This is a genomic window from Gallibacterium faecale, assembly GCF_027920745.1.
Classification (GTDB): Bacteria; Pseudomonadota; Gammaproteobacteria; order Enterobacterales; family Pasteurellaceae; genus Gallibacterium; species Gallibacterium faecale.
This window is the reverse complement of the sequence record NZ_JAQIBB010000001.1, coordinates 57,672-115,342: the sequence shown is the minus strand read 5'-3', so window position 1 is coordinate 115,342 and position 57,671 is coordinate 57,672. Positions and strand designations below refer to the sequence as shown.

The following is a 57,671-nucleotide window of genomic DNA, read 5'->3' as shown; positions in this document are numbered from 1 at the left end:
TTAGAAAAAGCATTTGTTGAAGCTCGCCAAGATCCAGAATTCCAACGTCAATTCAATGATCTACTAAAAAATTATGCTGGACGACCAACCGCATTAACCTTATGCCGAAACTTAACTAAAGGCAGTAAAACCAAACTTTACCTGAAACGTGAAGATTTATTGCATGGCGGTGCACATAAAACAAACCAAGTATTAGGACAAGCACTCTTAGCAATGCGTATGGGAAAAACCGAAATTATCGCGGAAACGGGTGCGGGACAACATGGTGTTGCTACGGCATTAGCGTGTGCAATGTTAGGTTTAAAATGCCGCATTTATATGGGAGCAAAGGATGTAGAGCGTCAATCACCGAACGTTTTCCGTATGCGTTTAATGGGTGCTGAAGTCATTTCTGTGAATAAAGGCTCTTGTTCATTAAAAGATGCGTGTTGTGAAGCAATGCGTGACTGGTCAGCAAATTACGATAAAGCACATTATTTATTAGGTACTGCGGCTGGTCCACATCCATTCCCAACCATTGTGCGTGAATTTCAGAAAATGATTGGTGAAGAAACCAAACGTCAAGTGCTAGAGCGCGAAGGACGTCTGCCTGATGCAGTTATTGCTTGTGTTGGCGGTGGTTCAAATGCCATTGGAATGTTTGCTGATTTTATTGATGAACAAACTGTGCAATTAATTGGTGTAGAACCTGCTGGAAAAGGCATTGAAACGGGGGAGCATGGTGCACCTCTTGGCCATGGTTCAGTCGGTATTTATTTTGGGATGAAATCCCCATTAATGCAAACCAAAGATGGTCAAATTGAAGAATCTTATTCTATTTCAGCAGGATTAGACTTCCCGTCTGTTGGACCACAACACGCTTATCTGCATAGTACAGGACGTGCAAATTACGTATCTATTACAGATGATGAAGCTTTAGCCGCCTTCCAAGAGTTAGCTCAACATGAAGGGATTATTCCTGCATTAGAATCCTCTCATGCACTTGCTTATGCCTTGAAACTGATCAAACAAAACCCAGAAAAAGAACAAATCTTAGTGGTTAATCTTTCAGGCCGTGGTGATAAAGATATTTTCACTGTGGATAAAATCTTAAATGCGAAAGGAGCTTAATTATGAGTCGGTTTAATCAACTTTTTGCTAAATTACAACAACAAAACCAGGGGGCATTTGTTCCTTTCGTGACTTTATGTGATCCAACACTTGACCGCTCTTTCGAAATTATTTGTACATTAGTAGATAATGGTGCAGATGCGTTAGAGTTAGGTTTTCCTTTCTCTGATCCGTTACTTGATGGGCCAGTGATTCAAGCCGCAAATAATCGTGTCTTATCTGCCGGATTTAGTACAGATGCTTGCTTTGAATTATTAGAGAAAGTTCGTGCTAAATATCCTGAAATTCCAATTAGTTTATTACTTTGTGCGAATTTGATTTATGCCAAAACATTAGATGGTTTCTATCAACGCTGCCAACAAGTTGGAGTAGATGCAGTTTTAGTCGCAGATATTCCTCTATTTGCAGCGGCAGATTATCTAGAAAGTGCACATAAATTTAATATTCAGCCTGTATTTATTTGCCCACCGAATGCCAATGAAAAAACAATAGAAGGTATTGCTAAGACGAGCCAAGGTTATACTTATCTTGTTTCTCGTGCTGGCGTAACAAGTGCAGAAAATCAATCTCATGCAAGCAATTTAGAGGATTTAATCCAACGCTTAAAAGCACATAATGCACCGCCGCTTTTACAAGGGTTTGGTATTGCACAACCACAACAAGTAAAAGAGGCTTTGGCTGCGGGAACAGCTGGAGCAATCTCAGGTTCAGCGGTAGTAAAAATTATCGAACGAAATTTAGATAATCATCAACAATGTTTATCGGAATTAGCTGAATTTGTTCGTAATATGAAACAAGCTACCTATAAAAACTAAAACGAGTTTGAATATCTTCAAAAGAAAGGCTATCAAATTAAATTGGTAGTCTTTTTTATTGCGAGAATTTATTTATTTTTATAAAAACTAGTATTTTTACTCTAATAGTATTTAGGTTTCGCCCTAAAGGGCGACTTCATTTTCTTTGCTCGTACAAAGAAAACGAAGCAAAAGAAAGTACGCCCTCGCACACTTGCTAATCCTCATTCCAATAAGATTTTCCGGGCGGCAAAAAACAGAGATTTTTCTCACTATGTTCGAAAAATGATCACTTTTTTTGCCTGAAAATCTTATTTCCATTCGGGCAAGTGTAAGAGGGAACCCATTAAACATTTAATGAAGACTTGTTACTAATCTTAGGTTTGTCAGCAGTCTAACTATTTTTATAAAAATAGCCAATTTTGTGAACTTGAGCACAAATTTAACAAAAAAACTAACATTTCCTATATTTATCTTTATAATAGCCCAAATTTTTTTGGAGGTTATCATGGCAACAATTAAAGATGTCGCAAAATTAGCAGGGGTATCAACTACAACAGTTTCTCATGTAATTAATAAAACTCGCTTTGTTGCTGAGGACACAACTAAATTAGTTTGGGACGCAATCCAACAACTTAACTACTCACCCAGTGCTGTTGCTCGTAGCTTAAAAGTAAATACAACCAAATCAATTGGAATGATGATAACAACCAGTGAAACACCTTATTTTGCTGAAATTGTCCATGCCGTTGAAGAATATTGCTATCAACAGGGTTATTCTTTATTTTTATGCAATACACAAAATAATTTCCAAAAAATCAGCAATCATTTAGATATGTTAGTGAAAAAAAGAGTAGATGGTATTATGGTAATGTGTTCAGAATATACACAGGATTCCAAAGATCTCTTTGCTCACTTTACTACTCTGCCAATTGTCGTAATGGACTGGGGTCCTAACAATTCTAATATGGATGTAATTCAAGATAATAGCTTTGAAGGTGGCTATTTAGCGACAAAATATTTGATTGATTCTGGGCATAAGAAAATTGGTATTATTGCGGGTGATTTAGATAAAACAACCGCAAAAACACGCTACGATGGCTATGTTAAAGCGATGGAAGAAGCAAAATTACCAATTAATCAAAATTGGGTGTTAGAAGGACATTTTGAACCTGAAGATGGGTTTGAATGTATGAATAAGATCTTGATCCAAGATGAATTACCAACCGCTGTTTTTTGTTGTAATGATGTGATGGCGTTAGGTGCAATCTCTGCAATTGGCGAAAAAGGACTTTCAGTACCAGAAGATATTTCAATTATTGGCTATGATGATATTCATGCTTCCCGTTTTTATGCACCGCCATTAACCACTGTACATCAATCCAAAATGCGTTTAGGGATTATGGCAATCGATCTGTTAATTGCTCGGATGACAGATAAAAATAAAGAACCTGCTCGAATTGAAATGCATCCAGAGTTAATTATCCGTAAATCAGTTAAAAAACTTGCTTAATTTTTATATAAACAAAAGGGCTAATTTATAACCCATTAATTTGATGGCAAAGTCTATTTAATATTTTTTAGATATTCTTGTTTTAATTAACATTTAGGTTTCGCCCTAAAGGGCGACTTCATTTTCTTTACTTGTGTAAAGAAAACGAAGCAAACCTCGCACACTTGCTAATCCTCATTCCAATAAGATTTTCCGGGCGGCAAAAAACAGAGATTTTTCTCACTACGTTCGAAAAATGATCACTTTTTTTGCCTGAAAATCTTATTTACATTCGGACAAGTGTGAGATGGAACCCATTAAACATTTATTAAGATTGTGAGTAAATTTAGATTTGTCCGCACTCTGAGGCTAATTTATCATCAAAATTAGCCCTTGTTATATTCAATAAAATCTTATCTATTTTTGCTGACTTAAATAACGCTCTACCGTATCTACCACAGCTTGTGTTTGTGAATCCAATTCAATATTCACTTTATCATGTACTTGTTTTTGACTAAGAATGGTACGTTGTAACGTTTCTGGAATTAAATTAACGCAAAAAGATTGTTCTTTTACTTCACCAATCGTCAAACTAATACCATCAACCGCAATATAGCCCTTAGTTAAAATATATTTCATAACCTCTTGATTAGGTAATTTAAACCAAACTTGACGATTATTCGGTGAAGATAAGATTTGTTCAATTTCTGCCGTACAGTACACATGCCCAGATAATAGGTGTCCGCCGACTTCATCACCAATCTTCATAGCACGTTCTACATTAATTTCATCGCCAACTTTTAATTCGCCTAGATTGGTAATTTTCAACGTTTCTTGCATTAAATCGAAACTGATTAAATCGCCTTCAATTTTGGTGACTGTTAAACAAACGCCGTTATGTGCAACAGAAGCACCTAACGTCAAACCAGACAATAAATCCTGTGGCATTTTTATAATGTGTGTTCTAAAATTATCTTTCGCTTTAATTTCATGGATTTTTGCTTTTCCTTGAATAATTCCTGTAAACATACTTTTCTCCTTAAATGAAAAAATCTTGTTACTGCTGTATGTTAGAAAAGGCAACTAACTAAAATTACAAACGTCGGACATTCTATGACAAATTGGCAAAGATATAAAACACAAATTATTGAATTGATTAAACTTGCATCGCCTATTCTGATTGCACAAGTCGCACAAAATTCAATGGGACTAACCGATACTATTATGGCGGGTCGTGTTAGTGCAAAAGATATGGCTGCAATTTCTGTGGGAGCTTCAATTTGGTTCCCATTGCTGCTATTTGGACAAGGTTTGCTATTAGCTTTGCCACCAACGATTTCCTACTTAAATGGATCGGGTAAACGTAAATTAATTGCCCATCAAGTTCGTCAAGGAATCTGGATTGCGGTAACAATTAGTATTCCTATCTTTCTAATTGTTTATAACAGTCGATTTATTATTGATTTAATGGGAATGGATGCAGAATTAGCAAATATTACCGAAGGTTATCTCCAAGTGATGGCGTTTGGGGCATTACCTTATTTATTAATGATGAACTTTCGTTGTTTAAATGATGGTATTGCTAAAACCAAACCAGCTATGGTGATTGCGTTTACCTGCTTATTGTTAAATATCCCGTTAAACTATATTTTTATCTATGGTTCGTTTGGCGTTCCTGCTTTTGGTGCCGTAGGATGTGGAATTGCAACAATGATTTTAAACTGGGTAGCATTCCTGCTTATTATTATTTATTGCTATAACGTACCAAGCCAACGTGATCTCAACATTTTTGAGCAAATTATTGAAAAACCAAATCCAAAAACGCTAAATAAGTTAGTGCGTCTTGGTTTCCCTATTGCAGTATCAATTTGTTGTGAGGTGCTGCTCTTTTGTATCATTTCGCTGCTAATTTCGCCGTTTGGCGCAGAAATTATTGCTAGCCATCAAATTGCCTTAAATACCAGCTCATTCATTTATATGTTGCCAATGTCAATTTCGATGGCAACGACTATTCTTGTTGGGCAAAGTTTGGGGGCAGGTAATGCATTACAAGCTAAACAATTTACGTTTTGTGCTTTAAGTTTAGGACTTACTGTTACCTTATTTACCGCAACCATTACCTTATTATTTCGGCAAAATATTGCCAGTATTTTTGTTAGTGATCAAAACGTCATTATTATGGCATCATCATTGTTAATTTTTGCTGCTGTTTATCAATTTTCAGATACGACACAAACCATTATCGGTGGTGCTTTGCGTGGCTATAAAGATACTAAATCAGTGTTGTGGATCTCTCTATTTGGTTATTGGGTGGTAGGTATGCCTGTTGGCTATGTTCTTGGCTTAACTGATTGGATTGTTCCTCATATGACAGCTGCTGGCTTTTGGATTGGTTTTGTTGTTTGTTTAACGACTGTGGCTTGCCTACTCTTCTTCCGTTTACGTCATATTCAACGTTTACCTGAAGAGATTTTATTTACTCGATTAGAAAAAATTAAATAGTATGATAAGGAGATTTTATCTATGCAACAAGTGATACGTGTTGGAATTGCTGGATTTGGTATGTCAGCCAATGTATTTCACCTCCCTTTTTTATTGAATGATCCGCGATTCCAAGTGGTGAAAATTTTTGAACGTACAGGGAATAAAGTAGCAACCAAATATCCTCAAATTACTACTGTACGTCAATTTGAAGAGCTATTAACTGATGATGTTGATCTCGTCATCATTACCACACCAAATTTGACCCATTATGATTTCACGAAAAAAGCGATTTTAGCCGGCAAACATATTATTGTAGAAAAACCATTAAGTGTTACTGCTGCGGAAGCAAAAGAGCTTGCCGAATTAGCGAAACAACATCAAGTTAAGCTTTCTGTTTATCAAAACCGCCGTTGGGATAATGGGATTTTGACCGTAAAACAACTATTAAAGAGTGGCTTGTTAGGCGATATTGTAGATTATGAAATTCACTATGATCGCTATACTCAAGCAAAAAATAGCAAAGCATGGAAAGAAACTGGCGAACGAGGTGTCGGTTTAGTTTATGATCTAGGCGTTCATTTAATCGATCATGTGGTTCATCTATTTGGGCTGCCTCAGGCGTTATATGCTGATTTACGCTACCAACACCAAGGTTCATTAGGAGAAGATAATTTCCAAATCTATTTCTATTATCAAGATAAAAAAGTAGTCATGTCATCAAGTAAATATGTACGGGAAAAAGGACCAAGTATTGCAATGCATGGCACACTCGGATCGTATGTAAAATATGAAATAGATAACCAAGAAGCCTTATTGATGGCGGGTGTTGTTCCTAAAGGAGATTGGAATAAAGAAGATAAAGCATTTTGGGGAACACTCAATACAGAAGTAAATGGCGTACATATTTGTACAGCATTAGAAACTGTATCTGGCAATTATCAAGCCTATTATGACAATATTTATGCTGCATTAACGGCTGATGAATCATTACAAGTAACCGCAGAACAAGCAGCAAAAGTATTAGACTTAATTGAGAAAGTTTATCTTAGCGCAGAAAGCGGTAGAAAAATTATGCTTTGATACAAAAATAACTATTTGATTTTAATATAAAAAATATTTTTTCTATTATTTTTAAAAATTTTTTAGATTTTTTTGAACTTTTTATTTTTTTGCCGGTCTTAGTAACCGCTAGTGACTGCAAACGCGTAAGCAAATGTTTTTTTTATTTTATTCATTGAAACTTCCCCCTGTTCCTTTATGGAACAGGGGTTTTTCTTTTTATGCGCTTTAGGCATCGCATTTGTCAACTTAGTCAAATTGAAGATAAAAAATTACCTCGATATTCTCGAGGTAATCACAGTAAATTCTATCTATTTTAATTACTGGGATAGAATTACATTAAAGAACCAATTAAATCGCCATTGTAAAGGTATTTTTTCACCATCGCACTCGCTACAACCGCATTATTCTGCGCATAATGCCCTGTGATAATATCGACCTTATGTTGATCGAGTAGTAAATTTTCATTTAACTTCTGTTTTAGATGTTCAACAAAAATCGTATTTGCACCCAAATAACTCGAATTGATCATAATTTTATCGGATGAAAAAATATTCACTAGATTCATTAAGACATAAGAAATTCCATCTGCTACATATTGTAAAATATCAATCGCAGATTGATTACCTTGATTAGCCAATTCACAAAGGTATTCAATTTTTTGTGCATTATCTTCTAAATCGTTCGGTAAAAGATGATTTACTAAACGATAAATCGCGGAATAAGTTACATGATGTTGTAACTGTTGTGCATCTTCAGGCAATAAATGTTCGCTAATAATAGTAGATAACGGGCTTAACATTGGCAAACAAACTCGATCTATATTCATTCGTTGCTGTTTATTGCCTTGAATCATTTTCCCTTTAATAGAAACACTCATATTAATCACATCATCTACTTGTAAGTAGATAACGTTCTCGCTACTAATTGCTGCCCCTAAGCTTGATTCAGCAAATACCCAAGCCGGAAAGTATTCAGATAAAATAATTGGTAAATTAAATTCATCACTTAATATAGTTTGTAACTCAACATCAATTTCAAACTGCCCTAAGCGCTGAATTCCTGTTTGTTGGCGGTTTAACTGCCCTTCTACAACCACTGAAATAGCAAAAATTTGCATCACTTGAGAACGAAATTCTGCTTGGAAATCACGTAAATTTTCTGCGAGTAAGTTTGCTAAATTTTGATACTGTTTAGCTTGTAACGGGAAAGTTTTGCTAGCAACAGTTTTACCATTTAACTCACACAAGAAAATAGTAATTTCTCTTTCATTTAATACAACACATAACGATTGCCAATAAAAAGGAGAAATCGCCAATCCAACTGCAGGACGCCCTCTTACAATAGGCGTTTGCGTAGTGCGTTCTATCACTAATTTTAAATCGATTAAATCACGTGTGAAGTTAGTAATACTAGCTGGGGCTAGCCCTGAAATTTTTGATAAATCAATCCGTGAAATTAAATCAAATTGTTCAATTAAACGATAAATAGACCCTAAATGTTGTAATTTTTGTGGTGAATTCATTAACTGCTTTGTCATAATACGTACATTTACAGCTGCTCAAAAACTGCTCGACTCCATAAGATAATAATTTTGTTTTTTATACGAATTTTTCGCACCACTCTCAAGTGATTTGGATCAAATTTGAGAAAAATCTCACACTTTATTTTTAAATTTTTTTTAATTTTAAAAATTTGTTGATAAATTCTACTAGTTTTATATTTCTGCATTTATCCAGTTAGCAAAGTATTGTAGAATGACGTGCTTATTTAAAAACAAGAAATTCATTGAGGTTACTATGACACAAGCTAAATCAGTCGCCGAAATTTTAAAAGGCGATGTGGCGATTGGTTCGTCCACAACAGTACGCGGTTGGGTACGTACTAGACGTGACTCAAAAGCAGGCGTTTCATTTTTATCTGTTTATGATGGTTCATGCTTCTCCCCTATCCAAGTTGTTATTGAACAAACTATTGAAAATTATCAGTCAGAAATTTTACGTTTAACTGCTGGTTGTTCAGTTATTGTGACAGGTAAAGTTGTAGAATCACCAGCATCTGGCCAAGCCGTTGAATTATTAGCAGAAAATATTGAGGTTTGTGGCTGGGTAGAAGATCCAGATACCTATCCAATGGCAGCAAAACGCCACTCTATTGAGTATTTACGTGAAGTTGCACATTTACGTCCACGTACTAACCTGATCGGTGCAGTAGCACGGGTACGTCACTGTCTTGCCCAAGCGATTCATCGTTTCTTTAATGAACAAGGTTTCTATTGGGTCGCTACCCCATTAATTACCGCTTCTGATACAGAAGGTGCTGGTGAAATGTTCCGTGTTTCTACATTAGATCTCACCAATTTGCCGAAAACTGAACAAGGCGATATCGATTTTAGTCAAGATTTCTTCGGTAAAGAGTCGTTCTTAACTGTATCAGGTCAATTAAATGGCGAAACCTACGCTTGTGCATTAAGTAAAATTTATACTTTTGGTCCAACATTCCGTGCTGAAAACTCTAATACAACTCGCCACTTAGCGGAATTCTGGATGGTTGAACCAGAAGTTGCTTTTGCGACATTAGCGGATAACGCTAAATTAGCAGAAGATATGTTGAAATATGTGTTTAAAGCAGTTTTAGATGAACGTATGGATGATATGGAATTCTTTGCAAAACATATTGATAGCAGCGTAATTACCCGTTTACAAAATTTCATCAATTCTGACTTTGCTCAAGTAGATTACACTGATGCGATTGAAATTCTGAAACAATGTGGTAAAGATTTCGAATTCCCAGTTGAATGGGGTATCGATCTTTCATCTGAGCATGAACGTTATTTAGCAGAAGAACATTTTAAATCACCAGTGGTTGTGAAAAACTATCCTAAAGACATCAAAGCTTTCTATATGCGTTTAAATGATGATGGAAAGACTGTTGCCGCAATGGATGTGTTAGCGCCGGGAATCGGTGAAATTATCGGTGGTTCACAACGTGAAGAACGTTTAGATGTACTTGATAAACGTATGGATGAAATGGGCTTGAAAAAAGAAGACTATTGGTGGTATCGTGATTTACGCCGTTATGGTACTGTACCTCACTCAGGCTTCGGTCTTGGTTTTGAACGCTTAATTGTTTATGTGACTGGTGTACAAAATATCCGCGATGTTATTCCATTCCCTCGTTCACCAAGAAACGCATCATTCTAATTTCAATTAACAGAATAATTACTGAGAGTAAGCCAAATGAGATAAATCATTTGGCTTATTTTTTATCGCAATGTAACTGATTCTATATTCATAAAGGAGGAACATATGTATTCACTTTATATCAGTAAACCACTCTCTTCTTGGTCATTGCGTCCATGGATTTTGCTCAAAGAATTAGCGATTCCATTTGAAGAGATTCAAGTCAATTTTCTTGAAGATCGACAAAAACAGCGACAAACATTCGTGAAATTCTCACCTACTGCAAAAATCCCCGTATTACACGCTAATAATCAAATTATTTGGGATAGTTTGGCAATCGTTGAATATATTGCGGAAGATTATCCTCAAGTCTGGGCCGCAGATAAAACGGCTCGAGCTTGGTCAAGAAGTGCTTGTGCTGAAATGCATTCTGGTTTTATGAAACTACGTCAAGTTTGTGGTTTTAATCCATTAGTTACCTCCCCTTTGACTGAAGTCTCAGAAGACGTGGTCGCTGATTTAAAACGGATCGATCAACTTTGGCAAGAAGGTTTAACTCAATTTAAAGGTCCTTATTTAGCGGGTAAAACTTTTACCGCAGTAGATGCTTTTTTCTTGCCAGTAGCAAGTCGTATTGCGACTTATGGTTTAGAAAATTATCTCTCTGAAATATCTCGTTGTTATCAACAACGTTTACTTAATTTGCCGAGTTTTCAGGCTTGGTTGAAATAAAATGAGTGAAATGCCATAGAATATAAAGTAAAGGTAGGTAGCGAGGCTACTTACCTTTAATTAGAAATATTTTGTATTTTTCACCAACAATTTGTGTTCTTTTTAGTCGGTTAAAACCAGTTACTTTAAAAAAGTTTTGCAATTCTTGATTAGCACATTATAATGGCGGGGTTTTTCACAATGCGACCGTAGCTCAGTTGGTTAGAGCACCACCTTGACATGGTGGGGGTCAGTGGTTCGAGTCCACCCGGTCGCACCATTCCTTACTTCTTCATTTTATTTAGCACTTTTCAACACACCATCAATAAAGCCTAATGTAGCTGAACGAGCTGCAGGAAGATTAATTAATGTATGTGGCGCATTAGGAATTAAAATGACTTGGAAGTTTTCTGGTTTTTCCGCTTTAGCAAAAGTTTGAGAACAATTTCCTATTGCAGCTTCATTACCAATATAACTATTAGCTGTAGAAAAATACTTATCTTTTGAACTCATAATATTGATAGTCGGAACAGCTTTTAAACTTGTTTGATGAGATTTAACGAAATAGTTATCTTCACAAGACCAAGAATAAATTAATTTTCCAATAAAAGCATCTCCATCATAACGTGCAACTGGCACAGCTCCTTCGCTAGTACCAGCTAAAAATAAGTGAGAAATATCCGCCCAAGGCTGTTTTGCTAATGCATCTAGAGAAATTTTAATTTCACTACTACGTAATTGATGGATTTTTTCATAGATATTCTTATCAATTGGTGATGTATAACTTACTCTATTTTCTAATTGCATACTGTCAAACATAAAACTTGCAATACCATTCTCTGCTAACCATTTTTGCCAAATATCATAGCCTAATTTAGGATTTAGCCCTGATGAACCATGTAAAAAAACGACTACTGGGGCTTTTCCCTGTGTTGCAGGTGCATCTTTTAATTTGCCCTGAAATACTTTTCCATTAGTAATACTCGCAGGTAGAGCAATTTCAGCATTATCAATCCCTTTATCTATCGATACTTGAGTATGCAGAAATGCTGTTCCTGTTACTTTGCCTTGGTCAGCAGCAGAAAATAGAGGACATCCGACTAAAAATATAGCGAATAAAAATTTGAAGCTTTTCATAATAATTTCCTTACTAATTAAGTTTAATTTGTTGTGCTGATATTTAATATAAAAACAACCATATCTAATTAAATTGGCTGCGTATTATAAAATATCAAAAAATTTAATTAATTGTATAGAAATTATTTAAAAAATTATTAATAATGTTAAAATTAACCAAACAATGCCCTACCACCGCTCACTGGTAATGTTGAACCATAAAGCAACGCAACGCCCATATAGATTAATAACACACTTAATATAGCTTTAACCCAATAAGCAAGTTGTTGATTATAGCGAGGTTGCAAATACCAAGCACTTAATTGCACCGCTTTCTGACGAGCGAATAACACCAATAATGCGAATCCGCTTAATGTTAAGCCTGTACCAATAGACATCGCGATCACAGCAAGAATACCATAAGGGTATAGTTTTAATAGGTAAGATAAAAACAACACTAAAATCGCCCCAGAGCAAGGCCTTGCACCAATACTTAAAATAATCATTAGTTGAGATTGCCAATCTTTGGCTTGTGCTAATTGGTGTGTTGATGGTAGATGTTGATGTCCACAATCACAGCTTCCTGAGAGAGAAAATAAATTCGATTGCAGTGGCTGTACTACAAGCTGTGGCGCCTTTGTAGGATAACATTTTTTAATTTTTATTTGATGTTGATGAGAAACAGCTTGATGACGATATTGGCGATACGCTCGCCACAACCACCAAACACCTAACCCAATCATTAAAATAAAGCTAAATCTTTCTAACCACTGTTGCGAGAGTTTATAAAAATAGGTCGGTAAATTAAAAATCGCAATAACTACGGTAGTGAGAATAATCGCAACTAAGCCTTGAACCAAAGAAGATAACATCGCTAATCCCATACTCTGCTTAACATAAGTAGCGTTTGTCGTGAGATAACTCGTCAAAATAAATTTTCCATGTCCTGGTCCAACGGCATGAAAAACACCATAGCCAAAACATAATAAAATTAAGAATAACGGTGTATGAGATGAAGATTGATTAAGATGTTGTAATGTGTCGCTGATCGCGTGATGAAACCAACGTTGTAAATTGAAAATAGCATGAAATACAGACGGATAAAATAAGATTAACCCAATAAAAATAACACCAAAACAGACAAATAACAGTAATGTAAAACGGCGAATTAAGGGCATGATAAGGTTACCTTTTGTGCGAAAAGAACACCGAGTGAAGTATCCTCTTCAGCGTTTTTATCTAAACTGGCTGCGTAATTTTGCATTGCCTTATTTGGTTCAGGCTCAACAATCTGTAATTGACATTGTGTCGCTTGATTAAAGGTCATACTGTTTTTATTCGGGTATAACATCGCAATGTAATAAGTAGGATCATAAATCAACAGCGTAGCTTGTTGTTGAGTTAGGTCGCGTGGTTTGCTTAGCATCACATCGAATTTAATCTGTAATTGATGTTTGTTTACCACGTGTAGCTCACTATTTTGTGGTTGCTTGGTATAAGGGATTGGTTGTCGATTTTGATCATAAAAATAAGCAAAATAATGTTGATTAACAATATTTTGCATAATTTCTGCAGTTAATTGCTTGACCGTTTTTTCCTTATTTGTACTGCTTTCAATTTCATAAATTACCTCAGATGAGGAAATTTCATCCATTAACCACTGCATACGAATACCCACCAACCGATTTTGTTCAATTAAGAATTGGTTTTGCATATCAATAAAAGCGTGCGGGTGTGCAACGGCAACCGAATTTAATAGCAAAAACAGCAAACAACAAAGCCAATAACGCATATTAGAATAATACTTCTTCACCAACATCGATCAATACTAATAAGGCAGCATCACCGCCCCACTCTTTGGGCGCTTGGTGAAAGGCAATGACTTTCGGATGTTGTACTAACCAGCGTGGGATCTGATTTTTTAAAGTGAAACTCCCATATCCCGTCATCACACAAGCACAAGCCAGATGCTCTTTTTCACAAGCTAACAACAACGCAGCTAACTCCTGTTTTGCTTCTTCTCTGGTTAGCCCATGTAAATCTAAAAATAGATCAGGGACAAAATCACCACGGCGTAATCGCTTTAATTGATAATGATCTTCACCTGCTCGCAGATAGCGACTACCTGTTTCATCTAATAAAGGTTCATATTCATCAGAAAAATAGAATAACGTATCCTCTTTTTCACGGATTTCTTTTTTTTGTTGTCGCTGTAATTGTAGGTTACGTTTATGTTTAATAGAAAATGTGACAGTGTCTTGTTTTAATGGCTTAATATCTTTAACGAATTCTTGAAATAAAGATTGATCTTGTGAATCCATAGTTTCCTCACCAAATTTAACCGCGCGCTATTCTATCACACTACCACCTGTTTCGGAAAATATGGTATAAATACGATTCTTTTCTCCTATTAATCACAGTGAATTTTATGACTGAACAAGTACTTTTTAATCAAGAAATTATTGAAGAAATCCAACTCAACTCACCGCTATCAAATCTACAAACTATTCAAGATTTTTTACGTTGGACATATAGTTATTTTAATGCTTCGGATATTTTTTATGGGCATGGCTTTGATAATGCTTGGGATGAAACCTTACAACTTGTTTTGTCCACCCTACATTTACCACTCGATCTTCCGAGCGAATTATATCAATCTCGCTTAACTGAAATTGAAAAACAAAAGCTACTCTCTTTAGTCGTTGAACGTATCGAAACTCGCAAACCAGTGGCGTATTTAACCCATTCTGCTTGGTTTTGTGGATTACAATTTTATGTCGATGAACGCGTGTTAGTGCCGCGCTCACCAATTGGCGAATTAATTGAAGATGGCTTTACTGGAGTATTACGCAGTGAACCAAAACGCATTTTAGATATGTGTACTGGTAGTGGCTGTATTGCGATTGCTTGTGCAGATAAATTCCCAAATGCCGAAATTGATGCCGTAGATATTTCGCTAGATGCGCTGAATGTCGCTGAAATCAATATTGCTCACCACCATTTAGAGCACCAAGTTTTCCCATTACAATCCGATCTCTTTAATAATTTACCGAATGATGGCTATGACCTGATTGTTAGCAATCCACCGTATGTTGATGCGGAAGATATTGCCGATATGCCAGTCGAATTTTCGCACGAACCAATTTTAGGGTTAGAAGCTGGAGAAGATGGTTTAATTTTAGTTAAACGGATTATTGCGCATGCTGCTGATTACTTAAATGATAACGGCGTATTAATTTGTGAAGTAGGCAATAGTATGGTGCATTTAATCGAACAATTCCCGACTGTGCCATTTGAATGGTTGAAATTTAAACGTGGTGGCGATGGCGTATTTATGCTGACTAAACAGCAGTTAGTTAATATACAAAGCCAGTTTGCACAGTATCTTTAAATAAATCAAATGATTGTAACTTTTTTAATTATTGCTAAACCTACGATTTTCTCATCGTAGGTTTATTTTTATAGTGTCGATATTTTTTATTAATACGCCCGTAATTATTTAAAAATACCTCTCTCTAATCTATTCAAGTTCATATTGATTTTTATTGTTGTCATTAAGTATAGTTATCAATTAAGTATGTATCCCCTGTATAAGGTAAGAAATGTGTCGTTGGCTAATAAAGAAAGTAAGTAAAAAATATAAAGATATTTATAATGTTTTTGCTTCTCGCTCTAAGTCTGAAGAACATTGTTGTATTGCTAATCATATTTGCTGTGTTGTGTTTATAATATTATTACTGCTTATCAATTATGATAGGATTATTGCCGAAATCACGACACCAATCCGTTGTGCAATCGCTGATGATACAGTTAAGGTATTTATGCCAGTAGAAGAATGGCAAAAACAGCGAGGTATCAAGAAGCTAAGACCAATTAAAGATTATGCTGAATACAGAAAACTTTCAAACTCTATTTATAATTCTTTAACTCCATCAGAAAAAAATTAGTTCCATCTGTTATAAATATTAATGGAAAAAAGTTTAAGTTTATCGAGGGATATATATATTCAGGCGTTATTCTTTATTCAAGAAAAACAAGTTATTTAAATATATTTAATAACTACTCTTACTTGGTTTATGATGTTTTTCTACAAAAAACAATACTAAGTATTAATAGTGTATCAGGGCAATATTGGACTTTAATGGGACCTGGTTCTGAGTTAATTTTTTGTGATGGACCAGATAATTTGGATAAATTATTTAATATATTGTATCAATACTCTTTTTAAATAATATGATTAAAGGAGAATAGTTAATGGGTGAACAACAAAAGCAAAAAGACATGGCTATATTAAGTGCGGTAGCATATACAGCCTATTTTTACGAAAAATAGGCAAAATAATTACTAATAATACCAATCTTCGTGTTGCTCTTAACAAAAAGAGTAAACTACTCCAAATGGTTCGATATTTATCTAGACTGTTTTAAAAATCTATGGGATATCATATCTTATTTATTTTCAAAAATTATCTTTCGCTTCCCGTAATGCAATGAAACTTGTCACATCGGAACATTGTAAAAAAGGATTTAATTGTTTTTCTAAGCCTAAAGTTGTTGGTACAGTAGGCTGCTGTTGCTGACGTAATTTTTCCACTTTTTTAGCATATTCCGCTAAAGCTGGCGAAGTAGTAACACTTTGTGCAAAACGTAGATTACTCAATGTATATTCATGTGCCGGGCAAACAACCGTATCGTCTGGAAGTTGTTTGATTTTTTCTAGCGAAGCAAACATTTGCGCATAATCACGGGTAAATACTCGTCCGCAACCTAGTGAAAACAGTGTATCTCCACAAAATAGATGATTATCGACCACAAAGCTGATATGTCTTGCGGTATGCCCGCCAGTAGTAAAAACGTGCAGAGTATAATATGGCGTGTGATGAATACCTGAATCGACAATATGAGTTGCCAATGGGGTGCCTACTTCTGCGGGCGCATAGACAGGAACGTGCGGGTATTTTTCACGTAATTGTGCTACACCGCCAGTATGATCAGCATGATTGTGGGTAACTAAAATCGCTTCTAATTTTAACTGACTTTTGGCTAAAAATTTTTCGGCTGCCTCTGCTTCTGCGGGATCGATCAATAGCGCGTGTAAGTTATCTCGGCTATAACACCAAATATAATTATCACTTAATGCCGGAATAGCGACCAACATCTTATTCCTCCTGATTAAAATATTGCTTAATTTGTTCAGCTAATCCACTGTGACGGATTGTCTGATTACGTACTGCCATTAGCCAAATATTTTCATTACAAAATACACTAAAATAACGTTTTGCTCGGGTAATGGCGGTATAAATAAGTTCTTTGCTTAACAACGAATTATACTCCTGTGGCAGCACTAATACAGTATGTTCAAATTCCGAACCTTGCGATTTATGTACAGTCATCACATACGCTGGCTCAACACTTGGCACCCGACTCGATAATACATCACGAAAGCCTTGTTCCGTTTCAAACCATACTTTTAAATTGCCCGAACTATCCGGCAGCACTAAACCAATATCCCCATTAAACAAGCGAATATTATGATCGTTCTGCAAAACAATGACCGGTTTACCTAAATACCATTCATGACTAAGGCGAAAATCGATCTGTTTTTGTTGACGCAACGCGTCTGCAATTTGCTGATTAAGCTGCTCTACACCAAATAATCCTGTCCGCAATGCACTTAATAGACGACAACGTTTAAATAGCGTAAATGCCGTTTCGATCTCGGCTAAATGCCATGTTGTCTGCTGGCGTACAAAATTAAAATAGTCTTGATACAGATTAACCGCAAAGCGAATTATCTCTTGGTTGGCTGTGTTAGCCATGTTCGGCGGACAATCCGTTGTTAAAGGCAATGCTTGAATATCTGGATAATGGGAAAAAAGCTGCCAACTCTGCTCTGCTTGACGTTGATTCACTAATCTTGCTAATTGACCAATTCCCGTATCCGCTTTAAATCGGTAGCTGTGCTGCAAATGGCACAAACTATCGCGAATAAAGTTATTCTGGACGGCTTGTGGTAATTGCTCTGTACATACTTGAGCTAAATAGTCGCTCTGCTGCGGACTATAATCAAACTGTAAGAACTGCCCTAATTCCACCATAATCGACCCAGCTTCCACAGATGCCAACTGGTCTTTATCCCCTAAAAAAATCAATCTGGTTTCAGGATGTACTCCTCGCAATAATGTCGCCATCAACGATAAATTAATCATCGAAGCTTCATCAATGACCAATACATCAATATTTAATGGACGCTGTTGATGATAAGTCGGTTGCGTATTTGGACGCATACCTAATAAACGGTGAATGGTCGCCGCCTCTTGCGGTAAATTTGTGGTAAGGGTAACTGGCAATGCAATCTGTTTTACCGCTTGATGTAGAGATTCTGTCAGCCGGGTTGCCGCTTTCCCCGTTGGCGCAGCTAAACGGATTGATAATGGCGGTAACCCTTGTAATTGTTGTAACCATTGTAACCCTAACAACAGTTTTGCTACTGTGGTGGTTTTTCCTGTACCCGGTCCACCAGAAATAAAGGTAATTGAACGGGAAAAAGCCGTTGCAACAGCAATTTTTTGCCAATCAGGTGTTGATTGATTCTCGGCAAAAAGCGTGGCTAAGATAGTTTTAATCTCTTGCAATAGTGCTGGGGTATAGCTAAAGGTTTTAATTTGGCTTAAACGTTGTGCAATATAATATTCATCTTGCCCAATGCGATGGAGATAGAGCGCAAAATGTGAATTAAATTGGCGTAATATGATTGGAGCAACATTTTCTGCGGTTATGGAAAATAGAGAAAAAGCAGGATGCTGGCGTAGTAATGTTGGCCACTGCGCTACTGTTTCAGGTAATAAGTGGTGTAATTCTTGTATTACGGCAGAAAATTCAGGTACAGCTTGTAATTCAAATGGATTGGTCAATAAGCGTTCGTCCAACCATAAACAGCTATGCCCTTTTTGATGCAAAAAACTTAATTGTGCAGCCAGAAAACAGGCTAAATCATTCGTCTGTTTGCTTAAATGTTGTCCTTGTTGGGCAATTAATTTGGCAAAATAGTAATCAATATTTTCAATCACCGCTTGATCACGTAACTGTTGTAAAAGCGTCAGCATTATTCACCCCATAATTGGTCAAGTTTTTCAATTAAGGCAGTTGATGGTTTAGTAAAGAAAACTCCTGTTTGTTGTGGGTTATCTGGTAATGCCATCCCGCGTAAAAACAGATAAAACACCCCACCAAAATGGGTTTCATATTGGTAAGCAGGATCATGTAATTTCAGGTAACGGTGTACTGCTAATGTATAAATCAAATACTGTAAATCATAACGTTGTGCGGAGATAACTTTTTTAAGCTGTTCCTGTTGATAACAGCTTAAATCTGCCCCTAAAAAATTACTTTTATAATCAATAATATAATATTTGTTATCTTGGCGAATCACCACATCAATAAACCCTCGAATAAAGCCTCTAATTTCATCGACACGTATTGGGTAATGTTGGTCGTATAGTGGATGATATTGATGCAATAATTGATTAAATTGTTGGTTATTAAACAGATTGCCTAGTTTTAGATAAAACTGTAATTCGGTAAGCCTATCTTTGCGGTTAATCTGTTGTAATGCGCCTAATTGCGGTAATGATTGAGAAAAAATGTGAGTTAGCCACGTTTGCAATGGCGTAATCCATTCTGCGGTTAAATTTAAATATTGGCAAATTGGCGTTAATGATTCAGGTGTAACTGGCTGGCTAAAATCTGCTTTTTCTAAATAACTATGCAGACCAGACCCAACACTCGCCCCTTTTGGAAAATCAAACGGCGAAAAACCAGCTGGATAATAGCGATTGATTTGCTGCGTTAGATCAATAACAGGATTATCCGCTAAATCCACCTCCATATCTCGATCTAAATGGTCTTGCATCATATCACTGAAATGATCAGCATAAATCGCTTGTAATTTTGCTTGTAACCCAGTGAAGCTCGTTACTAGCCAATTTTTTTCTACATTTTGCTTAAATTGGCGAACAGTTAATGTTTGAGGATAAGACAAACTTGGTCGCCAGTCATCTTCTGTCGGTAAATCATCTGCACGACTTAATTGCCAATGTTCTGGCGATAAAGCACGATCAAATAAGTCACTGTATTGCATACTTGAGGTAAAAGCGTTATTTTCGCCTTGGATCAATAAATAATCGAGTGCATTTAATCCACTCGGTTCGTCCTTTTCTTTGTAAGCAATTTGCTGCGGTACGCCAACAATCAGTTGGTATTTGGCACGCGTTAATGCGACGTACAATAAACGCATCTCCTCTGCATTATTTTCCAACATAATTTGTTGCGAATGCTCATTGCGAATATCCCAAATTAGCTGTTTTTCCGCATTATGATAAAAAGCACTATCATTACGCCGATTTGTTTTTTTCGTCAAAATAAAAGGCAGCCCAACAATCGGGAATTCTAATCCCTTTGATTTATGGATTGTGATAATTTTTACTACATTTTGTTCACGCTCCAAACGTAAGCGATTTTCATCATTGTCCGTCTGCCCAGTTAATTGTTGTTGATACCAGTTGAGTAGCGCTTCTTCATTCTGTTGCTGATTCATCGCTTGTTGCAATAATTCGCTTAAATGTAATAGATCCACTAAATAGCGTTCACCTAAAGCAAATTGCTGCAAACGCTGTGGCAGCATTTCTGTTTGAAATAAGCGATATAACATCGGCAAAATTCCTTGATTTTGCCAAATTTGATGATATTGCAACAAACGTTCAATTAGATCTGCCCATGCAATTTCATCTTCTTTTAATTGGTAAATTTGTGGTGCGGTTAATCCCCATAATGTTGTCCCGAGTGCAGAAAGCACCGCACGTTGTTTAAACGGAGTAACGCACGCTTGTAAAATCAATAACAACTCTTGAGCAACGGGGCTATTAAACACACTCTCTTTTTCTGATAAATAGACAGAGGCGATCCCCTTTTTCGCTAAGGCGGTGCGAATAATCTGACTTTCAAAACGATCTCTCACCAAAATAGCAATATCTTTGGCTTCGACTACCCGTGAATTTTGTGGTTCGGTATCTTCAATAAACAGCGCTTGCTGCTGCTCTGCTGCTTTTAATAATTGTTGAATATGGCAAGCAAATAATTCCGCCACCGCAAGCTGATACGCTTCTTTCTTTTTGGTTTCATGATCTAATTGCAAAATTTGCCATGCTTTTTGCTTAGTTTGCTTAATCGTTAAACTGCCTTGCTGATGGGCTTCAATTAAAGGAAATTGAATTTCAGGCAGAAAAAAAGGATTTTTCGCTTGGGCAAATAGTGAATTCAAACTGGTAATTAAACCTTTAGAGGAACGGTAATTGTGTTGTAAGGTATAGATATTTTCTATCCTGTTGGCTTGATCTTGAGCCATTACTGACAAATAAGTAAAAATATCTGCTCCTCGGAAACGATAAATTGCCTGTTTTGGATCACCGATTACCGTAAATCCTGTTGGTTGCTGATCTGGCGTTGCAGATAAATAAATTTTCTCAAAAATCGTAAGCTGAATTGGGTCGGTATCCTGAAACTCATCAATCATCGCAAATGGATATTGCTGGCGGATAAATTGAATTAATTTCATCCCTTGTTGTTTTAGTAACGCATCACGTAATAAACGTAATAAATCGTTAAAATCAATATTGTTATGCTGATCTTGATAAGCAAAAAAGTGGTCACGTAGCAGTTTTACATACAGATAATTCATACTTTCTTGATAAGCTTTTAATGAAAATCCGTTGAAAAAACGCTGTAATTCGTGGATTAACAATGGGAATTCTTGTTCCTTTTTGGCATAAAATTTCAATTTGGTTAATTTTTCTAAGCGTTCTAAACGAGCTTTGATATTTAACGTGGAAAAATCTGTATCCAAATACGTCTGCACTGCCTTCACACTATTTTTTTGTAAATTCTCACCATATTCAGCAAACCATTGCGTGAAATCAGAGAGTTGTTGTGCTTCAAGCTGATCTAAAAAAGCAATTTGTTGTTGATAATAGGCAATACCTGCTGATAAATCGCTAAATGGTAAGGTTGCGTTAATGCGTGGCATATTCCCCGCTAATAAACTACTTATTGAATTTAATAGCTCATCGGGTGATTTAAAAATATCGCTGATTAGTTGCGCTTCTGCTTCAGAAAGAGAATAAAACTGCTCTCGCCATAATTGGTAGTTTAACTGTTGTAGTAATTTTTTATCGCTGTTATTCACCTCAACGTTAAAAGAAAGCCCTGAATCAAACGCATATTGTTGTAACATCCGTTGGCAGAAACCGTGAATAGTAAAAATCGCAGCACGATCAATATATTGTGCAGCAAAATGTAAACGTTGAATCGCTAATTCTAAATTCGCTTCGATATAAGGTAATAATTTTTGTAATTCTGGATCGTCTAATTTATCTGGATCTTGATGTTGTTGATATTGTTGTAATTGTTTTAACCAAGCCTGAATACGTTGATTAATCCGCTGACGCAACTCTTTTGTTGCATCTTTAGTAAAGGTAACGACTAAGATCTGTTCAATATCTAATGCGGTAGGAAAATTATTTTCCCCAGCTTGTAGTAATAAACGTAGATATAGCGTCACCATGGTGTAGGTTTTGCCCGTTCCCGCAGATGCTTCAATCACATTATTTTGTGCCAGTGGTAAGGTAATTGGATTTAATTGTGTATTCATTAGCTTTGTCTTTTTAGAGAGAAAAACGCCGATTTGGTTGAATCGGCGTTCGATTTGCTTAATTAGAAAGTGAGGACTTTGTCTGCCCAGAGTGTCCATTCAGCCACATCGGCTAATGTACCTAGAGTAACACCATCAATTAAAGGGTGTTGAGATACGGCTCGCGCATTAGTACAAGTGGTACAAAGTTTTACTTCTACCCCTAATCCAGTCAAAATACTCAATAGTTCTTGAACATTCGCCCCCTCTTTCGGATTTTGTCCTTTTAATCCAGACAATACCGCATCAGAAAAGCAGAAAATTTTCATTTCTACTTCTTTAGCGTGTTCTTCTTTTAACGCTAACGCAAAACGTAAAGCGTTAAAGGTTTTTTCTCCGCTATATGGCGAATCATTTAAGATATAAAGTAGTTTTTGCATGATAAATCCTTAATCTATAAAGATAATTTTGAGTAAGAATAATACCGCAATTAACCACACTGGAACACTGACATCTTTTGCTTTACCAGCAAAGAGCTTCATAATGCAGTAGCTAATAAAGCCAAGCGCAATCCCTTCAGTGATAGAATAAGTAAACGGCATCATCGCAGCAGTAATAAATGCTGGTGTTGCTTCTGTGAGATCATCCCAACGCACTTTAATTAAAATTGATGACATCAGAATACCAACATAAATTAATGCGCCTGCTGTCGCATAAGGCGGTACAATTGAGGCTAATGGCGAAATAAAGATCACCAATAAGAATAAAATACCAACCACAATGGCAGTTAAGCCTGTACGACCACCAACAGAAACCCCTGCACTACTTTCAATATAGGCAGTCACTGATGAAGTCCCTAGATAAGCCCCAGTCACCGAACTGATACTATCCACATACAAGGCTTGCTTCATTTTCGGGAAAGTCCCTTGTGCATTACTAATTCCTGCTTTATCGGTTACGCCCAATAATGTACCTGAAGAATCGAATAGATTTACTAACATAAAGGAGAAAATAATCCCCAGTAAATCACCACGTAATGCACCGCTTAAATCAACTTGTCCAACGACAGAAGTGATACTTGGTGGCATAGAAAAGACCCCTTGAAATTGGGTTTTACCAAGTAATAGTGATAATACTGTTGTTACCACAATCGAAATTAAGACTGACGCATGGATATTTTTAGAGGCTAAGATAACAATAATAAAGAAGCCTAAAATTCCTAATAATACGGTTGGAGAATGAAGATCACCTAACGACATTAAGGTTGCTTGGTTCGGTACAATAATACCCGCATTGTGGAAACCCATTAATGCGATGAAAAGACCGATTCCCGCAGTAATCCCCACCCGTAAGCTAAGTGGAATTGAAGAAATTAACCAGTAACGAATTTGGAATAGCGTTAAAGCTAATAAACCGACAGCCCCCCAGAAAATTGTTCCCATACCGACTTGCCAAGATAAGCCGATTTTACTAACTACAACATAAGCAAAGAACGCATTGAGCCCCATTGCAGGCGCTAAGGCAACTGGTAAATTGGCGAATAACCCCATAAAAATACTACCGAATGCAGCAATTAAGCAGGTAGTAACAAAGACGACTTTTGTATCCATTCCAGCCACACCTAAAATAGATGGGTTGACGAATACGATATAGACCATAGTGAGGAAAGTTGTGATCCCAGCGATAATTTCTGTTTTCACGTTGGTGTTATGTTGTTCCAAGTGAAAAAATTTCGCTAAAAGGCTTTGATTTTGCATAAAAAAACACCTGTAAAATAAAGAAAAGATAAAAGGAAAAGCAATCACAGGCTTTTCCTTTTAATTCTAGCAAAACTGCTCTAAAAATTGGGTAAAATTTTTTATTTTTATGCGCCTTGTTCTTTGGCAATCAATAGCATTTTGGAAAACAAACGGCGAAATAATACAGGAATTAATTGGTTATCACTCTGTTTTACCGCTTTTACAATCGCTAACGCTAAATCTGGCTTAGAGGTATTTTGAATCGCCCGTTGAATAATTTGTGATTTTGAATAGTTATATTTTTCTGGTAAGCGCGCTAGATGTTTAAACACCTCTTCAAAGCCATTGTCATAAAAATAGTGTTCAATATCTCGTTTTGGCAATGGCGTAATTTTATCTGTGGCGTGTTCATTTTCTCTAAGTAATTCTTCAGCAATACTGACATATTTGCGACCTGCTTCATCACCATCGGTTAATAAATGCCACGCTATACCCATTAAATTTGCATATTTAATCAATGGCTTAATACCGCATTGTGCAAACTCAACAATACGAATCCCTTCATTTTCTAAATTAATCTCTAACACTTTAGCCAATTCATTTAGAATCCAAACTTCGGTTTCCCCTTCTACAAAAATCCAAGCGCGGGAAAACAGTGCCAAACTGCGGTTATAGTGGATATGGAAAGTTAAGCGGCGTAAATCAACTTTGCCCAAATCGTGTCGTTCTAATTGATAGGCTTGAATCCGCTCTTCGCCACGCACTAAACGGCAAATTGAATGTAATGGCACATTTGATAATAATTCAACCGAATTGGTTGTAACTAAACGTTGTAATGGAATATAGCTTAATAGCTCCCACATAATCGCCATTAGTCGTGGATGTAAGCGAGATTCTGGATCTTCAAACAATAGGATCGGATTGCTTACTTGAGAAAATAATGTTTTATCATCAGGTAAAAAGTGTTTGACCAAATAAACAAAGAAATAGCGTCTTAATTTTTCATCACCTACGCGTAATTGTTCCGCTAATTTTTTCGCTTGTTGCCATAATACGCTGGTATCGCCAATCGCCAGTTGTGGCTTGCGTTCTAAAATAAAGTAATAACGTAATAGGGTCATTACTGCGGCAAAAGATACCATAATTTCAGGCGTCAGATTTTTACTAAAATTTATCGGTTGTAAATCAAAAGGCTGTTTTGCTAACCGAGCATCGCGGAAACGATAAACGGTATGACGTTGAATTAAACGGCTAACCAATTTTGCTTGTTGCGCTGGCTCTAAAGAAATCACATTCCCCTGTTCATCAATAAACGAATAAATCGTTTGAATTTCTCCTGAAGCAAGTTGTTCACCAAATACCCGTAAATAAATACGAGAAAAACCATCTTCATGAGGCACGGCAACTGGACGTAAAAATTGTTGTGGTGGTAGTTGTAATTCTTCTGGTATTGATTCACTAAATGTAAACAACAGATTAATTGAGGAAATTTTTTTGACAGCATCATCATTGAGAGTATAAAAAAAATCATCGGCAACAAATTGATAAGGTTCTGCTTCTTTATTAAAGATTAAACTTAATAGGTCTAATAGACTCGATTTCCCCCACGCATTTTCTCCAATTAACACCATATTGGAACGTAATTGAAAAGATAAGCGATGAATACCACGAAAACCGACTACTTCGATCTGCTTTAAATACATAAAATGCTATCCTTTATGCTTAATATTATTTTTGTCACATCTTAGCACACCCATTGATTTTAGTTAGCTCTATCGACTTTTTTATTTGACATTTACTATTAATAACCGATACATTGTCGCCTTTCAGTCATTTTTACCCTAGTTTTACTTTATATGTTAGAAAGTTTAGCGATTGTATTAGTACCTTTATTTCTCGGATATTTAATAAAAAGTAACAACGTCACATTTATTCACTGGACCAATAAAAGCATTATGGTGCTTTTATATCTGATTTTATTTGTGATGGGATGTTCTTTAGGACAATTAGACAATCTTGCCCAAACCTTACCGAATATTGCATTTAAAGCGACGGTATTTAGCTTAATTATTCATGGATTAAATATTGCTAGTCTAGGGCTATATGATCGTTATTATCATGCACCGACCTTAAAATCAGCGAAAAATATGCCTTCACGTTTAAAAATGATCCTCGATTCTGCAAAGATGTGTAGTATGGTGGTAGTAGGGTTTATTTTTGGCTTATTGAGTAAGGCTTATTTCCTGATCCCGCATGGTTCAAGCACTTATGTATTAATTGTATTAATTTTCTTAGTTGGAATTCAGTTACGTAATAGTGGTATCAACCTACGCCAAGTCTTTTTTAATAAACATGGAATTGGTATTTCTGTCATTTTTACCGTGAGTTCTTTAGCTGGCGGTATCATTGCTGCTTTGGCATTAAATCTGCCAATCACACAAGGATTAGCCGTCTCTTCTGGTATGGGGTGGTATTCTCTTTCTAGCGTATTGCTAAATGATGCTTGGGGACCAATCTGGGGCAGTATTGCTTTTTTTAATGATCTATCACGAGAAGTGGCTAGTTTATTTTTAATTCCTCTTTTTATGCGTCATTATCGTGCGACTGCTGTTGGTTTAGCTGGCGCGACTGCTTTAGACTGCACTTTACCAATTATTCAACGTTCTGGTGGGATTGAAACGGTTCCCCTTGCGTTAAGTTTTGGCTTTATTATTAATTTATTAGTGCCTGTATTATTGGTGTTTTTTATTAGTATTCCGTTATAAAAAATAGTAAAGGCATAATTTTGGGGTGCAGATCATTTTTATTATGCCTTTTACCTTTTATTCTAATGACTTTCGATATACTGTATCCAAACTCAATTTATGTTTATCTTTCCAAACTACCCAACCATTACAACTTGTTCCAGTGCAAAAACTAGCTGCCGTACTTGGGCTAGAAAAAGTAATATCTAACTGAGTAACTAATAAATTATCTATCTCTTTTGTATATTCGGTTATTAATTTATTACGTTTATCTCTCCATTTCAGTGATGATACAGTATCTTTTACAATAATACTTCCTTTTAATACTGTAAATCCTGATACACTATAAAAACCTTTCGCTTGGTATCCTGTACTTTCAAGATAAAATAAATGTTCTTGTTTTGGTTGAGAAACTTCGAAAATATTACAGCCAATAAAAGAGGACAGAAATTGTATATCTTCAAAAAACTCATCCATCGAATCTCTTTGATATTCTGGTAAGTTAGGCATCTTAGGTATTTGCTTATTTTCTTTTAATACAAAATTTTTAGCTTTTTTTGCCTTAGTCAGTGCAACATATTCAAGATATTGCACATCTGTTTTGGTCATATCAGCATCTTTAGAAATAAAAATTAACGCTTTCTGCCAAAACTTCTTCTTACTATCATGATCTTTAACTCTTTCCCGAAAGTTTTCAGTTTCACCAATATAAGCTTGTGGTTTAGTATCCTCTCCCTCACCAATAAGAATATAAAATGCAGGTTTTTGTAATTTCTCCTCTCGATTTAAATAAGCTAAATTAGATCGAGGAATTACATACATTTGACAAATTTTATTACTTATAAATACATACTGTGTACCTTTTGGATCACCATCAACTAAATATGTTGTTACTGTTTTCCCCATCTCACTTTCCTTAAATTATCCTACTCTTTCCCTTCACTTAATAAATAAGCGTATTTTTTGGTTTTCTCACTGGATTCTAGAGCAATTTTTACTGCCATCGTTAAAGGTACAGACAATAACATACCGACTGATCCTAATAACCAACCCCAGAAAATTAATGAGATAAATACGACTAAAGTTGATAGCCCTAAGGTGCGCCCCATCATTCGAGGTTCAACTATATTCCCCATCACCATATTGATTGCTAAAAATGCAATCGCCACAAATAGCCCATCACTATACCCATTTAAAATTAGTGCTTGAATAATCACTGGAATAGCAGCTAAGACCGAACCGATATTAGGAATATAATTTAATAAAAAAGCAATTGTTCCCCATAATACGGCATATTGCACATCTAAAATCACTAACGCTGCCCAGACTAAAATTCCAGTTACTAAGCTGACAAAAGTTTTAATCGCCAAATAGCTAATCACACTATTTAACACCCGTTGGATATTTTCTAATTCTTTCCGCTCTTCTCGATTATTTGCAAAAAAGATCGCTAATTTTTGTTTCATACTTGGTGCTTCAAACAGCATAAACACCACGATAAGTAATAAAACAAAACCATTTGTAATCACTCCAGAAATTCCTGCTAATAAACGACGGATAAAGCCCATAATAATGCTTGGATCTAAGTGTTCTTGTACTAAATTCGTTGGAATAAAGCGATACAAATCAAAACGCTCCATAATCGGCGCTAAACTGGCAATCCGTTGTGCTAATAGCTGTTTATACTCTGGAATAGATGCAGAAAACTCATTAACTGCATTACCGACTAATCCTGCAAATGACGTTAAGGTAATGACAATTAAGCCTAATAACGTAATCACCGCAAGCCATAAAGGCACTTTTAATTTCACTAAAAAATTAATCAGCGGTGTACAAATAATGGCAAGGAATAATGCTAATAAAAATGGCACAACAATCTCAACCGCAGCTTTAATTCCCGCTAAAATAATCACAAGGCAAGCTAATGTAATTAACACTGTAATTATATTTTGCTTGCCAATATTGTTTTCCATACGATTTCCTATTCAATCTCATTTTTAATCTACGTTATAATAGCAAAAAACCTATCTGATAAGGAGTTGTTATGCCAATTATTAATTCAGCGATAATTACTATTAGCGATTTACGTTTACGTACGTTCATTGGAATTAAAGAAGAAGAAATTAATAATAAACAAGATGTGGTATTACAAATTCAACTTGGCTATAACTGTGAAAAAGCCAGCCTTAGCGATAATGTTGATGATGCGTTGAATTATCGCACTATTACTAAGAAAGTGATTCAATATGTGGAAACACACGAATTTGCACTATTAGAAAGGATGGTGCGTGAAGTGTTAGAAATTGTGGCAGAACCAGAAGCAGTTGAATGGGCAGAAGTGGAAATTGCGAAACCTTTTGCATTGCGTTATGCGGATTCGGTGTCGTTGAGATTACGGTATGAAAAGTCATAAAAAATAAAGCACCAGACGGTGCTTTTATTTATTCTGAACAATCTTGGATCTCTTTATAAATTTGAAGATCCTCTCTAGTATTTACTTCTCTAATTACTATATCACTATTCCTTCTGATTGTGATGTCATAATCTTTTCCAGTTTTAGGTATAAAGTGCGCGGTTTTCAAATAATACTTGTGAGGTGTAGCAATAGATTCCTCATAAAAAAACAGTTGATAAACTTGGTTTGACTTAATTGAAAATTCTAATACATTATTTGTATTTAATTTATTTGATGGTGTCATACCAGGTATCTTTTTTGATGCGACAGGTCGATACCCAATAATATTAGAAGAAACTAAAGATTTGGTTAAATCTTTTCTTACACAATTTTTTATAGGATCAACAGGCTCAATAAAAATAATTGGTAAGGTATTAGCTACCCTAATATTTGCTTTATCACTGCCTTGATAGTCAGTTAATAGATCTACAGTAGATATTGAACAAGCACTAAGCATGAACACAAAAGGAAAAATAAATTTATACATTTATCTCCCCTCTTTAATCACAATAAGGAATATCCCAGGTTCTACCAACCTTTTTGGTTGTTTCATCATAACTTTCATCTTTATCTACCGAAAAATGACCTATTTCATAGATATGATGTTTTTCTGGTATAAATTTAGCAGTTTCTAAGACATCCCCTACACCATTCATTGTTAAAATAACAGTGTATTTATCTGCTTCAATTTTATATTCTCTATTATATTTATCTAAAACTGTTTTTGGTGATCCCTCTACTTTCTTTGAAAGACTTTCATCTGACTTAAAAATATCAAATAGAGATGTTTCATGTAATAAATAACGTTTCTCTTTTTTTAAACAATTACCTTGTTTTTTTAAGGTCGTTAACCACGCACTACTAGAACGTGATACTTTAACAATAGCATAATTCTCACCCTGATAATCCTGATACTGAGTCTGATATAGAGATGAACAACTAGTTAATAATAAAATACTACTTAAATAAATCAATTTCATAATTACTCCTTAATTATTATAATCATTAAAATGAGGTTAACGTAAGATTAAAATTGGTTTTTCACTAAAACGTGCTACTTTGACCGTATTAGAGCTTAAACCCGGTTTACCCGGTTTAGTTGCCATCATAATAATCAAATCTACATTCTTCTCTTGTGCCAACGTATTAATTTCCTCATATACAGTACCATGTGCCACAATATGCTGCACTTTGCACTCTTTTGGGAAATTTTCTTCAGTAAAAGCATGAAGACGTTTATGTGCTTCGGCTAATACATCTTTATCAAAATTACGAGGTAATAAAGAAGATACAAAGCTATTTTCTAGTGGAGGAATAATGCTGACAACACGCAATACTGCATCAGGATTTCCCTCTACCATCGCTAAGGCGGTTTTCACCGCCTTTTTAGCTCCCTCTAAATAACTTAAATCTACAGCAATTAAAATTTTATTAAATAACGCCATCTTTTATTTCCCCTCTTTTTTGACTCGGCGACGTTGATGCCATACTAATGCTAATAAAATTAACAATGCTGGAATGAACATCCACTCTTTGTTTAAAGCACCTTTCACTGGAACTGCAACATCTAAGATCACTTGATCCCAATTTAAGTTTGCTTTTGCTGCTGGAGAATCAATCTCAACATTATCAATAATAATCTTATTAATTTGTTCGCCTTCAACCTCAATTTGTTCATTTGTCGCTAATAAGGTTAAGCCCATTTTTTGTAAACGTTCTTCCCCAGTTTGCCCTGCTGGTACTTTGAGCTCTGCATAAAACTCTATTGGTTTACCGTAAGGGTTAATCCCAGAAACTTTTAACATTAATGGTTCACCTACTGGCGAATGTGCAACTTGTTCAACTAAATGATCTGGTTGAATATGGCGTTGGCTTGGTGACACATATTCCATAAAGAATCCTGGTCTAAATAGCATAAATGCCACTAATAATAAGACTAAAGTTTCCCACCATTTATTTTTAGTAATAAACCAGCCCATTGTCGCTGCAGTAAAGGCAAACATCGCTATCGTCGCCACAAAGAACATTAATACTGCATGGAAGAAATCAACATGAAGTAATAGCAAATCTGTATTGAAGATAAATAGGAATGGCAATAATGCCGTACGCATACTATAGAAGAATGCCACCATACCGGTCTTAATCGGATTACCACCTGATACTGCGGCAGCAGCGAAAGAGGCTAAGCCTACTGGTGGAGTTACGTCCGCCATAATTCCAAAATAGAATACGAATAAATGCACTGCAATTAACGGTACAATTAATCCATTTTGGCGACCAACCTCAACAATTACGCCAGCCATCAAGGAAGAAACCACAATATAGTTAGCTGTGGTTGGTAATCCCATCCCTAAAATCAAACTAAAACCTGCTACAAGGATCAACATTAATAAAATGTTGCCCATTGATAAAATTTCGATAATGCCTGAAAGCTGTACACCGAAACCAGTCAATGCCACAACACCAACAATAATCCCTGCGGTTGCTGTCGCAATACCGATACCGATCATATTGCGAGCACCCGTTTCTAAACCGTTAATTAATTCTTGTAAGCCTTGTTTAAAGTTCTCTGCATAACCACCTTGCTTACGGAAATACGCTAATAGTGGACGTTGCGTTAACAGAATGATGGTTAAAGCCATTGTTCCCCAGAATGCAGATAACCCCGGTGATAAACGTTCTACCATCAAACACCAAATCAAGATAACGACAGGCAATAAGAAATGAAGCCCTGCATTAACTGTTGGTTTTGCTTTTGGCAATACCACAACTTCTTGATTCGGATCATCAATTTCTAAATCTGGGAATGTTGATACACGATAAAGCAAGAGTAGATAGATAATCGCTAATAACACACAAACAATGACAAAGGCAAAGTTAGGCGTTACCACTTTTAACCAACCTAAACCAAACTCAACGGCAAAATAAAGCAAACAGATGATGATAAAAGTTGATAAAGTACGTAACACTGTCACAACCCAAGGTTTCGCAACATCTTGACGTGGTAAACCTTGTAGATTTAATTTGCAAGCCTCTAAGTGCACGATATAAACCAACGCAATATAAGAAATAACTGCTGGTAAAAACGCATGAGTAATCAATTCGTTATATGGCATATTGATATACTCAATCATCAAGAAAGCAGCAGCTCCCATTACTGGTGGCATAATTTGTCCATTTACTGACGAAGCCACTTCAACTGCGCCTGCTTTTTCTGCAGAGAAACCAACTCGCTTCATCATTGGAATGGTAAAGGTACCTGTTGTAACCACGTTAGCGATAGATGAACCGGAAATTAAACCTGTCAATCCAGAAGCTACAACCGCCGCTTTCGCCGGACCACCACGCAAATGTCCTAAATAAGCAAAGGCAGTTTTGATGAAATAGTTCCCTGCACCAGCTTTATCCAATAATGCCCCAAATAACACAAACAAGAATACATATTTTGTTGATACCCCTAGTGCTACACCGAACACACCTTCAGTTGTCACCCATTGTTGGTTGATAATATGGGATAATGTTCCTGTTCTATGGCTCACTAACCAACTGCTTGGGAAGAATTGACCAAAATAGTTATAGAGTAAGAAAACAATTGCGATGATCACTAACGGTAAACCTAAACTGCGTCTTGTCCCTTCTAACAACAGCAAAATACCAATGATACCTACAATAATATCTTGTAAATTTGGTGCCCCAAAACGAGAAACTAATTCGTTGTAAAAAATAATTGGGTAAAGACATAATACAGCACCAACCACAGCAAAAATCCAATCAATGACAGGAATGTGTTGCTTTGGTGAACGTTTAAATGCTGGGTACGATAGATAAGCCAAGAAAATTGCAAAGGCTAAGTGGATAGAACGTGCCTTTGTATCATCGACCACCACATTGATACCTAAACCTAGACTTTTGATGATTTCTTGTAACCAAAATGGCAACGGTGATGCATAATAAATTTGAAATAACGACCAAGCAATAGCTGTCCAAATAATCACATATTTGGAGAAGCCATAAGGATTTCGACCACCGCTATCATTTGAGGCGACCATATCCTGAAGATCTTCAAGATCAGCAGTATTTTGTTTTGTCACTGAGGTCATTTCTTCTCTCTCCTAAAATCAAAATCCAAAAAACCGAAAAAAGGCAGGAAGACCTGCCTTAAATATTGTCATTTTTATAAATGATACATTACATCCAGCCACGTTCTTTATAGTAACGAACTGCGCCTTCATGTAATGGTGCGGATAACGCATTTTTAATCATTTCAGATTCTTTCAAGTTTGCAAATGCTGGGTGTAAACGTTTGAAACGATCAAAGTTATCAAACACTGCTTTCACAACTTGATAAACAACATCTGGTGAAACATCTGTTGATGATACTAATGTTGCATATACCCCGAAAGTATCTACTGGTTGATCTGAACCTTTATAAAGTCCACCTGGGATAACTGCTTTCGCATAGTAAGGGTTATCCGCAACTAATTTATCAATCGCAGGACCAGTGACTGGAACTAAGTGTGCATCACAAGATGCTGCTGCTTCTTTTAACGCACCATTTGGGTGACCTACGTTATAAGTAATTGCATCTAAGTTGTTATCACACATTACTGATGCCATTTCAGCAGGTTTTAATTCAGAAGCCACTTTAAATACTGAATCATCCCAACCTTTCGCTTTTAAGATTACATTCATAGTTGCGCGTGTACCTGAACCTGGGTCACCCACATTTACACGTTTACCTTTTAAGTCATCAAATGATTTGATACCTGAGTCATCACGAGCCATTACAGTGAATGGTTCTGGGTGAATTGAGAATACTGCTCTCAATTTTTCATTTTTCTTACCTTCAAAAGAGCTTGTACCGTGGTAAGCGTGATATTGCCAGTCAGATTGAGCAATCCCCATATCTAATTGTTTATTAGCAATACCGTTTAAGTTTGCCACAGATGCTCCAGTTGATGGTGCATTACATTTTAAACCTGTTTTTGCTGTATCACGATTCACTAATTGGCAAATTGATTGGCCAACGACATAGTAAACACCTGTTTGACCACCAGTACCGATAGTAACAAATTTATCTTCCGCCATAACTGATGCAGAGGTAAGCATCAAGCTGGTTACCATACCTAATTTGAATAAATTTTTCATTGTAGTTCCTCTTGAATAAAGGTGAGATATTATGTTTGCAGAATCAAGTTACACACCTGACGCAATGATTAGATATATAAGACAACCAAACAATTTGCAATAATGAAGCGTAACTTTTTCTAAAAAGTTGAAGAATTGTCACAAAAAAATCACGTTTTTTTAGCAAAAGGGTTAGGGTTTTGCATAAAAAATATTCTTTATTTTCAGGAAGTTTTGATCTAATGGTGCGACAATTTCTAACTTTTGTTTAGTAATTGGATGAAATAGTGTCAAACTTTCAGAATGTAATAATAAGCGGTTTACCGCAAAATAATCAGCAAAAGCCCTATTTTGGTGCAAATCCCCATATTGTGTATCGCCAATAATGGGGTGGAAAATATGCTTTAGATGGCGTCTTAATTGGTGTTTACGCCCTGTATGAGGTGTTAGTTGAACTAAACTATAACGTGCTGTTGGATAACGCCCAACTTGCAGAGGCAATTCCATTGTTGCCAGACTACGATAATCAGAGATCGCTTGTTGTGCTTCTTTATCTACACGCGCAAATTTATCTGCAATTTTATCAAGTTTCGACTTTAATGGATAATCAATACGGTCTTTTCCTCGTAAATAACCTCGTACAACCGCTAAATAGCGCTTCTCTACCAATTTGTTTTCAAATTGTAGGCACATTTGCGTTGCTATTTCACTATTTAATGCAAACAGCAATACCCCTGACGTAGGACGATCTAAACGATGAATCGGAAAAACATATTGACCAATTTGATCACGTAACCTTTGCATAACAAATTCTGTTTCGTGTTTATCTAGCCAACTGCGGTGTACTAACATTCCTGCTGGTTTATTCACTGCAATTAAATGCTCGTCTTGATACAAAATTTCTAATGGTTGTGGCTTATCCATTGGTTAATAACACCTCAATTTTTTGGATTGGAACCAATAATCTTGGTAGATGAGGATGTTCTTTTAAGGCTTCTTCTAAGTAAGGGGTAATAGCAATTGCCGTTGGTAATGGTGCATCTGCTTCAATTAAAGCCAATATTCTTGGAATAAAAATCCATTGTAACCACTCGGTTGCTTCCATGGTATCCACGGCAAAAGGTTGCTGGCTGGCAAAAGCTGATTCGGCAGGTGGCTGCTGTTGCCATAATTGATGTTGTTGCATAATTTGTTGTAATTCATTGAGATAATCCACTAATAAGGCTGTTTTTTGCATAACTCCTCGCATTTTTATGATTAGATATTTAGATTCTTGTCAGAAAAGCATAGTATATGCTCTTTGCTGCATTTATAGGAAAATTTAATGTATTTAACCAAAGTCACGTTTCTGACAGAAAAACAACAGCGTTATGATATTAATCAAGGCTTACATTATTGCAACCAGTTGATTGATGCTTGGCGTTACAATGGGCAAATTATTGGACGAGAAATTCCCGTTACTTATCGTTTTTCTACAGAAGGTTTATTGGTATTTGAGATTAATGTTAATTGTCCAGAAACAACGTCATTAGATCAATGCCACAATAGCGATTTTGTCACACAATCGTTAAATAATTTAAGTAATATTGGGATTTCATTAGATTGCTATGAAGTGTTTGCCATTGATCTGAATTCTGATGAAACCTGTACCACAGTTTCAACAGAAACCGCATTGGTGCTCTACACAAACTACCTAAAAAGTAGCTCACCTGTGTGTAAATTAGATACTCTCGCACCTGTCCCTTTATATCATCTATGTCATGATAATACCCAGTTAGGCATTAACTGTATCAAATGGGAAGAAAACTGGCAGGCTTGCGATCAATTACAGATGAATGGCGATATCTTAGTTGATGACAGCGTACGACAAATTAGTGATTTTGATCGTGTATTGACGACACAAGGCTATACATTACGCCAACAGCTTGAACAACATTTACAACGGCCTGTTTATTATTATCTTTATCGCGTAAATGGTGAAAATCTACAACAAGAATTAAATCGTTGTTGTCCTTGTTGTGGGAAAAGTTGGCGATTAGAACAACCAATCGCAATTTTTAATTTTAAATGCGATGATTGTCGCTTAGTGTCAAATATTGCTTGGGAATTACAACCATAAAACATAATAATTATAGGATAAATTATGACTTATTATCAGGATGAAAGTTTATCTCACTTAACCTTAGGCAAAAAAACAGGTTATGCCGATCAATATCAACCGGATTTATTACAGCCTGTTCCACGCCGTTTAAATCGACAACAATTAAACATTATTGAACAACAACCTTTCGATCAAGGTGCAGATATTTGGACGCTATATGAACTTTCGTGGCTCAACAGCAAAGGCGTGCCACAAGTTGCAATCGCAGATGTTTATCTCGATTTTCGTAGTGAAAACTTAATTGAATCAAAGAGTTTCAAGCTCTATTTAAATAGCTTTAATCAAACTCATTTTCCGGATATGGAAACTGTTCGTGCAACGATTGAAAAAGATTTGCGTCAGTGTGCAAAGGGAGAGGCTAAAGTTGTGATTCATACCTTAGATCACTATTCCCAACAGCCTATTGCTTGCTTCTCGGGAGTTAATCTTGATCAACAAGATATTACTATTGATAACTATCAGTTTAATCCCGATTTATTAGCAGACTGTGTTAAAACAAGTGATTCTGTGGTCGAAGAAACACTGGTCAGCCATCTATTAAAATCAAATTGTTTAATTACCCAACAGCCAGACTGGGGAAGTGTACAGATTCATTATGTTGGGCATCCGATTAATCGTGAAAAGCTATTACGTTATTTAATTTCTTTCCGTCAACATAATGAATTTCATGAACAATGTGTTGAGCGTATTTTCTGTGATTTAATGCGTTATGCTCGTCCAGAAAAATTAACGGTTTACGCTCGTTATACTCGCCGTGGTGGCCTAGATATTAATCCGTTTCGTTCAAATTTCGAACTATTACCAGAAAATTTACGTCTAGCTCGCCAATAATTTAGGAGGAAGTGATGAGTATTTATTATATTAATCCTCGAGGAAGTATGGATCAGCTTTCTCATCTTGAAGTTGCTCGTTTAAAACAGGGCGCTGAAGGCGATCTTTACCCTTTATATCGTAACTGTTCATTAGCTGTTTTAAATTCAGGCGCTGTAACCGATAATAGCCGAGAATTACTTGGGCAATACCCTGATTTTGCGATTAATCTTTGTGCTCGTGAACGTGGAATCGCGTTAGAATTACATAATCCACCTGCAAGTGCCTTTGTTGATGATAAAATTATTCGCAATATTCAATACCATTTATTTGCGGTATTACGCGATATTATTTTTGCTCAGCTTAATCAAGAACGTTTCCGTGGTGCTTATTTACCACAAGCCGAACCAAGCGAACGCATTACCAATCAAGTCTTTTCGATTTTAAGAAATGCTAAAGCCTTACCATTAGGTGAGGATCCTAATTTAGTCGTATGTTGGGGTGGACACTCCATTAACGAAGTCGAATATCAATATTGTCGTGCTGTTGGTTTAGAGCTTGGTTACCGTGAATTAAATGTAGTAACTGGTTGTGGCCCAGGTGTAATGGAAGCACCTATGAAAGGTGCTGCGATCGGTCATGCAAACCAGCGTTTTAAAAGCAGTCGTTTTATTGGCATTACAGAACCGTCCATTATTGCTTCTGAACCGCCAAACCCGATCGTGAATGAATTAATTATTATGCCAGATATTGAAAAACGTTTAGAGGCCTTTACACGACTTGGCCACGTTTTCCTAATATTCCCTGGTGGACCGGGAACTTTCGAGGAATTCCTATTCTTATTAGGGATTAAATTGCATCCTGAAAATCAAGCACAAGAAATTCCATTAATCTTAACTGGACCAGCAGCTTGTGCAGACTATTTCAATGCGATTGATCGTTTTGTTGAAAAAGTTTTAGGTGAAAAAGCTCGCCAACAATATGAAATTATTATTGATAATCCTGTGTTAGTCGCTCGCAAAGCGAAACAAGCAATGGATATCATTAAACAACAACGTTATCAACGAGGCGATTCTTACAGCTTTAACTGGGCAGTAAAAATTGACCCTGTATTACAAGCACCATTTGAACCAACACATCAAGCAATGGCAGCCTTAGATTTACATCTTGACCAACCATTAATGGATCTTGTGTCTAATCTACGCCGTGCATTTTCTGGTATTGTTGCTGGAAATATTAAACCTGATACGATTGATGAAGTGGAAAAACACGGTGTATTTAAATTACATGGTGATCCAATGGTGTTAGAACAGATGGAAATTTTATTAAAATCCTTTGTTGCTCAACATCGGATGAAATTACCAAGTGCAGAAGAGTATGTACCTTGTTATGAAATTGTGAGGTAATCTGTCCCTCTTCAGCTCACCGATTGAAGAGGGGAAGCTTGGAAAAGTGGTTAGGTTATACTTCCATAATACGAGTAAAAAAAAGAATTCGCCCTTTACTTTAGGGCGAAACCTAAATACTAAGATTATAAACGGCGAACTTGCCAGAAAGCCTTGCTCCAATATGGGTTATTTAACGAGGAATAAATTACCCCGCCAGATGTGGAAGCGTGTAAGAATTGATTATTTTTCACATAAATACCGACATGATATCCATTTGGGCCTCTACCTGTTTTGAAGAAAACCAGATCACCCGTTTGAATATCTTCAAGCGGTACTCTTATCCCCACTTGCGATTGTGCGGTAGTCGTTCTCGGCAGCTGAATAGAAAAACGATCAGCAAAAGTACGCATCACAAACCCCGAACAATCAACACCACTACGAGTATTGCCACCAATTCGATAAGGTGTTCGATACCACTCTCGCTGCTGTTCACTCAGCTGTGCCATGGTATAGATAGGATCAGGCATACGACTATGATAGTTACGTTGATAGCTTGAACACGCCACCAAACTTAATATAAAAATTGCAACTAATCCTGCTTTTAAAGAAGAGGTTATTTTTACTAACACGTTACTTCTCCATGCTAAAACCATGTTGAAAATATAGTCGTTTAATTTCAAAGGAATACTAAATTACATCGCCTCGCCATATTATTGTCTTCGGCTTGTTGTCTTATCTTATCTTGAGCTTAAACGAGTATAAAAAAAGTATTCCTACACAAGTAGGAATACTTTTTACGAATTAGCTTTTTGGCTTCGATTTCTCTACTCTCGCCCGTAATTTTTGCCCTGCCTTAAATACGACAACTCGGCGTGCAGTAATGGGTACATATTCCCCAGTTTTTGGATTACGCCCTGGACGAGGGGTTTTATCACGCAGTTCAAAATTGCCAAAACCAGAGAGCTTTACATCCTCTCCTGATTCTAATGCAGCACGAATTTCTTCAAAAAATGACTCAACTAATGCTTTGGCATCATTTTTATTTAAGTCAAATTTTGCAATTAAATTTTCAGCGAGTTCTACTTTTGTTAACGTCATAGATTAATCTCTCAAATAAGCATTTAACTTCTCTTTCAATGCAGACAACACGGCATTCACCACTGCTGAAATATCCTCATCACTTAATGTTTTTTCTTTATCTTGCAACACTAAGCTAATTGCCAAGCTCTTCGTTCCTTCTGCGACACCCGGACCTTGGTAAACGTCAAATAAATTAATTTGCGTTAATTGAGCACCTGCAGCTTCACGACACACAGCTAATACACTATCTGCTGCAATATCTTCCGCGACAATAATTGCTAAATCACGACGATTTGCTGGGAAACGGGAAATTTCTTTGGCTTGAATTACATCTTTATGTGCAATCTTATTCCATAATACTTCAAACACAACCACTTTACCGTTTAAATCAAGACGTTGTGCAACACGAGGGTGAATTGTTCCGATAAAACCAATTTCCTCGCCATCAAGCATAATTGCTGCTGATTGCCCCGGATGTAATGCAGGATAAGATTTTGCAATAAATTTAATATTTTTTCCAGCATTAGTCAGATCAAAAATACTTTCTAAATCCCCTTTTAAATCAAAAAAATCAACACTTTCTGATTTAGTTGCCCAATGCTCTGGATGACGAGTTCCTGTAATTACCCCACCAATCACAAACTCCTGACGCACACCAATTTCTGCATTGCTATCTGGTACAAAACGCAATCCTGCTTCAAATAAACGAATACGTGATTGTTGGCGATTTTGGTTATAAGCCACTGCACCAAGTAATCCACTAAGTAAAGAAACACGCATTGCTGACATTTCTACTGAAATTGGATTTGGCAATACTAATGCTTCTTGTTGAGGATGTAATAAAGATTGTACTTTAGGATCAACAAAGCTATATGTAATTGCTTCTTGATAATCATGTTCAACAAAAGCCGTTTTGATTCGGCTTAATGACACATCAGACTCTTTATGTTCACGCATCATTAAATGTGCTAATGGTGCATTATTTGGAATGGTGTTATAGCCATAAATACGTGCCACTTCTTCGATCAAATCTTCTTCAATTTCAATATCAAAACGCCAACTTGTTGGAATTACTGACCAAACATTATCCGCGAAACTGACTTGGAAACCTAAGCGTTGGAAAATATCAGTGACAGTTTCTGTTGGAATAACGTGTCCTAATAGACTATCTAATTTTTCACGACGTAAGGTAACTGGTTTTAATTTTGGTAAAAATTCTTCGCTTGCAACTTCGCAAATTTCTCCAGCTTCACCGCCACAAATTTCGAGTAATAACGCTGTGGCACGTTCCATTGCATAGCGTTGTAATTCAAAATCTACGCCACGTTCATAACGGTGTGAAGCATCAGTATGTAATCCATATTGTCTTGCACGACCTGTAATTGCTAATGGTGCAAAGAATGCAGATTCTAAAATAACATTGGTTGTATTTTCATTCACACCACTGGCTTCACCACCAAAAATCCCTGCCATTGCTAATGGACCTTTTTGATCAGCAATTAACAGTGTATTCTCTTTTAATTCTGCTGTGGAACCATCTAACAACACCAAAGTTTCACCCGCTTTCGCCATTCTAACTTGGATTGGTTGTGTCACTTTATCTGCATCAAATGCGTGCATTGGCTGACCTAATTCCAATAAGATATAGTTGGTAATATCTACTACTGGATCGATAGAACGGATACCACAACGGCGTAATTTTTCTTGCATCCAAATTGGGGTTCTTGCTTTCACATTAACATTTTTTACCATACGTAATAGATAACGTGGGCAAGCTTCTGGTGCTTGTAGATCAATCGCAACTTTATCGCTAATTGTGGCATTAACTGGTGTAAATTGTAATGGATTCAGTTCCGCCTGATTAACTACTGCAACTTCACGTGCGATACCGCGAATACTTAAGCAATCAGCACGATTTGGCGTTAAGCTAATTTCAATCGCTTGATCGTTTAAATTAAAGTATTCACGTAAATCCATTCCTATTGGTGCATCTGCTGGTAACTCGATAATGCCGTCACCGTCCGTAGAAATCGCAAGTTCAGCGTAAGAACAAAGCATTCCTTCTGATGGCTGACCACGTAATTTGGCTTTTTTAATTTTAAAATCACCCGGTAAAACTGCACCAACTTTGGCACAAGCCACTTTTAAGCCTTTACGGCAGTTTGGAGCACCACAAACAATATCTAATAACTCACCTGTTCCTACATCAACTTTGGTAACTCGTAATTTATCTGCGTCTGGATGTTGTGCACATTCAACCACTTCACCCACAACGACATTGCTAAATTCACCTGCAACGGGTTCTACGCCATCAACTTCTAGCCCAAGCATCGTAATTTGATCGCATAATTGTTCTGTTGTAATCGCAGGATTAACCCATTCTCTCAGCCAAGATTCATTGAATTTCATTTAAGTTATCTCCCCTGCAAATTAGTTAAATTGTTTTAAGAAACGTAGATCATTTTCAAAGAAAGAACGTAAGTCAGTGACATTGTAACGTAACATAGTTAAACGCTCGACTCCCATACCTACTGCAAATCCAGAATACTCATTCGGATCAATGCCTACATTGCGTAATACATTTGGATGTACCATTCCGCAACCTAGTACTTCTAGCCATTTACCATTTTTACTCATCACATCCACTTCAGCCGAAGGCTCGGTAAATGGGAAGTAAGATGGACGGAAACGGACTTGTAGATCTTCTTCAAAGAAGTTACGTAAGAAATCGTGTAATAATCCTTTTAACTCTGTGAAATTTGCTTTTTTATCTACAAATAACAGCTCAATTTGATGGAACATTGGGGTATGAGTTTGGTCGTAATCGTTACGATATACACGACCTGGTGCAATAATACGGATTGGTGGACGTTGTTTTTCCATAGTGCGAATTTGCACACCTGACGTTTGGGTACGTAATAAACGTTCTGCATCAAACCAGAAAGTATCGTGATCTGCACGAGCTGGGTGATGTGCTGGAATATTTAACGCATCAAAATTATAGTGATCGGTCTCAATTTCCGGACCTGTTTCTACCGCAAAACCTAACTCAGAGAAGAATTTCACCACACGTTCAATCGTTAATGAAACTGGATGTAAGCCGCCATTTTCAGTTTTACGTCCCGGTAAACTCACATCAATACGTTCTTTTGCGAGTTTAGCATTTAACTCTGCTTCTTCTAACTCAGCTTTTCTTGCATTTAACGCAGTTTGTGCAGCTTGTTTCGCTTCATTAATTTTTGCTCCAACAGCTGGGCGCTCATCTGCAGGCACATCTCTTAATCCTTGCATTAAGAGGGTATAAGGCCCTTTCTTACCGAAGTATTCAACACGAATTGCTTCAAGTGCCTTACCATCTTCCGCTTTAGCGATAGCCGCTAGGGCTTCTTGGGTAATTTGTTCTAGGTTTTGCATACCTTTCCTCTATAAACTTTAGCTAATTTAATAAGACGTTCAAAAATAGTCATAAAAAAAGCCTCCATAATTAGGGAGGCTTGTCAGTTTAATTTGGCAAGAATTTAGTTAAACCAATCGCCTCTTAGAAACTAAGAGCTAAAAAATCGGAAACTAAACATACACATTGACATCATTAAACTGTTTTGAAATTGGTTAAAAGTGGAATAATGATAATACTAAAGACTTAAAAAATCACGTTTTATTATCTAATTTCTGCAATTTCTTGCGCAACAATTTGTGTCATTTGTAATTTCACCGATTCCCGCATAAATTCCCCCTCTTCTGGTAAACATGAACAGCAAAAAAATTGATCATAGAAATAAAACGCTAACACCGCAGAATGTAAATGACAACGTCCTGTATATTGCTTATTCCCATACAGTGGATCGCCTAAAATAGGGCTTCCTAAACTTTTCATTGCGACCCGTAATTGATGAGTTTTTCCTGTTTGTGGTTTCAACACAAATAGGCGTAATTTACTTTCACAACTTACTGAATAAAAACGAGTAATTGCTGGGTGTAGCTGTTCTGGTGTTAATTTCCACATCCCTCGCCGAGTACGCACCATATCACCACGAATTAGCCCTTGTTTTTTCTTTGGCTTATTTTCTGCTAATGCAAAATAGATTTTTTTAACCTGATGTTCGGCAAAAAGCGTTGATAACTCTGCCGCCGCCTCTTTATTTAACGCCAGTAATAACAAACCAGATGTTGTTTTATCAAGACGATGAACGAGCCAAACATGTTCAACATTGAGCTGTTTGGCTACTAAAGTGGTTAAACCAATCGCATTGTCATCTTTATGCACACTGATCCCTTGTGGCTTATTAATCACCACAAAATCAGCATTTTGATACACAATAGGAAACACAATCTCACTCATGACGTTTTCTTGGAATAACACTCGTTAATGGATGCGGAAGATAAAGCTCTTCCAAATAAGCAACATCTTCGTTACTTAATACAAAATCTACTGCCTTTACGGCATCCATAAAATGCGACACTTTAGTTGCACCCACAATCGGTGCGGTAACACCGCGTTTAAAATGCCAAGACAAGGCAATCTCTGTCATAGACACGCCATAACGTTCAGCTAATTCCGCAACACGCTGCACAATTAATAAATCGTTTTCTTTATTACGATCGTATTTTGCTTTGGCCATTTTATCTGTTTGACTACGCAGAGAATCACTATCCCATGTTTTACGCGTTAAATGCCCGCCCGCTAATGGTGAATAAGGAATCAAAGAAACACCATATTGCTCTGCTACGGGGATTAACTCGCGTTCATCTTCTCGATAAAGTAAGTTGTAATGATTTTGTAAGGTTGAGAACAGCGTCCAGCCATTCTTCTCTGCTGCAATTTGCATATTATGGAACTGATAGCCATACATAGCAGAAGCCCCAATTGCTCTGACTTTTCCTGCCACAATAAGCTGATGTAAAGCTTCCATTGTTTCTTCAATAGGCGTGTTGTAATCAAAACGGTGAATTTGATAAAGATCGAGATAATCTGTGCCTAACCGCTGCAAGGTTAAATCAATTTCTCGGTTAATTGCTTGCCGCGAAAGTGCGCCTTCATTAAAAAAAACTTTTGAGGCTAATACGACTTTTTCTCTGGCGACACCTAATTGTTTTAATGCGGTACCTAAATACTCTTCACTGGTACCATGTGAATAACAATTTGCGGTATCAAAAAAATTTACGCCACATTCAATAGCCTGTTTAATCATCGCGGTAGTTTGTTGTTGATCTAATGTCCACAGATGAAAATCTTCTGATGGTTTTCCATAAGACATACAACCAACACAAATGCGAGATACTTCAATCTCCGTATTTCCCAATTTAGTATATTTCATCCTATCCTCACTTTCTTTATTACAGTCAGCTTAATGTAATTTGAGCCTACTTAGCATACTGCTCATCGCTATTAGATACTAGTCTGCTAACACAAAAATTTTTTAATTTTGGTAAAATGCTTGCACAGATTTTCTCAATAAAATCAATCTCTTTTTTTATAAAAATTTTTGAGCTAAGGATTGCATCAATTGGCTTCTTGGTGAATTATAATTTTGTTCTAACTAGCATTTAGGTTTCGCCCTAAAGGGCGACTTCATTTTATTCGCAAGCAAGCTTGCTCACTCTAACGAGCCGTTGCAAGCAACGTTCAAAAAGCTATCGCTTTTTGTCTTTACTTGTGTAAAGAAAACGAAGCAAAAGACAATGCAAAGCGTTGAATGTTGCTGAAAGCAACAGCCCGAAGGGTGAGCGAAGCGAATAAACACACCCTCGCACACTTGCTACTCCTCATTCCAATAAGATTTTGCCGCCCGGAAAATCTTATTTGCATTCGGGCAAGTGTGAGAGGGAACCCATTACACATTTATTAAGATTTGTGATTAATTTTAGGTTTGTCAACAGTCTAAGCTAAATCTTCTAATAGATTTAGCTTATTTCTCACCAACTCCATTTTGCTCACATCCCAAATAACACTATCTTCTCTCTTATAATGAAATGTCATAATGAAGTGTTAAATAACTGTTGCTATAATCTCAGCGAATTTTCAATTCACTATGCTTAAAAATTTTTATATCAATGGGGTAACTCTTCATGTTAAGTACTATTATTAATCTAATTATCTTTATTGGCCTATTATGGCTGGTAGGCATTTATTTCAAACGTTCTGATAATCTATCGCGTACTGTATTAGTCGGATTGGTTATCGGAGTAATCTTCGGTGGCGTACTACAACTTATCTATAAAATTGATTCCCCAGTACTCGCTGAAACTATTAATTGGCTCAATATTGTTGGTAATGGTTATGTGCGTTTGCTACAAATGATTGTGATGCCTTTAGTTTTTGTTTCAATTCTTTCTGCTATTTCACGTCTGCATGATGCGAGTTCCCTTGGTAAAATTAGCTTTAGTGTACTCTCTATTCTATTAGTTACCACAGCGATTGCCGCGATCATTGGGATAGCCATGACCAACCTATTCCATCTTTCTGCTGAAGGATTAACATCAGGAGCACGTGAACTTGCTGCGAATGAAAAAGTACTCGGTCGTGCGGCGCAACTTGATGGATTAACTATTCCAAGTATGATCCTTTCATTTATTCCAAAAAATCCATTTGCTGAATTAACTGGGGCTAATCCAACCTCAATTATTAGTGTCGTGATTTTTTCTGCTTTCTTAGGTGTAGCAATTCTCACAATTCGTAAAAAAGATGAATCCTTATCAGAACGCATTGCTCAAGGCGTTGATACATTAAACAAATTAATTATGGCATTAGTTCGAGTTGTGATTCGTTTAACACCTTATGGTGTCCTTGCTTTAATGACGAAAGTTGTCGCAAGCTCTAGTTTAGCGGATATTATTAACTTAGCTGGTTTTGTTGTCGCTTCCTACTTGGCGATTATTTTAATGTTCTTCGTTCATGGATTGTTACTTTCTTTGTTTAAAGTTAATCCGATTCGTTATTATCAAAAAGTCTCACCTACCCTATTATTTGCCTTCACTTCTCGTTCAAGTGCAGCCACAATTCCGTTAAATATTGAAACCCAAATCAATAAATTAGGCGTATCAAGTGCGATTGCTAATTTCTCCGCTTCCTTCGGTGCTACGATTGGTCAAAATGGTTGTGCAGGGATTTATCCTGCGATGTTAGCAGTGATGGTTGCGCCAACAGTGGGCATTGACCCGACTTCAATCAATTTCTTAGCCACTTTAGTGTTAGTCGTTACCATTTCTTCATTTGGTATCGCTGGTGTTGGTGGTGGTGCAACATTTGCGGCGATTATTGTACTTTCGACTATGGGATTACCATTAACCTTAGTCGGTTTATTAATCTCAATTGAACCTTTAATTGATATGGGACGCACTGCATTAAATGTAAATGGTGCAATGACAGCAGGTACAATTTCTAGCCGTATTCTAAAACAAGCTGATGAGCGTACTTTTGCTGAACAAAATTAGATATTTGAAGATTAAGAAGGCAGTCCATAGGGACTGCCTTTTTTCATAGATTTTTAAATGACATTAATTAAATTTTTTCTGGAAGTTCATCTTCAAAGACACAGTTCTCTGCTTCATAAACTTCTTTGTCATAACTTAATAATGGTCCTACTTTCCAGATATTTTCCGCATAATCAATAATTGAGCGGTCTGAAGAGAAATAACCCATATTAGCCGTATTAATTAATGCTGATTTCGCCCACGCTTGTGGATTGCGATAATGTTGATCCACTTGTTTTTGGATTTCTACATAAGAACGGAAATCCGCCATCACTTGATAATAATCGCTGAACAGATTCAATTCATTTTGATAACGCATTGGTTCTTGTGGCGAGAAACGTCCTGTCGTAATTTGCTGCACAATTTCGTGTAATTGTGGATCTTTTTCAAAGAATTCAAACGGTGAATACCCTCTTGCTCGCAATGCTTCCACTTGTTCTACAGTATTACCAAAAATGAATACATTTTCTTGGCCTACCATATTCAAGATTTCTACATTAGCACCATCTAATGTTCCTACTGTCAGTGCACCGTTTAATGCAAATTTCATATTACTGGTTCCTGATGCTTCAGTTCCTGCTAATGAAATTTGTTCAGAAAGATCCGCTGCCGGAATAATAATTTGTGCCAAACTTACACCATAGTTAGGAATAAATACCACTTTAATTAAATCACGTACTCGACCATCATTATTGATAACTTGAGCAACATCATTGATTAAATTAATAATTTTCTTCGCTGTATGATAAGCACTTGCTGCTTTTCCGGCGAAAATAAAGACTCTTGGTGTCCAATCTGCATCTGGATTTTGTAAAATTTGGTTATAACGATAAATGATGTGTAATACATTCAATAATTGACGTTTATATTCGTGAATACGTTTCACTTGTACGTCAAATAAGGCATGTGGATTAACCTCAATCCCAAGATGGCTCTTAATGTAATCAGCTAAACGCTGTTTATTTTCAAATTTCACGCGTTGGAAATCTTGTAAGAAACTTTGATCATCGGCAAATTGATTCAATTTGCTTAACTCTTCAAGATCCTTACGCCATGCCTTACCAATACGACTATCAATTAATGATGATAATCCCGGATTCGCAATCGCCAACCAACGACGAGGCGTTACCCCATTAGTGACATTGGTAAAACGATCTGGATAAATTTTAGCAAAATCAGCAAAAATTGATTTCACCATTAAGTCAGAGTGGATTTTCGCCACGCCATTGATCTTATATGAACCGATCACCGCTAACCAAGCCATCCGCACACGGCGTCCATTATCTTCATCAATAATAGACACACGGCGAATCACATCCTCACCATAACCTTTCGCACGAAGATCATTTAAGAAGTATTCATTAATTTCTAAGATAATTTGTAAATGGCGAGGTAAGATTGTACCTAACATCTCGATTGGCCAAGTTTCTAATGCTTCGCTCATCAAAGTATGGTTGGTATAAGAGAAGATCTTACAGCACATTTCCCACGCTTGAATCCATTCGTAGCCATGTTCATCAATTAATAGACGCATTAATTCAGGAATGGCTAATACTGGGTGAGTATCATTTAAGTGGATTGCGACTTTATCGGCTAAATTATCTAAATTATCAAAAATATCGAGATGACGACGTAAAATATCTTGTACTGACGCAGATGTTAAGAAATACTCTTGACGTAAACGTAATTCACGGCCTGCGGTTGTTGAGTCATCTGGATATAAAACACGAGAAACGTTTTCTGAGAAATTTTGTTTCTCCATCGCGGCAAAATAGTCACCACGGTTAAAATCATTAAGACTAAAGGCATCACTAGATTGAGCTGACCATAAACGAAGTGTGTTAGCAATGTCATTGTCATAACCAGGGATTAATTGGTCATAACCTAATGCCAGCACTTCATCAGACGGTTTCCAGATACATTTATTGTTTTCGTAATAAATTTGTCCACCAAAACGAATTGGAATTTTTTTACTTGGACGGTTATATTCCCATGCAATATTTTGTGCTAACCAACCATCTGGTTTTTCGACTTGACGACCGTTTTCAATTTCTTGTTTAAACATACCGTAGTCATAGCGAATACCATAACCAGTTGCGGGAATACGAAGGGTCGCTAAACTATCTAAGAAACAAGCTGCTAAGCGGCCTAAACCACCATTTCCTAAACCCGGATCTTCTTCTTGGTTTAGGATTGCATCAAAATCTAAGCCTAATTCAGTAAAGGCTTGTTTCATTGCTTCATAGACATTTTCTGCAATCAGTGCGTTGCTGAAAGCACGCCCCATTAAGAATTCCATAGACAAATAATAGACACGACGTGATTTTTCATGTTTGATCGCACGGCGAGTATGTAAACGAGATTGTGCACTTAAATCACGTACTGTATAAAGCGCTGCATTTAACCAATTAGTTAATTTTGCTTCTGAAGGTTCGCAGCATAGATTGTAAATCAATTTTGAAACGATAGTTGCTTTGAGGGATTCAACATCTCTGGCAGGTGCATTATAGGTAAATTTAATTTTATTTGATGGCATTTTTGATCTCCAATAGGAAAATAGCAAATTTTGCGGCGGGTATCCTATGTTATTTTGTTGATTTTTTCAATGAAAAATGAATGCTATTTAAACGAAAATTGTATAAATATTCATTATTAAAAATTAATTAGAAGTTTTTCTCCAGTTATAAAACACTGATCTTAATCACTATTTTCATAATCCTGACAAAATTATAAAAAATAAATAGTGTGTATAAAATCACTTATACACACTATTATGCACAATAATGGTTAAATTATTTGCTATATAAGGCAAGATAACTTTTTGCAGCTTTTTGCCAACTAAAATCTTGTTGCATTGCTGTCGATCTAATTAGGCTCCATTGACGCGGTTTTGCCCAAACTTCTAACATCTTATCTACGGCATACAAGAAGCCATTGACATCTGCATGTAAAAAGACAAAACCAGTTGCCGTTTTCTCTTTTTGGGTTTCTGGCGTAGTATCAACCACAGTATCTGCCAAACCGCCAGTTGAACGCACTAATGGTAAAGTTCCATATTTCAAACCATATAATTGCGTCAAACCACAAGGTTCAAAACGACTAGGGACTAAAATCACATCACCACCTGCTACCATACGGTGTGATAACGCTTCGTTATAGGCAATTTTCACACCAATTTGTTGCGGATAAGTTGCTGCAAGATAACGTAAGCTCTCTTCAAGATGTGGAGCGCCTGATCCTAATACTGCTAATTGAATTCCTTTTCTGACCATAGCTTCTGCTGCGGCAACGACTAAATCCGCCCCTTTTTGTTCCACTAATCGAGTAACCATCACTAATAGTGGTGCATCCGGATTCTGTGCTAAGCCAAATTCTGCTTGTAAATCCTCTTTATCTTTTTTCTTTCCTTGCATCTTACCTACTTTATAAGTTTTGGCGATATTGGTATCTGTGGCCGGATTCCAAACTTGATCATCAACACCATTTAAAATACCGTGTAAACGTTGTTGCGCTGCACGTGTTTGGAGTAAGCCATCAAATCCATAAGCCATACTTGGATCGGTAATTTCTCGGGCATAAGTTGGGCTTACAGCGGTAATTTCATCTGCATAATAAAGCCCTGCTTTCAGATAAGAAATTTGACCATAAAACTCTAAGCCGTCAACGTGGAAAAAATGATGTGGTAACTGCAATTCCGCCATATGACGCGCATCAAAGCAACCTGCGTACGCTAAATTATGAATAGTAAAGATTTTTTTGACAGGCAGATTCCAAGCAACAGCATAAGCACCAGCCAAACCAGCTTGCCAATCATGCATATGCAAGACATCAGCTGCGCCCCACCAAGTATCAGCGCCCGCAGCTAATGCTGCGCCTGTCCAGCCAAGAATCGCAAAACGTAAATAGTTATCTGCATAATCTTGATAATATTCGTTATGGTAAGGATTGCCGTTACGATTGAATAAATGAGGTGCATTAATCAAGTAAATGCCAATACCTTGATATTCAGCATGACGAATTTCGATATGACCAGCAAACGTAAAAAGATGCAGTGAATGTTCATGTTGCAATTTTTCAGCAACTGCGGGATACATAGGCAGCACGACGCGAACATCCATTCCTTCTGCTTTTTGGGCAAAAGGTAGTGCCCCCATAACATCTGCCAGTCCGCCTGTCTTAATAAGTGGATAAAGTTCCGAACAGATATGAAGTACTTTCATTATTAATTAAGATCCTTAAATTTTTTTGTGATGAAATATCCACTTTTCCGTGTTTAATCCTCTCGAAAAAGTGGATATTATTGATGATAATTATGGTAGAAAAAGAGCAACTATTCCGCTGCCGATGCTTCTTCTACTTGTTGTTTTGCCAATAATTTTTCTAACATTGGTTCAGTAACTAATACAATATTACCTTGGCTACTAATTCTGAAACGTTGACGATCAACGTCTAAATCCACTCCGATTTGCATACCATCTGGAATACGGCAATTACGATCAATAATACAACGGCGTAATACACAGTTTTTACCAATTTTCACTTGAGGTAGAATTACCGCATATTCTATTTTTGATCCCTCTTCTACACGTACATGATCAAAGAGTACAGAATTACTAATTTCCGCATCAATGATCACGCCACTACCACCAATTAATGAGTTATCAATAGTTTGTTTATGTGGATGTTTATAGAAGAATTTTGTTGGTAATGTTTGTTTTGGCACAGTACGGATTGGCCAATTTTTATCAAACATATTTAATTGCGGTTTTTCACTGACAAGGTCAATATTCGCTGACCAATAGCTTTCTAAGGTTCCCACATCACGCCAGTAGATAAGTCCTTGTGTATTTCTACCTTTACTTGAACGTTCAAATGGGTGGGCATAGAGTAATCCTTCCTCTACCATCGCAGGAATAATATCTTTACCAAAATCGTGAGAAGTATTTTCGTAGCTTGCTTCTCTTTCTAGAATTTCATACAGATAATCTGCATCAAATACATAAATTCCCATTGATGCTAAAGATGAATTTGGTTTGTCTGGCATTGTTGGTGGATCGGCTGGTTTTTCAACAAATGCTTCCACTTTGAGTTTATCGTTCACTGCCATAACACCAAAGGCTTTCGCATCTTCTTTTGGTACTTCAATACAACCCACAGTAGCTTTACCACCAAATTCAATATGATCTTCGATCATACGCATATAGTCCATTTTATAAATATGGTCACCAGCAAGAATCAATACATATTTAGGACGGTAATGCTCTTTCATAATTGGTACGTTTTGCCATACCGCATCCGCAGTACCACGATACCAAGTAGAATCATTTAATTGTTGGCGCGCTGGGAGCATATCCACAAAATGACCACGTTCACGTGGCAAGAAAGACCATCCATGTTGTAAATGACGTAATAATGAATGGGCTTCATATTGGGTAATCACCCCAATTTTTAATAATCCTGAATTTAAACAGTTTGATAAAGCAAAATCGATAATACGATGTGCACCACCAAAATAGACTGCTGGTTTAGCACGACGATCCGTCATCTCATGTAAACGAGAACCTCTACCACCTGCTAAGATAAGTACCAACGTATCATTGGCGATACTTTCCCGAGTTGGAATAGATTTAGTTGTGGTTGCTGCGCTCATAATATTCTCCTGTGATGTTATATATTGTTAAGGCAGTGACTGCGTTAAGATTACGATACCGAGTTGTGCAACAATCGCCGTTGATTGTTGTAGTTCAAGCCCTTCGCCAAACCGTTTCACCCATCTTCCCGCAGGTAATTGGAAAGATTGCGCTGCACGATTAGCATTAAAAAGTACAAGATACTTTCCCTGTAATAACAACATTAGACTGCGTCCTTGATGCCAGTCTTGCGTCTGCATTGGGTGACCATCTGCACGAAACCATTGTGCATTTTCCATATTCCACCAGTCATCATAAATCCCAACTGACACCATCTCTTTACGTAAGGTAATAAGCCCTGCTACATACTGTTGCAATGAATGATCAGCATCTTGCCAATTCAGCCAGGTCAATTCATTATCTTGGCAATAGCAATTATTATTGCCTTGTTGGCTGTGACCGATTTCATCACCCGCCAATAACATTGGTGTTCCTAACGCCAATAATTGTGTTGCTAACAATGCTTTTTTACTTATCAAGCGTTGTCGCTTAATTTCAGGATCATTGGTCTCGCCTTCTTCACCGTGATTAAACGAAAAATTATGATTGTCACCATCACGGTTATTTTCACCATTATTATGATTATGCTTTTGGTTATAACTCACTAAATCCTGTAAATTAAATCCATCGTGTGCAGTGATAAAATTAATTGAGCTGCGTGCTGATCTGCCTTTGAACTGAAATAAATCAGCACTACCTGCAAAACGTAACGCTAAGGCCCCCAATTCTTGGCTATCATTCAACCAAAATTGGCGCATATCACTGCGAAAACGATCATTCCACTCACTAAAAAAGTGAGGAAATCCACTTAATTGATAACCACCTTCACCAATATCCCAGGGTTCTGCAATCATTTTGCAAGGCGCAAGAACAGGATCTTGTGCCATCGCTGCAAAAAGAGGTGAATGTTGCTTGAATTCTGGTGTCCTTCCCAATAACGGTGCTAGATCAAAACGGAAGCCATCAATATGAAACTCTTCCACCCAATAACGCAAACAATCCATTACCCATTGTAATACCCGTGGTTCAGAGAGATTTAAACTGTTACCACATCCTGTCCAATTTAAATAACGTTGATGTTGGTCATGCCAATAATAGAGTTGGTTATCAATCCCTCTTTGGCAAAGCGTTGGCCCAGATAAATCATTTTCCGCAGTATGGTTAAATACAACATCTAAAATCACTTCAATACCGGCACGATGTAACCGTTTTACCAAAGATTTCAATTCTAATAATACCTCTTTTGAGGTGGAAAATCTTTGATCTGGTGCACAATGTGCTAAAACATTGTAGCCCCAATAATTCTTTTTCCCCATTTGTTGTAAGCGAGGTTCATCTAAATGCAACGTTATTGGCAATAACTCCACTGCTGTTACGCCTAAACTTTGCAAATAAGCTACATTTACCTCTTCTGCCAATCCAGCAAATGTCCCTCTTACTTTTTCTGGAATTTGAGAGTTTAATTGCGAAAATCCTTTTATATGAAGCTCATAGAGAATAGTTTTCGACCAAGGTGTACGTAACGGCTTATCCCCTTCCCAATCAAATGTAGCATCTACAATCACACTTTTTGGTGCTAAATACCCATTATCTTGCAAGTTATGCCATAAAAACGGAGCAACTTGCTGTTCACTGCTTAAATTGGGTAGATCCACTACTAAACGACAATAAGGATCAATTAATAATTTCGTCACGTTGTAACAATTAGGTTGTTCTTTACCACCATCAACCCGAAAACCATATTTTTGTCCAATACCAACTCCGGTGACGAACAGAGTAAAACAATCATGATGACGATACATGGCATAACGCTGTTCTTGACCAGCTTCATCAAATAAACAGAGCCAAACATCCGTTGCATGAGGTGCAGCAAGAACAAAATTAACACCTTTATGTCCTTGATATTCCGTAATGCAATATCCCATCGGATATTCGTAACCAATAAATATTTCCCGTGTTGGCGTCATCTAAACATCCTATTCTTGTTTGGTCGCTTTTTTCGTTGTTGTCCGTTTTTTAGCAGTTGCTGTTGTTGTCTTCGCTTTTGGCGATTTACTTACCTTTTTCACACTTGCAGCTGTTGTTTTTTTGGTTGCTTTTTTTACTGTTTTTGCTTCTACTTCTGGTTCACTCCTGGCAAGATCGTCCTCTTCATCAGGAATTTCATTTTCTAGTACAAAATAAACTGCACCAAGTGGTGGAACTTGCACACTTAAAGAATGTTTCTTGTTATGGCTCGCAATTTTTTCACTCCAAATACCCCCTGAATTATGCACACCACTACCTTTATAGCTTGGATCATCTGAGTTTAAAATCTCACGATAAAATCCTGCCTTATTCACACCAAAACGATAATTATGACGAACCTCTGGAGTAAAGTTACATACCACAACAATGGTTTCACCACTCTTCGCATAACGAGCAAATACCAAAACAGATTGATCAGCATCATCCACCACTAACCATTCAAACCCATTTGGATGCTGATCTTGTTGCCATAATGCAGGATAACGTTGATAAATATGGTTTAAATCCCTCACCCAACTTTGTACACCATTATGCCAACCGCCATGTTCTTCATTTAATAAGAACCAATCCAAACTTTCTTGGTAATTCCATTCTCTGCCTTGAGCAAATTCATTTCCCATAAACAATAATTTTTTACCCGGGAAGCCCCACATATAACCGTAATAAGCTCTTAAATTTGCAAATTTTTGCCAGCAATCTCCTGGCATTTTGGTTAGTAATGAACCTTTTCCATGCACAACTTCATCATGTGATAACGGTAAAACAAAATTCTCACTATATTGGTACATCATGCCAAAGGTAAGTAAGTTGTGATGATACTTACGATAAATCGGATCGAGTTTCATATAACGTAACGTGTCATTCATCCACCCCATATTCCATTTAAATTGGAATCCTAATCCGCCTTGTTCTGTTGCATGACTAACACCAGCGAAAGAAGTGCTTTCTTCTGCGACTGATAACACTCCGCGTTGTTCATTTTGTAGTAACGCGTTAGTACGTTGTAAGAAATTAATTGCCTCTAAATTTTCTCGACCACCATATTGATTCGGAATCCATTCGCCATCTGAACGGCTATAATCACGATAAATCATTGAAGCCACTGCATCGACACGTAAACCATCAAATCCGTAGCGTTCTACCCAATATAAGGCATTACCTGTTAAATAATTACGTACTTCATTCCGTCCAAAGTTATAAATTAAAGTGTTCCAATCTTGATGATAACCTTCTCGAGGATCAGCGTGTTCATACAATGCCGTACCATCAAATTTACTCAATCCATATTCATCTGTTGGGAAATGCCCTACTACCCAATCTAACAATACATAAATACCCACTTGATGCGCTTTTTCGAGGAAATAACATAATCCTTTTGCATCACCAAAACGACGAGTTGGTGCATACAGTCCTAACGGTTGATATCCCCAAGAACCATCAAATGGGAACTCCGATAATGGCAATAATTCAATATGGGTGAATCCCATCTCTTTTACATAACTAATTAATTCATCTGCCACTTCTTCATAGCTCAACCAGTAATTGTTAGCTAAATTACGACGCCATGATCCTAAATGCACTTCATAAATGCTAATTGGCGCATCTACCGCATTTGCTTTCGCACGTTCTGGATTATACTGTTGTTTTGGTGGCAATTTTGTGACAACAGAAGCAGTTTCTGGGCGAAGTTGTGTACCAAAGGCATAGGGATCAGATTTCAAACGTACTACCCCATTTGCATCGAGAATTTCAAATTTATATAAACTTCCCTCATTAATATGTGGGATAAAAATTTCCCAAATGCCACTTTCACGATGGAAACGCATCACATGACGACGTCCATCCCATTGGTTGAAATCACCAACCACAGAAATCCGGCGTGCATTTGGTGCCCAAACACTAAAATTTACTCCTGGGACATAGCTATTCTCAGTTAAATGTGCCCCCAATGCTTCATAAGGACGTTGATGTGTTCCCTCTTTCAATAGCCAATTATCTAACTCAAATAAACAAGATGGGAATCGATAAGGATCTTCTTGATAAATTGCTTCTGGACTATTTTCATAATCAATTTTGAACAAGTAATGTAAATCTGCTGTAGCACGAGGTAATAAAGCAATAAAAAATCCACGTTCATCAACTAACTGCATTTCTGCTAAACAGTGATTCTTTTGCCGATTATAAATAGCAACCTGTTTTGCATTTGGTAATAAAGCACGAATAACAAGTCCTTGCTCTGTTAAATGTGCACCTAAGAAAGAGAACGGATCGCCATGTACGGCATTAAATAACTGATCGATTTGTTTATAATCGACGGTAATCATATTTTCCCCTAATAGAATAAGTTT

47 protein-coding genes and 1 tRNA gene (2 of these 48 cut by a window edge) are annotated in these 57,671 nt (G+C 36.7%); 16 read left to right on the top strand and 32 right to left on the bottom strand.

Features of this window, described 5'->3' with window-relative positions; translation table 11 throughout:
- From trpB to purR, 3 genes are all read left to right on the top strand, one after another.
- Positions 1-1,110: the 3' portion of a tryptophan synthase subunit beta gene (gene trpB, locus PF272_RS00515; protein ID WP_271141236.1), read on the top strand. 84 nt of this gene lie to the left of the window's left edge; 1,110 of the gene's 1,194 nt are visible here — the last part of the coding sequence; its start codon lies off the left edge, out of view; its stop codon occupies positions 1,108-1,110.
- A 2-nt stretch (positions 1,111-1,112) separates the two neighbouring features.
- Entirely contained in the window at positions 1,113-1,925 is an 813-nt protein-coding gene (gene trpA / locus PF272_RS00510) for a tryptophan synthase subunit alpha (protein WP_271141235.1), read from the top strand.
- 487 nt (positions 1,926-2,412) lie between these two features.
- The gene (purR, locus tag PF272_RS00505; protein WP_271141234.1) at positions 2,413-3,417 is read left to right on the top strand and encodes an HTH-type transcriptional repressor PurR; all 1,005 of its coding nucleotides are present in this window, start codon (positions 2,413-2,415) and stop codon (positions 3,415-3,417) included.
- A 396-nt stretch (positions 3,418-3,813) separates the two neighbouring features.
- Here the strand turns inward: purR and PF272_RS00500 are convergent, their stop codons facing one another.
- Positions 3,814-4,425, bottom strand: coding sequence for a riboflavin synthase subunit alpha (locus PF272_RS00500; protein ID WP_271141233.1), 612 nt, complete (start codon positions 4,423-4,425; stop codon positions 3,814-3,816).
- Between the two features lie 84 nt (positions 4,426-4,509).
- On the opposite strand from PF272_RS00500, the gene PF272_RS00495 reads away from it, so the two are divergent.
- Positions 4,510-5,898: an MATE family efflux transporter gene (locus tag PF272_RS00495; RefSeq protein WP_271141232.1), complete on the top strand. Its 1,389-nt coding sequence runs from the start codon at positions 4,510-4,512 to the stop codon at positions 5,896-5,898.
- Positions 5,899-5,919: 21 nt separating this feature from the next.
- A complete protein-coding gene (locus PF272_RS00490) occupies positions 5,920-6,960 on the top strand; it encodes a Gfo/Idh/MocA family oxidoreductase (protein ID WP_271141231.1) in 1,041 nt (346 codons plus the stop codon).
- Between the two features lie 313 nt (positions 6,961-7,273).
- Here the strand turns inward: PF272_RS00490 and PF272_RS00485 are convergent, their stop codons facing one another.
- Positions 7,274-8,479, bottom strand: coding sequence for an ROK family protein (locus PF272_RS00485; RefSeq protein ID WP_271141230.1), 1,206 nt, complete (start codon positions 8,477-8,479; stop codon positions 7,274-7,276).
- Between the two features lie 259 nt (positions 8,480-8,738).
- Here PF272_RS00485 and asnS point away from each other — a divergent pair, with 259 nt between their 5' ends.
- From asnS to PF272_RS00470, 3 genes are all read left to right on the top strand, one after another.
- Positions 8,739-10,142, top strand: a complete 1,404-nt coding sequence (gene asnS, locus PF272_RS00480; RefSeq protein ID WP_065235039.1) for an asparagine--tRNA ligase — start codon at positions 8,739-8,741, stop codon at positions 10,140-10,142.
- 105 nt (positions 10,143-10,247) lie between these two features.
- Entirely contained in the window at positions 10,248-10,853 is a 606-nt protein-coding gene (locus PF272_RS00475; protein WP_271141229.1) for a glutathione S-transferase, read from the top strand.
- Between the two features lie 182 nt (positions 10,854-11,035).
- Positions 11,036-11,112 (top strand) — tRNA-Val (locus PF272_RS00470).
- Between the two features lie 17 nt (positions 11,113-11,129).
- Here the strand turns inward: PF272_RS00470 and PF272_RS00465 are convergent.
- From PF272_RS00465 to smrB, 4 genes are all read right to left on the bottom strand, one after another.
- Positions 11,130-11,969, bottom strand: a complete 840-nt coding sequence (locus tag PF272_RS00465; protein WP_271141228.1) for an alpha/beta hydrolase family protein — start codon at positions 11,967-11,969, stop codon at positions 11,130-11,132.
- 152 nt (positions 11,970-12,121) lie between these two features.
- Positions 12,122-13,126, bottom strand: a complete 1,005-nt coding sequence (locus PF272_RS00460; protein ID WP_271141227.1) for a nickel/cobalt transporter — start codon at positions 13,124-13,126, stop codon at positions 12,122-12,124.
- Positions 13,117-13,740 (bottom strand): DUF1007 family protein, encoded by a 624-nt coding sequence (locus PF272_RS00455; RefSeq protein ID WP_065236682.1) that lies wholly within the window; start codon positions 13,738-13,740, stop codon positions 13,117-13,119. Before PF272_RS00455 ends, PF272_RS00460 begins: the two co-directional genes overlap by 10 nt.
- 1 nt (position 13,741) lies before the next feature.
- Positions 13,742-14,269: an endonuclease SmrB gene (gene smrB, locus PF272_RS00450; protein WP_271141226.1), complete on the bottom strand. Its 528-nt coding sequence runs from the start codon at positions 14,267-14,269 to the stop codon at positions 13,742-13,744.
- 107 nt (positions 14,270-14,376) lie between these two features.
- On the opposite strand from smrB, the gene prmB reads away from it, so the two are divergent.
- Together prmB and PF272_RS00440 are read left to right on the top strand one after the other, a co-directional pair.
- Positions 14,377-15,339 (top strand): 50S ribosomal protein L3 N(5)-glutamine methyltransferase, encoded by a 963-nt coding sequence (gene prmB, locus PF272_RS00445; protein WP_065235392.1) that lies wholly within the window; start codon positions 14,377-14,379, stop codon positions 15,337-15,339.
- Between the two features lie 211 nt (positions 15,340-15,550).
- A complete protein-coding gene (locus tag PF272_RS00440) occupies positions 15,551-15,895 on the top strand; it encodes a hypothetical protein (RefSeq protein ID WP_271141225.1) in 345 nt (114 codons plus the stop codon).
- 511 nt (positions 15,896-16,406) lie between these two features.
- Here the strand turns inward: PF272_RS00440 and gloB are convergent.
- From gloB to PF272_RS00410, 6 genes are all read right to left on the bottom strand, one after another.
- On the bottom strand, positions 16,407-17,105 hold the full coding sequence (gloB, locus tag PF272_RS00435) for a hydroxyacylglutathione hydrolase (protein WP_271141224.1): 699 nt from the start codon (positions 17,103-17,105) through the stop codon (positions 16,407-16,409).
- A 1-nt stretch (position 17,106) separates the two neighbouring features.
- Positions 17,107-19,053 carry an exodeoxyribonuclease V subunit alpha gene (gene recD / locus PF272_RS00430; protein WP_271141223.1) on the bottom strand — a complete coding sequence of 649 codons (1,947 nt, stop codon included), beginning with the start codon at positions 19,051-19,053 and terminating at the stop codon, positions 17,107-17,109.
- A complete protein-coding gene (gene recB / locus PF272_RS00425; RefSeq protein ID WP_271141222.1) occupies positions 19,053-22,652 on the bottom strand; it encodes an exodeoxyribonuclease V subunit beta in 3,600 nt (1,199 codons plus the stop codon). Before recB ends, recD begins: the two co-directional genes overlap by 1 nt.
- Positions 22,653-22,714: 62 nt before the next feature.
- Positions 22,715-23,071 (bottom strand): DsrE/DsrF/TusD sulfur relay family protein, encoded by a 357-nt coding sequence (locus PF272_RS00420; protein ID WP_065239527.1) that lies wholly within the window; start codon positions 23,069-23,071, stop codon positions 22,715-22,717.
- 9 nt (positions 23,072-23,080) lie between these two features.
- Positions 23,081-24,388 carry an NCS2 family permease gene (locus PF272_RS00415; RefSeq protein ID WP_271141221.1) on the bottom strand — a complete coding sequence of 436 codons (1,308 nt, stop codon included), beginning with the start codon at positions 24,386-24,388 and terminating at the stop codon, positions 23,081-23,083.
- A gap of 107 nt (positions 24,389-24,495) precedes the next feature.
- On the bottom strand, positions 24,496-26,073 hold the full coding sequence (locus PF272_RS00410; protein WP_271141220.1) for an ATP-dependent nuclease: 1,578 nt from the start codon (positions 26,071-26,073) through the stop codon (positions 24,496-24,498).
- A 153-nt stretch (positions 26,074-26,226) separates the two neighbouring features.
- On the opposite strand from PF272_RS00410, the gene PF272_RS00405 reads away from it, so the two are divergent.
- Positions 26,227-27,135, top strand: a complete 909-nt coding sequence (locus PF272_RS00405; RefSeq protein WP_271141219.1) for a LysO family transporter — start codon at positions 26,227-26,229, stop codon at positions 27,133-27,135.
- Positions 27,136-27,192: 57 nt separating this feature from the next.
- On the opposite strand, the gene PF272_RS00400 is transcribed toward PF272_RS00405, so the two are convergent.
- Both PF272_RS00400 and PF272_RS00395 read right to left on the bottom strand, forming a co-directional pair.
- Positions 27,193-28,020 (bottom strand): GIY-YIG nuclease family protein, encoded by an 828-nt coding sequence (locus PF272_RS00400; RefSeq protein ID WP_271141218.1) that lies wholly within the window; start codon positions 28,018-28,020, stop codon positions 27,193-27,195.
- A gap of 20 nt (positions 28,021-28,040) precedes the next feature.
- Positions 28,041-29,087, bottom strand: coding sequence for an AI-2E family transporter (locus PF272_RS00395; protein ID WP_065239524.1), 1,047 nt, complete (start codon positions 29,085-29,087; stop codon positions 28,041-28,043).
- A 71-nt stretch (positions 29,088-29,158) separates the two neighbouring features.
- Between PF272_RS00395 and folX the strand changes: the two genes are divergently transcribed.
- Positions 29,159-29,527 carry a dihydroneopterin triphosphate 2'-epimerase gene (gene folX, locus PF272_RS00390; protein WP_065239523.1) on the top strand — a complete coding sequence of 123 codons (369 nt, stop codon included), beginning with the start codon at positions 29,159-29,161 and terminating at the stop codon, positions 29,525-29,527.
- Positions 29,528-29,555: 28 nt separating this feature from the next.
- Here the strand turns inward: folX and PF272_RS00385 are convergent, their stop codons facing one another.
- The 7 genes from PF272_RS00385 to PF272_RS00355 all read right to left on the bottom strand — a co-directional run bounded on the left by PF272_RS00385 (position 29,556) and on the right by PF272_RS00355 (position 35,933).
- Positions 29,556-30,056: a hypothetical protein gene (locus tag PF272_RS00385; RefSeq protein WP_271141217.1), complete on the bottom strand. Its 501-nt coding sequence runs from the start codon at positions 30,054-30,056 to the stop codon at positions 29,556-29,558.
- A gap of 13 nt (positions 30,057-30,069) precedes the next feature.
- Positions 30,070-30,549 (bottom strand): hypothetical protein, encoded by a 480-nt coding sequence (locus PF272_RS00380; RefSeq protein ID WP_271141216.1) that lies wholly within the window; start codon positions 30,547-30,549, stop codon positions 30,070-30,072.
- Between the two features lie 36 nt (positions 30,550-30,585).
- On the bottom strand, positions 30,586-31,014 hold the full coding sequence (locus tag PF272_RS00375; protein WP_065235144.1) for a universal stress protein: 429 nt from the start codon (positions 31,012-31,014) through the stop codon (positions 30,586-30,588).
- 3 nt (positions 31,015-31,017) lie between these two features.
- Positions 31,018-33,669 (bottom strand): TRAP transporter permease, encoded by a 2,652-nt coding sequence (locus tag PF272_RS00370; protein WP_271141215.1) that lies wholly within the window; start codon positions 33,667-33,669, stop codon positions 31,018-31,020.
- An 88-nt stretch (positions 33,670-33,757) separates the two neighbouring features.
- Positions 33,758-34,717, bottom strand: coding sequence for a TAXI family TRAP transporter solute-binding subunit (locus tag PF272_RS00365; protein WP_065235146.1), 960 nt, complete (start codon positions 34,715-34,717; stop codon positions 33,758-33,760).
- Positions 34,718-34,888: 171 nt separating this feature from the next.
- A complete protein-coding gene (truC, locus tag PF272_RS00360) occupies positions 34,889-35,620 on the bottom strand; it encodes a tRNA pseudouridine(65) synthase TruC (protein ID WP_271141214.1) in 732 nt (243 codons plus the stop codon).
- Complete coding sequence (locus tag PF272_RS00355; protein WP_271141213.1) at positions 35,613-35,933, bottom strand: YqcC family protein; 321 nt, start codon at positions 35,931-35,933, stop codon at positions 35,613-35,615. The genes truC and PF272_RS00355 overlap by 8 nt, the downstream gene beginning before the upstream one ends.
- 87 nt (positions 35,934-36,020) lie before the next feature.
- Here PF272_RS00355 and PF272_RS00350 point away from each other — a divergent pair, with 87 nt between their 5' ends.
- The 3 genes from PF272_RS00350 to ppnN are packed head-to-tail and all read left to right on the top strand — an operon-like array spanning position 36,021 to position 39,073.
- Positions 36,021-36,815, top strand: a complete 795-nt coding sequence (locus PF272_RS00350) for a DUF2310 family Zn-ribbon-containing protein (protein ID WP_271141212.1) — start codon at positions 36,021-36,023, stop codon at positions 36,813-36,815.
- Between the two features lie 24 nt (positions 36,816-36,839).
- A complete protein-coding gene (queF, locus tag PF272_RS00345; protein ID WP_271141211.1) occupies positions 36,840-37,688 on the top strand; it encodes an NADPH-dependent 7-cyano-7-deazaguanine reductase QueF in 849 nt (282 codons plus the stop codon).
- A 14-nt stretch (positions 37,689-37,702) separates the two neighbouring features.
- Positions 37,703-39,073 carry a nucleotide 5'-monophosphate nucleosidase PpnN gene (gene ppnN / locus PF272_RS00340; protein WP_271141210.1) on the top strand — a complete coding sequence of 457 codons (1,371 nt, stop codon included), beginning with the start codon at positions 37,703-37,705 and terminating at the stop codon, positions 39,071-39,073.
- A 125-nt stretch (positions 39,074-39,198) separates the two neighbouring features.
- Here ppnN and PF272_RS00335 read toward each other — a convergent pair whose 3' ends face one another.
- The 6 genes from PF272_RS00335 to PF272_RS00310 form a co-directional block, all read right to left on the bottom strand.
- Positions 39,199-39,684 carry a C40 family peptidase gene (locus PF272_RS00335; protein ID WP_413789409.1) on the bottom strand — a complete coding sequence of 162 codons (486 nt, stop codon included), beginning with the start codon at positions 39,682-39,684 and terminating at the stop codon, positions 39,199-39,201.
- Between the two features lie 172 nt (positions 39,685-39,856).
- Positions 39,857-40,153, bottom strand: coding sequence for an integration host factor subunit alpha (locus PF272_RS00330; protein ID WP_065234638.1), 297 nt, complete (start codon positions 40,151-40,153; stop codon positions 39,857-39,859).
- A gap of 3 nt (positions 40,154-40,156) precedes the next feature.
- Positions 40,157-42,544 (bottom strand): phenylalanine--tRNA ligase subunit beta, encoded by a 2,388-nt coding sequence (pheT, locus tag PF272_RS00325; RefSeq protein WP_271141208.1) that lies wholly within the window; start codon positions 42,542-42,544, stop codon positions 40,157-40,159.
- Positions 42,545-42,565: 21 nt separating this feature from the next.
- Positions 42,566-43,549 (bottom strand): phenylalanine--tRNA ligase subunit alpha, encoded by a 984-nt coding sequence (pheS, locus tag PF272_RS00320; protein WP_271141207.1) that lies wholly within the window; start codon positions 43,547-43,549, stop codon positions 42,566-42,568.
- Between the two features lie 244 nt (positions 43,550-43,793).
- Positions 43,794-44,474, bottom strand: coding sequence for a TIGR01621 family pseudouridine synthase (locus PF272_RS00315; RefSeq protein ID WP_271141206.1), 681 nt, complete (start codon positions 44,472-44,474; stop codon positions 43,794-43,796).
- Positions 44,467-45,450 carry an aldo/keto reductase gene (locus PF272_RS00310; protein WP_271141205.1) on the bottom strand — a complete coding sequence of 328 codons (984 nt, stop codon included), beginning with the start codon at positions 45,448-45,450 and terminating at the stop codon, positions 44,467-44,469. The genes PF272_RS00315 and PF272_RS00310 overlap by 8 nt, the downstream gene beginning before the upstream one ends.
- A gap of 751 nt (positions 45,451-46,201) precedes the next feature.
- On the opposite strand from PF272_RS00310, the gene PF272_RS00305 reads away from it, so the two are divergent.
- A complete protein-coding gene (locus PF272_RS00305; protein ID WP_271141204.1) occupies positions 46,202-47,566 on the top strand; it encodes an L-cystine transporter in 1,365 nt (454 codons plus the stop codon).
- Between the two features lie 67 nt (positions 47,567-47,633).
- Here the strand turns inward: PF272_RS00305 and PF272_RS00300 are convergent, their stop codons facing one another.
- The 5 genes from PF272_RS00300 to glgB all read right to left on the bottom strand — a co-directional run.
- Positions 47,634-50,141, bottom strand: coding sequence for a glycogen/starch/alpha-glucan phosphorylase (locus PF272_RS00300; protein ID WP_271141203.1), 2,508 nt, complete (start codon positions 50,139-50,141; stop codon positions 47,634-47,636).
- A gap of 256 nt (positions 50,142-50,397) precedes the next feature.
- Positions 50,398-51,825, bottom strand: a complete 1,428-nt coding sequence (gene glgA / locus PF272_RS00295) for a glycogen synthase GlgA (protein ID WP_271141202.1) — start codon at positions 51,823-51,825, stop codon at positions 50,398-50,400.
- Positions 51,826-51,935: 110 nt separating this feature from the next.
- Positions 51,936-53,255, bottom strand: a complete 1,320-nt coding sequence (gene glgC / locus PF272_RS00290) for a glucose-1-phosphate adenylyltransferase (RefSeq protein WP_065235097.1) — start codon at positions 53,253-53,255, stop codon at positions 51,936-51,938.
- A gap of 27 nt (positions 53,256-53,282) precedes the next feature.
- Positions 53,283-55,262, bottom strand: a complete 1,980-nt coding sequence (gene glgX, locus PF272_RS00285) for a glycogen debranching protein GlgX (RefSeq protein WP_271141201.1) — start codon at positions 55,260-55,262, stop codon at positions 53,283-53,285.
- Positions 55,263-55,271: 9 nt separating this feature from the next.
- Positions 55,272-57,671: the 3' portion of a 1,4-alpha-glucan branching protein GlgB gene (gene glgB / locus PF272_RS12940; protein WP_413789408.1), read on the bottom strand. The gene runs 2,139 nt beyond the window's last position; only the last 2,400 of its 4,539 coding nucleotides appear in the window; the start codon falls outside the window, past its right edge — the gene reads right to left on this strand; its stop codon occupies positions 55,272-55,274.

Excerpts from the sequence above, each read along its gene's own strand:
- trpA (WP_271141235.1), top strand. The coding sequence starts at position 1,113 with ATGAGTCGGTTTAATCAACTTTTTGCTAAATTACAACAACAAAACCAG.
- purR (WP_271141234.1), top strand. The coding sequence starts at position 2,413 with ATGGCAACAATTAAAGATGTCGCAAAATTAGCAGGGGTATCAACTACA.
- PF272_RS00500 (WP_271141233.1), bottom strand. The coding sequence starts at position 4,425 with ATGTTTACAGGAATTATTCAAGGAAAAGCAAAAATCCATGAAATTAAA.
- PF272_RS00495 (WP_271141232.1), top strand. The coding sequence starts at position 4,510 with ATGACAAATTGGCAAAGATATAAAACACAAATTATTGAATTGATTAAA.
- PF272_RS00490 (WP_271141231.1), top strand. The coding sequence starts at position 5,920 with ATGCAACAAGTGATACGTGTTGGAATTGCTGGATTTGGTATGTCAGCC.
- PF272_RS00485 (WP_271141230.1), bottom strand. The coding sequence starts at position 8,479 with ATGACAAAGCAGTTAATGAATTCACCACAAAAATTACAACATTTAGGG.
- asnS (WP_065235039.1), top strand. The coding sequence starts at position 8,739 with ATGACACAAGCTAAATCAGTCGCCGAAATTTTAAAAGGCGATGTGGCG.
- PF272_RS00475 (WP_271141229.1), top strand. The coding sequence starts at position 10,248 with ATGTATTCACTTTATATCAGTAAACCACTCTCTTCTTGGTCATTGCGT.
- PF272_RS00465 (WP_271141228.1), bottom strand. The coding sequence starts at position 11,969 with ATGAAAAGCTTCAAATTTTTATTCGCTATATTTTTAGTCGGATGTCCT.
- PF272_RS00460 (WP_271141227.1), bottom strand. The coding sequence starts at position 13,126 with ATGCCCTTAATTCGCCGTTTTACATTACTGTTATTTGTCTGTTTTGGT.
- PF272_RS00455 (WP_065236682.1), bottom strand. The coding sequence starts at position 13,740 with ATGCGTTATTGGCTTTGTTGTTTGCTGTTTTTGCTATTAAATTCGGTT.
- smrB (WP_271141226.1), bottom strand. The coding sequence starts at position 14,269 with ATGGATTCACAAGATCAATCTTTATTTCAAGAATTCGTTAAAGATATT.
- prmB (WP_065235392.1), top strand. The coding sequence starts at position 14,377 with ATGACTGAACAAGTACTTTTTAATCAAGAAATTATTGAAGAAATCCAA.
- PF272_RS00440 (WP_271141225.1), top strand. The coding sequence starts at position 15,551 with ATGTGTCGTTGGCTAATAAAGAAAGTAAGTAAAAAATATAAAGATATT.
- gloB (WP_271141224.1), bottom strand. The coding sequence starts at position 17,105 with ATGTTGGTCGCTATTCCGGCATTAAGTGATAATTATATTTGGTGTTAT.
- recD (WP_271141223.1), bottom strand. The coding sequence starts at position 19,053 with ATGCTGACGCTTTTACAACAGTTACGTGATCAAGCGGTGATTGAAAAT.
- recB (WP_271141222.1), bottom strand. The coding sequence starts at position 22,652 with ATGAATACACAATTAAATCCAATTACCTTACCACTGGCACAAAATAAT.
- PF272_RS00420 (WP_065239527.1), bottom strand. The coding sequence starts at position 23,071 with ATGCAAAAACTACTTTATATCTTAAATGATTCGCCATATAGCGGAGAA.
- PF272_RS00415 (WP_271141221.1), bottom strand. The coding sequence starts at position 24,388 with ATGCAAAATCAAAGCCTTTTAGCGAAATTTTTTCACTTGGAACAACAT.
- PF272_RS00410 (WP_271141220.1), bottom strand. The coding sequence starts at position 26,073 with ATGTATTTAAAGCAGATCGAAGTAGTCGGTTTTCGTGGTATTCATCGC.
- PF272_RS00405 (WP_271141219.1), top strand. The coding sequence starts at position 26,227 with ATGTTAGAAAGTTTAGCGATTGTATTAGTACCTTTATTTCTCGGATAT.
- PF272_RS00400 (WP_271141218.1), bottom strand. The coding sequence starts at position 28,020 with ATGGGGAAAACAGTAACAACATATTTAGTTGATGGTGATCCAAAAGGT.
- PF272_RS00395 (WP_065239524.1), bottom strand. The coding sequence starts at position 29,087 with ATGGAAAACAATATTGGCAAGCAAAATATAATTACAGTGTTAATTACA.
- folX (WP_065239523.1), top strand. The coding sequence starts at position 29,159 with ATGCCAATTATTAATTCAGCGATAATTACTATTAGCGATTTACGTTTA.
- PF272_RS00385 (WP_271141217.1), bottom strand. The coding sequence starts at position 30,056 with ATGTATAAATTTATTTTTCCTTTTGTGTTCATGCTTAGTGCTTGTTCA.
- PF272_RS00380 (WP_271141216.1), bottom strand. The coding sequence starts at position 30,549 with ATGAAATTGATTTATTTAAGTAGTATTTTATTATTAACTAGTTGTTCA.
- PF272_RS00375 (WP_065235144.1), bottom strand. The coding sequence starts at position 31,014 with ATGGCGTTATTTAATAAAATTTTAATTGCTGTAGATTTAAGTTATTTA.
- PF272_RS00370 (WP_271141215.1), bottom strand. The coding sequence starts at position 33,669 with ATGACCTCAGTGACAAAACAAAATACTGCTGATCTTGAAGATCTTCAG.
- PF272_RS00365 (WP_065235146.1), bottom strand. The coding sequence starts at position 34,717 with ATGAAAAATTTATTCAAATTAGGTATGGTAACCAGCTTGATGCTTACC.
- truC (WP_271141214.1), bottom strand. The coding sequence starts at position 35,620 with ATGGATAAGCCACAACCATTAGAAATTTTGTATCAAGACGAGCATTTA.
- PF272_RS00355 (WP_271141213.1), bottom strand. The coding sequence starts at position 35,933 with ATGCAAAAAACAGCCTTATTAGTGGATTATCTCAATGAATTACAACAA.
- PF272_RS00350 (WP_271141212.1), top strand. The coding sequence starts at position 36,021 with ATGTATTTAACCAAAGTCACGTTTCTGACAGAAAAACAACAGCGTTAT.
- queF (WP_271141211.1), top strand. The coding sequence starts at position 36,840 with ATGACTTATTATCAGGATGAAAGTTTATCTCACTTAACCTTAGGCAAA.
- ppnN (WP_271141210.1), top strand. The coding sequence starts at position 37,703 with ATGAGTATTTATTATATTAATCCTCGAGGAAGTATGGATCAGCTTTCT.
- PF272_RS00330 (WP_065234638.1), bottom strand. The coding sequence starts at position 40,153 with ATGACGTTAACAAAAGTAGAACTCGCTGAAAATTTAATTGCAAAATTT.
- pheT (WP_271141208.1), bottom strand. The coding sequence starts at position 42,544 with ATGAAATTCAATGAATCTTGGCTGAGAGAATGGGTTAATCCTGCGATT.
- pheS (WP_271141207.1), bottom strand. The coding sequence starts at position 43,549 with ATGCAAAACCTAGAACAAATTACCCAAGAAGCCCTAGCGGCTATCGCT.
- PF272_RS00315 (WP_271141206.1), bottom strand. The coding sequence starts at position 44,474 with ATGAGTGAGATTGTGTTTCCTATTGTGTATCAAAATGCTGATTTTGTG.
- PF272_RS00310 (WP_271141205.1), bottom strand. The coding sequence starts at position 45,450 with ATGAAATATACTAAATTGGGAAATACGGAGATTGAAGTATCTCGCATT.
- PF272_RS00305 (WP_271141204.1), top strand. The coding sequence starts at position 46,202 with ATGTTAAGTACTATTATTAATCTAATTATCTTTATTGGCCTATTATGG.
- PF272_RS00300 (WP_271141203.1), bottom strand. The coding sequence starts at position 50,141 with ATGCCATCAAATAAAATTAAATTTACCTATAATGCACCTGCCAGAGAT.
- glgA (WP_271141202.1), bottom strand. The coding sequence starts at position 51,825 with ATGAAAGTACTTCATATCTGTTCGGAACTTTATCCACTTATTAAGACA.
- glgC (WP_065235097.1), bottom strand. The coding sequence starts at position 53,255 with ATGAGCGCAGCAACCACAACTAAATCTATTCCAACTCGGGAAAGTATC.
- glgX (WP_271141201.1), bottom strand. The coding sequence starts at position 55,262 with ATGACGCCAACACGGGAAATATTTATTGGTTACGAATATCCGATGGGA.